The organism is Streptomyces sp. NPDC053474 (assembly GCF_044544845.1).
In the GTDB taxonomy this organism is placed as follows: Bacteria; Actinomycetota; Actinomycetes; order Streptomycetales; family Streptomycetaceae; genus Streptomyces.
The window spans coordinates 55,600-110,092 of sequence record NZ_JBITXV010000021.1 but is presented as its reverse complement, the minus strand read 5'-3'; the positions used below and the strand labels follow the sequence as shown (position 1 = coordinate 110,092).

The following is a 54,493-nucleotide window of genomic DNA, read 5'->3' as shown; positions in this document are numbered from 1 at the left end:
CGCTGGTCTTCTCGCCGATGGTGATCTCCACCAGGCGGCGCACGGGCAGGTCGGCCACCGGGTCGTACATCGACTCGCGCAGGACCACGTCCCCGGTGATCCGCTCCAGCTTGCGGACCTTCTCGTTCCGGACGCAGTGGACCAGGACGGGGTCCGTGTCGAAGCCCGAGCCGTCCACGGCGGGCAGGAACTTGAAGTAGAAGTCGGTCTTGCGCGTGGGCTCCGGCAGCGGCAGGGGGCCGCTGACGCCGCCGCGCACCTCGACGAACGCGATGCCGTGCCGGGCGAGGGCCGCGCGGACGACGAGGCCGTCGCGCTCGACCGTGACCTCGCCGAGCTTCTTCGGCTCGCCGAAGACCTCGCGGCCGCCGGTCAGGGCCCGCTCGTGGGTCATCGGCATCACCAGGGGGTACCAGCCCGCCACCGCGCCGTGCTCGGCGGCGACGGCGACCGAGCCCGCGCCCAGGGGGTAGCCGGGCAGCTCGACCTTGCTGATGTTCACGCGCACCAAGGGGCGCGCGGAGGGCTTCAGGGGCGGCGGCAGGACCGCCGCGACCACGTCCGGGTCGCTCTCCCAGAGGGCGACCACCCCGGTGGACCAGATCTCCGGGAGCCGCGCGTTCGCGGTCCGGGCCGCGGCCAGCTCCGCCTCGGTGCGCGCGCCGTAGCGTACGCGTGCCATGTCGTACCGCCCTTCGTTGACGATCCGTCAGGTGTCTGCGACGTCTTGCGGGAGGTTCTGTAACACAGTTACAACAGGGTCCGTGAAGGGTAAAGAGACGCGGGCCCCTCTCGACCGGGAACAGGTCCTGGACGCCGCGGCGGCCCTCGTCAAGCAGCACGGCCCGCGCGCCCTGACCATGCGCAAGCTCGCCGCCGAGCTGGGCACGGCCGTGACCTCCATCTACTGGCACGTCGGCAACCGCGAGTCGCTCCTGGACGCCCTCGTCGAGCGCACCCTCGCCGACCTGGGCGAGATCCGGCCGCGGGGCCGCACCCCGGCCCAGCGCGTGGTCTCCGTGGCGCGCGCCCTGCGCCACCAGCTGCGCGACCATCCCCATCTGGTCGCGATGGTCCACGAACGCGGCCTGACGGACCGCATGTTCCTGCCCGCCCAGCGGGTCCTGGTGCGCGAGCTGCACGCGGCCGGGCTGCGCGGCGCCCGCGCGGCCGACGCCGTGCGGGCGCTCCAGGTCCACGTCGTCGGCCACGTCCTGGTGGAGCGCAACCGCGAGCGCGCGCCCGTCCAGCGCCCCGGCGAGCACCGGCTCTGGGACGCGGACGCCGCGGACGCCGACCCCGCGCTCGCCCGTGCCCTCGCGCGCCCCCTCGACGCGGAGCGCCTCTTCACCCTTTCGGTGCGGGCCCTGGTGCGGGGTCTGCTCGGCCCGACGCCGTGACGCGCGGGGCCGGGCGCGCGGAAGGGTCGGTGGCCCACGGGCGTGACTGTCAGTCGTGGCCCGTATCCTCAGGGACCATGCTCGAAGACCGCACGCTCGCCGCGTCCGCAGACTCCTGGCCGACCGCCTACCCGTCGGGGTACGCGGTCGTCGACGTGGAGACCACAGGGCTGTCCAAGGACGACCGGATCATCTCCGCCGCGGTCTACCGTCTCGACGCCCGCGGCGAGGTCGAGGACCACTGGTACACGCTGGTGAACCCGCAGCGCGACCCGGGCCCGGTGTGGATCCACGGCCTGACGAGCGACCAGCTCGCCGACGCCCCGCTCTTCGCGGACATCGCCGAGGAGTTCGGCGAGCGCCTGCGCGACCGCGTCCTCGTCGCGCACAACGCGGTCTTCGACTGGTCCATGATCGCCAGGGAGTACGCGCGCGCGGAGCGCACCGCGCCGGTCCGCCAGCGCCTGTGCACCATCGCGCTCTCCAAGGAGCTCCGCCTGCCGCTGCCCAACCACAAGCTGGAGTCGCTCGCCGCGCACTTCGGCGTGGTCCAGCGGCACGCGCACCACGCCCTGGACGACGCGCGCGTCCTCGCCGAGGCGTTCCGCCCGAGCCTGCGCGCGGCGGCGAGCGGCGGCGTGCGGCTGCCGCTCCTGGAGTGCCGCCCGCTGACGGAGTGGGCCGACGGCGCGGCCCGCATCGGCCGCCAGGCCACCGGCTCCCCCGCGTCCGAGTCCGCGTACCGCGCGCAGAGTTGGCGCGCCTCCCGCAAGCGCCCGGCCTGCCCCTACCCGAACCCGGGGCGGTACGAGCCGGGCCAGCCCCTCAAGCAGGGCATGCGCGTCGCCTTCTCCGGCGACACCTCCGTGGACCGCGAGCTCCTGGAGGACCGCGCCTTCGAGGCGGGCCTGCACATCGCGACGAGCGTGTCCCGGCTCACGAGCCTGCTCGTCACGAACGACCCGGACTCGGGCACGTCCAAGACGACGAAGGCCCGGTCGTTCGGCACCCCGGTCATCGACGAGGCGGCCTTCGGCCAGCTCCTCCAGGACGTGGCCCCGGCCGACGGCGCGGCGGCGGGCGGCGCCCGCGCCGCGCGGCCCCCGGCGTCAGACGGGTGATTGCCGGGCGACTCGCCCGCCCGCCGCTCGCCCCGCACCGCCGCCGGGTCCCACCCTGTGGCGCATGGCACGTTGCGAGGTCTGCGGAAACGACTACGGCATGTCCTTCGAGGTCCACGCCCAGGGCGCGGTCCACGTCTTCGACTGCTTCTCCTGCGCCATCCACCGCATGGCACCGATCTGCGAGCACTGCCGGTGCCGCATCATCGGCCAGGGCGTCGAGGCCGACGGGCACTGGTACTGCGGGGCGCACTGCTCGCGCGCGGAGGGGCGGGTGGGCATCGTCGACAAGGTGTGACGGCGGACGCCGTGGCGCGACGGCGGACGTCACGACGTGACGGCGGACGCCGTGATGTGACGGCGGACGTCACGACGTGACGGCGGACGCCGTGATGTGACGGCGGACATACGAGAAGCCCCTTGAGCCCCCGACGGGACCCTCCCGTCGGGGGCTCGGTCGCGCACAGGTACCGTCAGAGGCGTGTACCGCTTCCTGTTGTCCCGCCAGTGGGTGATCCTCACTCTCATCGGCCTCGTCCTCATCCCCGTGATGATCGAGCTGGGCTTCTGGCAGCTGCACCGGCACGAGGCGCGCGTGGCGCGCAACGACAAGATCGCCCGGGTCATCGACGCCGAGCCGGTGCCCGCCGAGCGGCTGACCGCGCCCGGCCGCGAGGTGCGGGACTCCGACGTCTACCGCCGGGTCACGGCCGAGGGGACGTTCGACCCGAAGCACGAGGTCGTCGTCAGGCGCCGCACCAACTCCGACGACGAGGTCGGCTACCACGTCCTGACCCCGTTCGTCCTGCGCGACGGCAAGGTGCTCCTCGTGAACCGCGGCTGGATCCGCGCCGACGGGCCGCAGACCGCCTTCCCCAAGATCCCCGCCCCGCCCAAGGGCCGACTCACCGTCACCGGCCGTCTGATGGCCGACGAGACCTCGGCGGCCAGCGGCATCAAGGACGTCCGCGGCCTGCCCGACCGCCAGATCATGCTGATCAGCAGCGGCCAGCAGGCCCACGCCCTGGGCAAGCCGGTCCTCGGCGGCTACATCGCGCAGACCGCGCCGGAGAACCCCGGCGACTCCCCGCAGCTCATCTCCGCCCCCGACCACAGCAGCATCGGCCCCCACATGGCGTACGCGGTCCAGTGGTGGCTGTTCGCCGCGGGCGTGCCGGCCGGGTGGATCGTCCTGGTGCGCCGGGAGGTGCGGGACCGCCGCGCGGCGGCCGCGACAGAGGCGGCGCCCGAGGCCGCCGCGACCGCCGCCTGACGCACCCTCCGGACAGGCCCTACCCGCACCTCTCCCAGGGGTCGGGGGTGCCGTGCGAGAGGACCAGGCCGTACGACTCCACGAGCTCGCAGTCGTTCTGCTGGGTCCACTGGTAGGCCAGGACGGACCAGACCGCGATCGCGATCACCGCCACCACCCCCGGCACGCTCCAGCGGGACCCGCCCCCGGGCCCGCGGCCGCCGCCCGGAGGCGGGCCCTGCGGCGGCTCCTTGGGAGGCTCCCAGCCCGGCCCGTCGTAGCCGGGCGGGCGCCATCCGCCCTCGTTGTTTGGCATGCTCACGAGTATCCCGAAGGAGTGCCTCCCGCGTCCGGTGCTCGGGCGAAACCGCGAGGGCCTACCGCGGGAGCCGACCTCGGGGGCCAACCGCGCGCGGCCGGGCCCCGGTTGCCCCCCGCCGCCGCGGACCGGATTGGCGCGTCGGCGAACCGGGAAGCCGTCCCCCGTGCAGCGACCCATCGAGGACTACGCCCTCATCGGCGACCACCAGACCGCCGCCCTGGTGGCGCGGACCGGCTCCATCGACTGGCTGTGCCTGCCCCGCTTCGACTCCGCGGCCTGCTTCGCCGCGCTGCTCGGCGAGGAGGAGCACGGCCACTGGCGCATCGCTCCGCGGGGCGCCGACCTCTGCGCGCGCCGCGCCTACCGTCCCGACACGCTCGTCCTCGACACCGAGTGGGACACCCCGGGCGGCACGGTCCGCGTCACCGACTTCATGCCGCAGCGCGACCGCGCCCCCGACCTGGTGCGCGTCGTCGAGGGCGTCGAGGGCGAGGTGACCGTGCGCAGCACGCTGCGCCTCCGCTTCGACTACGGCTCGGTCGTGCCCTGGATGCGCCGCTCCGACGGCCACCGGGTGGCGGTCGCGGGCCCCGACGCGGTGTGGCTGCGTACCGAGCCCGACGTCCGCTCCTGGGGCCGTGCGGACGCCACGTACGCCGAGTTCACCGTCCGCGCGGGCGAGTGCGTGACCTTCGTGCTCACCTGGCACCCCTCGCACGAGCCGCGCCCGCCGCTCATCGACGTCGAGCGGGCGCTGCGCGAGAGCGTCGACGACTGGCGGGCGTGGGCGGCGCACTGCCGCTACGAGGGGCCGCACCGCGACGCCGTCGTCCGCTCCCTGATCACCCTCAAGGCCCTCACGTACGCCCCGACCGGCGGCATCGTCGCCGCGCCCACCACCTCCCTGCCGGAGGAGCTCGGCGGCGTCCGCAACTGGGACTACCGCTACTGCTGGCTGCGCGACTCCACGCTCACGCTCGCCGCGCTGCTCACCGCCGGGTACCGGGAGGAGGCCGAGGCCTGGCGCGACTGGCTGCTGCGCGCGGTCGCGGGCGACCCCGCGGACCTGCAGATCATGTACGGGCTCGGGGGCGAGCGGCGGCTGCCCGAGGTGGACGCCGCGTGGCTGCCGGGGTACGCGGGCTCGGTGCCGGTGCGCCTCGGCAACGCGGCCGTGTGCCAGCGCCAGCTCGACGTCTACGGCGAGGTCGTCGACTCCCTCTGGCTGGCCCGCCACGCGGGCATGGCGACGCGCCCGCACGCCTGGCGCATCCAGCTCGCGCTCATGGAGTTCCTGCGGCAGGTCTGGCGCGAGCCGGACGAGGGGCTGTGGGAAGTGCGCGGCCCGCGACGCCAGTTCGTGCACTCCAAGGTGATGGCCTGGGTCGCCGCCGACCGCACCGTACGCGCCCTGGAGGACCGGCCCGACCTGGAGGGCGACCCGGAGCGCTGGCGGCGGCTGCGCGACGAGATCCACGCCGAGGTGTGCGCCCGCGGCTACGACGCGGACCGGGGCACGTTCACCCAGTCGTACGGCTCGGCGGAGCTGGACGCCGCCCTGCTCCTGATCCCGCGCGTGGGCTTCCTGCCGCCCGACGACTCGCGCGTCCTCGGCACCATCGACGCCGTCCGCGAGGACCTCGGCACCCGCGAGGGCTTCGTACGCCGCTACAGCACCGACGGCATCACGGTCGACGGCCTGCCCGGCCACGAGGGCGTCTTCGTGGCCTGTTCGTTCTGGCTCGCCGACGCGCTGCACCTGTCCGGCCGTACGAAGGAGGCCCGCGCCCTCTTCGAGCGGCTCCTGGAGCTGGGCAACGACGTGGGGCTGCTCGCGGAGGAGTACGACGCGGCGCAGGGCCGCCAGTTGGGCAACTTCCCGCAGGCGTTCAGCCACGTGGGTCTCGTCACCACCGCCTTCTCCCTGTTCGGCCCCGACCCCGGCACGGCAGGATAGGGCGCATGGATCTTGGCCTGAACAACCGTGTCTACGTCGTCACCGGCGCCACCCGCGGCCTCGGCAACGCCACCGCGCGCGCCCTCGTCGAGGACGGCGCCAAAGTCGTCCTCACCGGCCGCGACGAGAAGACGGCCGCCGCGGCGGCCGCGGAGCTCGGCCCGAACGCGGTCGGCGTCGGCGCGGACAACGCCGACCCCGCGACGCCCGCCCGGCTCGTCGCCACCGCCCGCGAGCGCTTCGGCGGCTTCGACGGCATCCTCGTCAGCGTGGGCGGCCCGCCGTTCGCCTTCGCCGCCGACGCCACGGACGAGCTGTGGCAGGCGTCGTTCGAGTCGGTGTTCCTCGGCGCGGTACGGCTCGCGCGGGCCGCGGCGGCGGAGCTCGGCGAGGGCGGCGTCATCGGCTTCGTCCTGTCCGCGTCCGTGTACGAGCCCATCCCCGGCCTGACCATCTCCAACGGCCTCCGCCCCGGCCTCGCCGGATTCGCCAAGTCCCTCGCGGACGAGCTCGGCCCGCGCGGCATCCGGGTCGTCGGGGTGCTGCCGGGGCGCATCGACACGGAGCGCGTGCGCGAGCTCGACGGGCTCACCGCCGATCCGGAGGCGTCCCGGCACGCCTCCGAGTCGGGCATTCCGCTGCGGCGGTACGGGGCTCCGGAGGAGTTCGGGCGGGCTGCGGCGTTCCTGCTGTCGCCCGCGGCGTCGTACGTCACGGGCGTGATGCTGCCGGTCGACGGCGGCGCCCGCCACGGCTTCTAGCCCCGGGCTCCGGCCACAGCCCCCACCGCTACCGCGGCGGGGGTCTTCTCCCACCCGCCCACCCGTACCACCCCAGCGACCTGGCGGCTTGCCCGCCGTCGTCGGCGATGGCGCTCAGCCGAGACCATCCAGCCCGTCCGGCGATTGAGGACAAGCGCGGTAGCGCGGTGCTTGAACCGGTTCAGCGCCCCGCAAGGGCTAGCTCACGCGTTCCGGGCGGTGTTTGTCCGCCCGGAGCTGGACCGTCGCCGGCAGGCGGGCCAGGCCCGCCGAGTCCCGGGCATGGGCCAGGGCCTCCACGCACAGCCGGTGCAACGCGTCCTCGGGCACGGCGTCGGCCTCCAGGACGAGCCCCACCCGCGCCTCGGGCGCGTTGCGCCGCCCGGTCAGGAGGACCCGCGCCCGCCCGACCCCGTCGAGCCCCGCCGCCTCGCTCTCCAGGGCACTCTCCATGGCCCGGCCCCGTAGCAGCGCCCCCTCGCCGTCCCCGGTCTCGACCAGGACCTCCGCGAGGCGCCGCCGCCGCAGCTGGGCGGTGAGCCACCACAGCGACAGGAGCACGAGCAGCGCGAGGGCGCCGATGACGGTGGGCCACCACCAGCCGCGCTCGCGCCACCGCGTGCGCTGCGCCGCGCTGAGGAGCACGTCGTGCCGCCCGTCGTGCAGCCACCAGGACGGCGGCGAGGCGCCGAGGCCGACGGCGAGGACGGCCCCGCCGAGCACGACGAGGGCGAGGCCGACGAGGCCGAGCAGTACGCGGTTCACCGTACGGGGCATGGCGCGCTCACCCCTTCTTCCCGGGCCGGGCGACGTGGACGGAGAGCGTGGGCGGGCTGGCGAGCCCGAGGCCCCGGATGCCGTCGGCCAGGGTCCGGTCGAGGTCGCCGCGGACGTCGTCGAGGGCGCGGAAGTGCGACTCGGCCCGCACGTCGACCTTGGTCCGGGTCATGCGGACCCGGACCGACCGCACGCCCGCCACGTCCATGGCCCGGTCGCGCAGCACGGTCGCGGCGGCGGCCCGGTCGAGCCCCGCGCGGACGTCGGCGTGCCCGCGCCGCATCGGCAGGACGGCCCGCAGACCGGGCGTCGCCGCGAGGAGCAGCAGCCACAGGCCGACGACCACGGCGCCCGCGGCCCCGGCGAGCACGGCCGTGCTGTCCAGCGGCCGCTGCGCCAGCTCCCGCGCGAGCTCGCGCCGCCAGCGCATCGCGGGATGGTCGGCCCGCACCGCGACGACGTCGTACAGGAGGAGCCCGCAGCCGCCGAGGACCAGAAGCGCGAGGAGCGCGGCGGGCACGCGGCGCGCGGACCAGAAGCGGGGGGCCTTGTCCTCGTCGGGGGCGAGGGTGGGGTGCGCTTCGAAGGAGGCCGCGGACGTCCACTGCTCCGGCCCGGCCGCCGGATCGCCGCCGTCCGGGGCCCGCTCGACGACGGGCACGGGCCGGGTGCCGCCCGGCCCGTGGGCCCGGCCGGACTCGTCGGGAGCCTTGCGGGTCTCGGGGGCCTTGCGGGTCTCGGGGGCCTTGCGGGTCTCGGGGGCCTTGCGGGTCTCGGGGGCCTTGCGGGTCTCGGGAGCCTCGTGCGGGTCGTGGGGCTCGCTCATCGGGTCCTCCCCTGTGCCGCGGCCCGCGCCTGCGCCGAGTGCAGCCGCTCGACCTGGACCGCCACCTCGGGCACTTCCATGCCCGCCAACGCGTGTACCCGCTCGGTGACGTGGCGACGCACGGCCGCGCACTGGCCGCCGATGTCACTGGGGTAGTCCAGCTCCAGGCTGATGCGGATACGGGCGGCCGCGGCCGGGGCCTCACCGGCGCGCGCGGAGCCGCGCGCCCTGGCCAGGACGCTGACCGTGGCGTGCGGCGGCGCGGCCCCTTCGGGCAGCGACCACAGCGCTTCCCGTGCCGCGCGTGCGGCGATCTTCGCGATGACGCGGTCGGCGATCCGGGTCGCGCCGCGCTCGGCGGGCGCGACCTGCCCCACGACCTCCGCCGCCACCGCTCACCGCCGCCGGTCGCCGCGCGTACGGAAGAAGTCGCCGGGCTCCAGGTCCCCTTCGAGGAACCGGCCCGCGACGAAGCCGATGGCGCCCAACGCGGCCACCAGCAGGAAGGCGCCGAACCCGCCGAAGTACCCGGCGAAGCCCAGGGCCATTCCGGCGATCATGCCGATGACGGCCATGCTCATCGTGCGCTCCTTCGCTTCTGCGCGTGTGCTGTTGAGGCTGTTCCCGCGGGTGGCGCCCACGACTCCGACGACGCGCGTGCCGGATGGCGTGCGGGCCGTGCGGTCCGCGCCGTGCGCCGCGCGCGCTACTGCAGCCGGGGCTGTTCGTCGTCCTCGTCGTCGGGCAGCTTCACGTCGCTGACCGCGATGTTCACCTCGACCACTTCGAGGCCGGTCATGCGCTCCACGGCCGTGATGACGTTCTCCCGCACGGCGCGCGCCACGTCGGCGATCGACACGCCGTACTCGACGACGACCTCCAGGTCGAGGGCCGTCTGCACCTCACCGACCTCGGCCTTCACGCCGCGCGTGACGGACTTCGAGCTGCCGGGCACCCGGTCGCGCACGGCCCCGAAGGTCCGGGCGAGGCCGCCGCCCATCGCGTGGACGCCCACGACGTCACGGGCGGCGAGTCCGGCGATCTTCTCCACCACGCCGTCCGCGATGGTGGTGCGCCCCCGGGTCGCCGGATCACCGCCGCCGCGCCGTACCGACCCGCCCTTGCCCCCGGACTCGTCGGGCGAGTCGTGCGCGCCCTTCTCCAGCGTCTGGGGCGTCCTGCGCTCTCCGGTGTCGGTCATCACCGCGGTCCTTTTCGACAGGGGATCTGCTCCTCGCACCACACTAAGCGCGGCCCCGCGCCCGCGCGCCCGGGATGCGGCAGGCTGGAGCGATGACAGGTGACGGATGGGCGGCGGCGGTACGGCGCCAGCTGGGCCTCGGCCGGGTGCTGCCGCTCGGCGGTGCGGGGGACGGCGCGTGGTTGACGGAGGCGGCGGCCGCGGCGGTACTGCGCCGGGCGGCCGAGCGGGTGACGGGGGCACGGCTCACGGCCGTCCGTGTGGCCCCGGCCGGTCCGGAGGCGGCGGGCACCGGGGATCCGCCGGACGCGTACGTCTCCGCGGTCCCGGCGCCGCCGAGCGCGCTGCCGCCCGGGCCCCTGTGCGTCTGCGGGGAGGTCGCGGCGGGCACGGCCGAGCCGCTGCCCGCCCTGGTGTCCCGGCTGCGCGCGGCCCTCGCGACGGCCGCGGCGGACCGGCTCGGCCTGGTGGTCGCGCGGGTGGACCTGCGGGTCACGGAGCTCTACGACGAGCCGCCGGGGCCGGGCGAGCGGCCGGACCGGGACGGGACGGCGGCGCCCGTGCGCGACGCGGACCCCGCGAAACCCGTGGAACCCGCAGAATCCGCGGAACCCGCCGCCGAGGGCTCCTCCGACAGCTCCGAGGACTCCCCCGAGGACCGGATCGCCCGGGCCGTGCTCGCCGTGCCGGGGGTGACCCGGCTGACCGGTGTCTTCGGCGGCCTGGGGCGCGCGGTCCACGTACGGGAGCTCGCGTCGCCGGACTCCCTGCCGCGCCGCCACGCCCAGGTGGAGCTGGCCGTGGCGGCGGACCGGCGGGCCCTGGACGTGGCCCGCGCGGTGCGGGCGGCGGCGGGCGGCGCGCTGCCGGACCGGCCGTCGGTGGCGGTCCTGGTGACGGCGGTCGACGAGCCGGGCCGGGGCGGCACGCGGCCGGACTAGCCCCCAACTCCCTTACGGGTAGGGGAAGTTGCTCAGTCGCCGAGCCCGGCGAGGTCCCGCAGCCTGCGGGCCTGGGCGGCGCGCTCGGCGGCGCGCTGCTCCTCGTACGAGCGGCCCGATACGCCCTGGAGCAGGGCCTTGGTCTCGATGACCGCGTCGCGCGGCGCGGCGAGCAGCGCGGCCGCCAGGTCTCGCGCGGTGGCGTCGAGCTGGTCGCCGGGTACGACGATGTTGGCGAGGCCGACGCGCTCGGCCTCGTCCGCGTGCACGAAGCGGCCCGTGGCACAGATCTCCAGGGCGCGCGCGTAGCCGACGAGGGAGACGAGGGGGTGGGTGCCGGTGAGGTCGGGCACCAGGCCCAGGCTGGTCTCGCGCATGGCGAACTGCACGTCGTCGGCGACGACCCGCAGGTCGCAGGCCAGCGCGAGCTGGAAGCCCGCACCGATGGCATGCCCCTGTACGGCGGCGATGGACACGATGTCGCTGCGCCGCCACCAGGTGAACGCCTCCTGGTACTCGGCGATGGTCGCGTCGAGGACGTCGTCCGCGCCGCGCGCCAGATCGAGGAACGACGGCTCGCCGTCGAAGCCCTCGGGCGTGAACGCCTGCCGGTCGAGCCCGGCGGAGAAGGACTTGCCCTCGCCGCGCAGGACCACGACCCGGACGCTGCCGGGCAGCGCCCGTCCGGCCTCGGCCAACGCCCGCCACAGCGCGGGCGACTGGGCGTTGCGCTTGGCCGGATGGGTGAGGGTCACCGTGGCCACGGCGTCCTCGACCGTGAGGCGTACGCCGTCCTTGTCGAGAACCGGTGCCGCCGCGCTCTGTCGGCTGTCGGGCGAAGCCATCAGTGCCTCCGATGGGTGCAGTCGTCAGTCGGGGCGCTGGGGGCACCCCTAAGTGACTGCACAGTAACCACCCGGCCGAACGGACGGCCGACCGGGTGGTCACCCTCGGGCCACGAGAGCCGCGGACAGCGGCGGGTGTCAGACGGAGGCGGCCTTCTTGCCTCGCGTCGCACCGCCACGGCCGCGCAACACGACACCCGACTCAGTGAGCATCCGGTGCACAAATCCGTACGAACGGCCGGTCTCTTCGGCCAACGCCCGGATACTCGCACCGGCGTCGTACTTTTTCTTCAGGTCTGCCGCGAGCTTGTCGCGCGCGGCGCCGGTCACCCGGCTGCCCTTCTTCAGAGTCTCGGCCACCCGTGCCTCCTCATGGGAAGTGCGCTCTGGACTTCTCATGATCACCCCTACCGGGCGTCCTGGCCACCCATTCGGCAAGGTCCATGTGACTTGGTTCGCAGTACGGAAGCGGGCCGCCATGAGCGGAATGAACGATTCCGCACGCTTCCCTCCCTACCTCAGAATGGGTTCCGTGAGGAAGGGGCAGGTCAGGGGCGTGCCGGGAGAACAGGGGCGCACGGGCCGCGCGCGGTGCCGAAATGCGTGTATCGCACATCTCGGTATGAGGACGTCTCACACAGATGAAGGATCACGGATCGGCCGAATGATCCATACGGAGTGGATCAGTGATTCGATCACGCCCCCGGAGCCACCTGGGGCGGTGCACGTCAAGAGAGCCCTCGCCGGGCGTGCCGGGGAGGGCCCTCCAGCGGGTCAGGCGAGGGCGACCAGGTCCGCGTAGTCCGCGCCCCACAGGTCCTCGACGCCGTCCGGGAGCAGGATGATCCGCTCCGGCTGGAGCGCCTCGACGGCGCCCTCGTCGTGCGTGACGAGGACGACGGCGCCCTTGTAGGTGCGCAGCGCGCCGAGGATCTCCTCGCGGCTGGCCGGGTCGAGGTTGTTGGTGGGCTCGTCGAGCAGGAGGACGTTCGCGGACGAGACGACCAGGGTCGCGAGCGCGAGGCGGGTCTTCTCGCCGCCGGACAGGACGCCCGCGGGCTTGTCGACGTCGTCTCCGGAGAAGAGGAACGAGCCGAGCGTCTTGCGCACCTCGACGAGGTCGAGGTCGGGGGCGGCCGAGCGCATGTTCTCCAGGACCGTGCGGTCGGGGTCCAGGGTCTCGTGCTCCTGGGCGTAGTACCCGAGCTTGAGGCCGTGACCCTCCCTGACCTCGCCGGTGTCGGGCTTCTCGACGCCGCCGAGGAGGCGCAGGAGGGTGGTCTTGCCCGCGCCGTTGAGCCCGAGGATGACGACTCTGGAGCCCTTGTCGATGGCCAGGTCGACGTCCGTGAAGATCTCCAGGGAGCCGTACGACTTCGACAGGCCCTCGGCGGTGAGCGGGGTCTTGCCGCACGGCGAGGGCTCGGGGAAGCGCAGCTTGGCGACCTTGTCGGACTGGCGCACCTCCTCCAGACCGGCGAGGAGCTTGTCGGCGCGGCGCGCCATGTTCTGCGCGGCGACGGTCTTGGTGGCCTTGGCGCGCATCTTGTCGGCCTGCGAGTGCAGGGCCGCGGCCTTCTTCTCGGCGTTCTGCCGCTCGCGCTTGCGGCGCTTCTCGTCGGACTCGCGCTGCTGCTGGTAGAGCTTCCAGCCCATGTTGTAGACGTCGATCGTGGAGCGGTTGGCGTCCAGGTAGAAGACCTTGTTGACAACCGTCTCGACGAGGTCGACGTCGTGGGAGATGACGATGAAGCCGCCGCGGTACGTCTTCAGGTAGTCGCGGAGCCAGACGATCGAGTCGGCGTCCAGGTGGTTCGTCGGCTCGTCGAGGAGCAGGGTGTCCGCGTCCGAGAACAGGATCCGGGCCAGCTCGATGCGGCGGCGCTGACCGCCGGAGAGCGTGTGCAGGGGCTGGCCAAGGACGCGGTCGGGGAGGTTGAGCGCGGCGGCGATCGTGGCGGCCTCGGCCTCGGCGGCGTACCCGCCCTTGGTGAGGAACTCCGTCTCCTGGCGCTCGTACTGCTTCATGGCCTTCTCGCGCGTGGAGCCCTTGCCGTTCGCGATGCGCTCCTCGTTCTCCCGCATCTTGCGCAGGAGGACGTCGAGGCCGCGGGCGGACAGGACGCGGTCGCGGGCGAGCACGTCGAGGTCGCCGGTGCGGGGGTCCTGCGGCAGATAGCCCACCTCGCCGGAGCGGGTGATGGTGCCCCCGGCCGGGGTGCCCTCACCGGCGAGGCACTTGGTGAGGGTGGTCTTGCCCGCGCCGTTGCGGCCGACGAGGCCGATGCGGTCGCCCTTGGCGATACGGAACGTCGCGTTCTCGATGAGGATGCGGGCACCGGCACGCAATTCGATACCGGAGGCGGTGATCACGGTCAGACTCCTGGACGGGTAAGGCGGCGGAAGCGGGCGAGAGGTGCAAGGCGACATGCGCGCGCGGGGCGCGCCGCTGAGCCGTCTAATGCAGGAGGAGATTGGCCATGGGGCAATTCTACCGGGGGCGTGCAACCGATTTTCCGCCGCGCCCGGGCGGCCCGGTGCCCGGCGGAGTGCGGCGCGCACGGCCCGGCCGGGCCCCCTCCCACGGTCTCCCAGGGCCTCCCCCGGCGGCGCCCGGCCGGGCGGTACGGGCCCCGTCGCCCGTTCGGCCCTCCGTCCGGCGCCGGGACGCGGGCGGCGTACCAGGATGAAGTGGCCGGATCCGGCGCGGGGCGGCGCCACGCCGTCCCGGACGCGAGGCAGAGGCTGGTGCGCCCATGCAGTTCGACGACGACGCGAACCTCGACACCTCCGAGGTGAAGGACGTCCGCGGCAGCCGCGTTCCGGGCGGCCGGGCGACCGTCGGCGGCGGCATCGCCGGGCTGATCGCGCTGTTCCTCGGCCTGTTCTTCGGCGTCGGCCCCGACCAGCTCGGCCTGAGCGACTCCGGTGACGAGCCCGCCGTCTCGTCCTCGTCGCTCGCGCAGGTCCAGCAGAGCTGCCGCACCGGCAAGGACGCCAACGCCCGCGAGGACTGCCGGATCGTCGCCGTGGTCAACAGCGTCCAGGACTACTGGCGCCAGGAGTTCCCGCGCCGCCAGGGGCAGTACGCGCCCGCGCGGACCGTGTTCTTCACCGGGCGCGTGGGCACCGCGTGCGGCGCCGCGTCCTCGGCGGTCGGCCCGTTCTACTGCCCCGGCGACCGGCAGGTCTATCTGGACCTGGGGTTCTTCGAGGAGCTGCGGACCAAGTTCGGCTCCAGCGGCGGCCCGTTCGCGCAGGCGTACGTCGTGGCGCACGAGTACGGGCACCACGTGCAGAACCTGATGGGCACCCTCGGCCGCTCCCAGGACGGGCGGACCGGCGCGAACAGCAACGCCGTGCGGGTCGAGCTGCAGGCCGACTGCTACGCGGGGGTGTGGGCGCACAACGCCACGCGGACGCTCGACGAGTCGACGGGCAGGCCGCTGATCACCCGGCTCACGGACGACGACATCCGGGACGGCCTGGACGCGGCGGCCGCCGTCGGCGACGACCGGATCCAGGAGCGCTACCAGGGCCGGGTCACCCCCGAGTCCTGGACGCACGGCTCGGCGAAACAGCGCCAGCAGTGGTTCTACCAGGGCTATCGCACGGGTGACATGGCGCAGTGCAACACCTTCCGCTGAGCGGCCCGAGGGCGTTGTCGGACCCGGGTGCCATGCTGGGGAACACGTCACCAGGACTTCTTCGAGGAGTGGGCGACATGGCAGGTGGCAGGGGGCGGCCGAGCATCTTCCCGACGCTGCTGTACGCGGACGCGAAAGCGGCGATCGCGCAGCTCACGGAGGCTTTCGGCTTCACCGAGACGAGTGTGTACGAGAGCGAGGACGGCAGGGTCCTGCACGCCGAGCTGAGCTACGGCAACGGCGCGGTGATGGTCGGCTCCAAGGGCCCCGGCGGCGTCTTCGCGGAGACGATGCAGAACGCGGGACCGGCCGGGATCTACGTCGTCGTGGACGACGTGGACGCCCATCACCAGCACGCCCTGGAGCACGGCGCGGACATCCTGGTGCCCCCGACGGACCAGGACTACGGCTCGCGGGACTACCTGGCCCGGGACGTCGAGGGCAACGTCTGGAGCTTCGGTACGTACGCCCCCGAGATAGGCGGCTGACCGGCCCCGCACGGGACCGGTCAGGGCCGGACGGGCGTCACACTCCCCCGGTGTGCACCTGGAACGCGGCGCGGCGCACGGCCTTCGCGAGGGCCGGGTCCGGGTGGGCCGCGGCGAGCGCGACGAGGACCTGCACGGTGCGCGGGTGGCCGACGGTGCGCACCTCGTCGAGCAGCGCGGGCACGGTGGGCTGCGGCGCGGACTCCAGGTGGCGCACGAGGAGTTCGGCCTCGCCGTGGTCGGCGACGGCGGCCGCCGTGTCGACCCACAGCCAGGTGGACTCCTCGCGGGTGAGCACCAGGTGGACGTCCTCGGGGTCGGTGCCCTCGTGCTCGGCGAGCCACAGCAGGGCGTAGGGCCGCAGCGAGGCCACGTCGACGACGGCGCGCACGTCGGGCTCGGCCGGGGCGCCGACCACGCGCAGCGCCTCGAAGGCGAGCCCGCGCAGCAGGGCGTCCTCGCCCCGGGCGGCGTCCAGGAGCTCGGTGACGGCGCTGCCCGCGTCCCGTGCGGCGAGCCAGGCGCGGTACTCGGCGCGGGCCGCGTTCGGCCGCAGCCGGGCGCAGCCGCGGAGCATGTCCTCGGCGGACTGCTCGATGTTCCCCGCCGGGCTCTGCGCGGCCACACAGATCTGCTCCAGCTTGACCCACACCGCCCAGCTGCCCAGCGGGGTGAGCGTGGCCTGCCCGTCCGCGCAGGTCAGCGCGTCGACGGCGGCCAGGGCGCGCAGCGCCCAGTCGAGCAGGTCGGCCAGCGGGACGTCGTCGGCGTGCGGGGGGCCGGGGTCGCCCTCGGCGCGAGGCTCCTCCTGGGGGCCGTACGGAATCTCGCAGCGCTCCGTGCGCAGCTCGCGGACGCGCTGGTCGAGGAGGTCCAGGAGCTGCGGCACGGGCACGGGGCCCGCGGAGAGCTGGAGGAAGGAGAGCAGCTGGGGAACGGCCTCGACGGTCTCCGCCACGGTGGCGGGCGGCAGCTCGGCCGGTGCCGGGTGGGCGAGCGACCAGGCGTCGAAGAGGGCGACCCAGCCGCGCAGCACGGCCGCGTCGTCCCGGTCCCAGGCGCGCAGCCGCCAGCCGGGGCGGGCGGCGGTGCCGTGCACCTCGACGAGACCGGCGAGGCGGGCGGCGTCCCAGTCCTTGCGCAGCTGGTGAACCGTCACGTCCAGGGCGGCCGCGGCCTGTTCGGCCACGGCGTCGGACAGGGCGCCGGCGGCGCAGGGCGTGGCCGGGGCGGCGGTGGGGCGGTCGGCGGCGCTGAGGCGGGTCGTGCCGGGCGCGGGGCGCAGGGCGTTCTCGGCCCAGCGGGCGGCGCGGACGGCGCCCGCGAGGCCCGCGCGTGCCATGCGGGCGAGTTCGGCGGGCGCCGGGGTGCCCTCGGGGGGCACGGGCGCCGGGCGACGCGCTCGGCGCTGGGTCACCGCGCCGGGGCCGCCGAGGGGACCGCGGCCGTGGCCACGCTCCGCCTCCGCTCGCCTTTCGGCCCGGGGCGACGGGGTGCGGACGAGGTGGAGCCGGGAGTCGCGCGGAGTACGGGACGTCACAGGAGCAGTCTTCCTGTTGACGGTCCGAAAACCCAAACGGAATCCCGGATGAGCGCCGCGAGGACAGGGGGCGCGCGGTACGGAAGATTCACATGAGGGGGGTGAGGAAGCGGCGCAGCGCCTCTTCGTAACGGGCCGGGTCGGCGTTCCACATGGCTGCGTGGGGCGCATCCGGAACCGTGTGCAGGGTCACGAGGTCGGGACGCGCGGCGGCCAGGCGCCGGGACAGGTCCCAGGGGGCGACGGTGTCGCCGGGACCGTGCGCGAGCAGCGTGGGCACCCGCAGCGCGCCGGGGTCCGCGCTCTTCACGACGCGGTCGCCGCGCAGTCCGGTGCGGCCCTGCGCGGCGCGCACGGCGAGCGGCAGGAGCGGGGCGGGGATGCCGCGCGCGGTGGCGAGGGCCCGCAGCGTGACCTCCCAGTCGAGCACCGGCGAGTCCAGGACGAGTCCCGCCACGCGATCGCGCAGCGCGGAGTGCGCGGCGGCGTGCAGGGCCATGGCGGCGCCGGTGGACCAGCCGTGCAGGACGACGCGCCGGGCGCCGTAGCGCACGGCGTAGCGGATGGCGGCGTCGAGGTCGCGCCACTCGGTCTCGCCGAGGTGGCCGAGGCCGTCCGTGGCGCGCGGGGCGCCGGGGTCGCCGCGGTAGCCGAGGCCGAGGACCGGCAGGCGCTGCGCGCGCAGGAAGTCCAGGACGACCAGGGGGTGCGCGCGGGTGGTGCCGAGGCCGTGCACGGCGATGACCCAGGTGTCGCGGGTGCCGGGCACGAACCACGCGGGCAGCGCGCCGAGTTCGCCGGGGATCTCCACGTCGGCGTGGTCGATGCCGAGGGCGGAGCGGGGGTCGCCGAGGTGGACCTGCGGGGTGAGCCAGACCTTGGCGCCGGGCTCCAGGGTGCCGTGGGTGACCCGGTCCAGGCGGCGTACGACGGTGTCGGCCGGATGGGGGGCCGTCTCGACGACGGGGCCGACGACGGCGTGGCAGTCGGGGCCCGTCAGGCCGTAGACGCCGGGGCGCAGGGACGCCAGGGAGCGGGTCAGGGCGACCTGGCCCGCCGCGGTGGCGTGCACGGTCAGGCGCCGCTCGGTGGGCAGGGGGCGGTCCGCCGGGGTCTTGAGGGCGGCGTCGCTGGCGTAGCGGCCCGCCGCGATCGCCGTCAGGGCGGCCGTGGTGGCGGCGGTTACGGCTGCGGCTGTTGCTTTGGCTGGGCGCACGGGTCCAGTGTCTGCGGGGGTGGGCGGTGCGGCCAGTGGGCGTGGCCCTCACGGGTGCGGCCCGTCCCCGGAACCGGGGAGCTCCGCCCCAAGGCCCCGGTCCGTCGGCGCTTCGCGCCTCGTCCTCAAGCGCCGGACGGGCTTCTCTTCGCCTGCCCGTAGTTGCTCAGCTTCCGGCCCGCCTCACTCACCTGGTCGGCAGTCAGGAGGGAGGGCGTGCGGCCCGGTACCGCACTGGCCGTCAGCCACACGTGGCACATCCACTCCAGCTGGGCCGTGCGGTCGTAGGCTTGGGTGAGGGTGTCTCCGTAGGCGACCGTCCCGTGGTTCTGCAGGAGGCAGGCCGTGCGGTCGCGCAGGGCGTGGAGCATGTGCGCGGCCAGCTCGTCGGTGCCGTAGAGGGCGTAGGGGGCGACGCGGACCGGGCCGCCGAGGGCGCCGGTCATGTAGTGGACGGCCGGGAGCTCGGGGACGAGCGTGGAGACGGCGGTGGCGTGGACGGCGTGGGTGTGGACGACGGCGCCCGCACCGGTGGCGCGGTAGATCTCCAGGTGCATGGGCAGCTCGCTGGTGGGGCTCAGAGCGCCGAAGAGCCGCTTGCCGTCCAGGTCGACGCCGACCGCGTCGGCCGGGCCGAGGTCGTCATAGGCGACGCCGCTCGGCGTGACGAGGACGGTGTCCCCGACGCGCACGGAGACGTTGCCCGAGGTGCCCACGACGAGGCCCTCGGATACCGTCCTGCGCGCGGTCGCCACCAGCTCGTCCCACGCCCGGGCGACCTCCTCCCGCGCCGCGCCGCCCGTCGTGCCCCGCCCCTGCTCCTGTCGCTGCTCAGTCATGCCGCGATCCTGCCAGGCGGGGGCCGCGAAGGGACCGGTCCGGCAGCGGTCGGCCGCCCGCGAACACCCCGGCGCACGCGCCCCTTTGGGCCGGTTCACCCCGCTCGACACGCTTGGCTGACGATTGAACGTTCTTAGGTGAATCTTCCAGTAGCCTCTGGGTGTTTTGTCACACACGTCGCCATCTGGGGGAAGAATGGCCCGTGCTCACTCACCGTCCCGTCGCCGCGCACCCGCCCTCGCCGCGTCCGTCGCGGCCCTGGCGATCGGCGGGACGGTGCTCACCGAGGTGCCCGCGTCGGCGGCGGGCGAGCCGCGCGGGCACGACGTGTCCTCGCACCAGAAGAACGTCGACTGGCCGGGCGCGAAGGCCAAGGGCGCGCGCTTCGTCTATGTGAAGGCCACCGAGTCCCACACCTACCGCAATCCCTACTTCCGTCAGCAGTACGACGGCGCCCGCGCGGCCGGGCTGATCCGCGGCGCGTACCACTTCGCCCTGCCGAACCGGTCGTCCGGCGCGGCGCAGGCGGCGCACTTCCTGCGCAACGGCGGGCAGTGGACGCCCGACGGCTGGACGCTGCCGCCCGCCCTCGACGTCGAGCACAATCCCTACGGGGACCGGAAGTGCTACGGCCTGAGCAAGGCCCGCATGGTCGCCTGGATCAAGTCCTTCAGCGACGAGATCATGCGCCGCTCCGGCCGTCGGCCCGTGATCTACACGACCACGAAGTGGTGGAACGACTGCACCGGCGCGAGCCGCGCCTTCGGCGGGCACCCGCTGTGGCTCGCCCGCTGGTCGGCCGCGCCCGGGCCGCTGCCGAGCGGCTGGTCGTCCTGGACCTTCTGGCAGTACGCCGACCGCGGCCGCCTGCCGGGTGACCAGAATCTCTTCGGCGGGTCGACGGCGCGGCTCAAGCGGTTCGCGCGGGGCTGAGCACGGCCGCTCCGCACGCCCCTCGGACGGCCTAATTCCGGGCCCGCGCCGGGCCCTCGCCGCTCCTTCGGCGCGCCTGCCGGTGTATGCCGGAAGGACGTGGCGCGGCAGCTTCCCCGGGAGGGTCACCACCAGGCCCTGTCCAGTTCACTTTCCGTTCACTCAGGTTGCCTACGGTCCACGAGCCACTGACGTCCAACAGAAGCCTGGGTAAATGGAAAACATCACGCTTCTCCTCGGGATCGTGATCGTCACCGCTCTCGTGTTCGATTTCACGAACGGTTTCCACGACACAGCCAACGCGATGGCCACGACCATCTCGACAGGCGCTCTCAAGCCCAAGACGGCGGTGGCCATGTCCGCCGTGCTGAACCTCGTCGGAGCGTTCCTCTCCGTCGAAGTCGCCAAGACCATCTCCGGCGGCATCATCAATGAGGACGGCCTCAAGACAGAGGTCATATTCGCCGCCCTCGTGGGCGCGATCCTCTGGAACCTGCTGACCTGGCTCCTGGGTCTGCCGTCGAGCTCCTCGCACGCCCTGTTCGGCGGTCTGATCGGCGCCGCCGTGATGTCCATGGGCTGGTCGTCGGTGAACGGCGGCACGGTCGTCACCAAGGTGCTGCTCCCCGCGATCGCCGCCCCGATCGTCGCGGGCGTCGCCGCCTCGCTCGCCACCCGGCTCACGTACCGGATCAGCGGCAAGACGGACGAGAAGGCGACGTCGAAGGGCTACCGCGCCGGGCAGATCGCCTCGGCGGGCCTCGTCTCGCTCGCCCACGGCACGAACGACGCGCAGAAGACCATGGGCATCATCACCCTCGCCCTGATCACCGGCGGCGTCCTGAACCCCGGCGCGAACCCCCCGATGTGGGTCATCGTCTCCGCGGGCATCGCCATCGCGCTCGGCACCTACCTCGGCGGCTGGCGGATCATCCGCACCATGGGCAAGGGCCTCACCGAGCTGGCCCCGCCGCAGGGCTTCGCCGCGCAGACCTCCGCCGCGACCGCGATCCTCGCCTCCTCGCACATCGGCTTCTCGCTCTCCACCACCCAGGTGTGCTCCGGCGCCGTGATGGGCGCGGGCCTCGGCCGCAAGGGCGGCGTGGTCCGCTGGTCCACCGCCACCCGGATGTTCGTGGCGTGGGGCCTGACGCTGCCCGCCGCGGGCCTGGTCGGCGCGGGCGCCGAGCTGCTCACCAAGCAGGGCGACTGGGGCGTCGCGGCCACGGCCGCGCTGCTCGTCGGCGGCTCCGCCGTCATCTGGTCCCTCTCGCGCCGCGAGCCGGTCGACCACACCAACGTCACGGCCGACGAGATCGGCGGCTCCGCCCGGGACACCGAGCCCGCGGGTGTCGTGACCACCGCGATCGCCGCGGTCACGCCGCCCCCGGCCGGTCCGCTCACCGCGGCCTCCGTGGTCGTCGAGCCGTCCGAGAACACCGCGCCCGTGGCGGACCCCGCCCGGCCCGCCACGGTCTAAGGAAGCAGCAGCATGAAGATCGACTGGGCAGCTCTCGGCTCCGTCTTCGGGGTCAGTCTCGTGGTGACCGTCGCCCTCGTGGGCCTGTTCACGCTCGGCGTCGTCGGCCTCTCCAAGCAGGAGCAGGCGCGCACGGCCGGGGGCGGCAGCGCGTCGCTCGCCCCGCGCCTGGGCGCGTACGCCTGCTTCGCGCTGTGCGCGGCGGCGGTGGCGTACGGCATCTCTCTGATCGTCGCCTGACGGCGGTCCGCGTACGACGACGAGGGGGGGGGGGGGGGGGGGGGGGGCGGGGGGGCCGGCCCCCCCCCCCCCCCCCCCCTCGTTCCGTCGCAGGTCAACCGCGAGTTGACGGGCGCTGAGCGGCATGGTGGACTGCCGGGGCCAACTACGGCGGCAGCAGAGGAAGTCCGGTGCGAATCCGGCGCGGTCCCGCCACTGTCACCGGCCGGGCGCCCACCGCGCCCTCCGGAAGCCAGGAACTCTCGCCGCCTGTCACGTCGAACCAGGGCGCGGACACCCTGAGTGAGGACACATCGCCATGCGCGGCCGACCGCCGTTCCCTGCCAGGGCTCCCTTCGGGTCGAGCGTTCCCCTGGGCGTTCCGTCCGGCATCCGGCGCGAGACGGCGGGCTGAACCGATGCGTGCTGCCGATCGCGACTTCGCGTACGGCGCCGCCGCCGGACTCCTCGGTGACCTGCTGCTCGGCGATCCCCGCCGAGGGCATCCGGTCGCCGCGTTCGGGCGGGCGGCCCAAGCCGTCGAACGCGTCCTGTGGCGCGACCACCGGGGCTCGGGCGTGCTGCACGCCGTCGTGTGCGCCGGGGGCGCCGTCACCGTGGGAGCCCTCGCCTCGTGCGCTGTGCGCCGCTCGCGCGCCGCGTCCGTCGGTCTGACGGCCGCCGCGACCTGGGCCGTCGTCGGGGGCACCTCGCTCGGCCGGGAGGCGCGGGCCATCGGCGGCGCGCTTGCCGCCGGGGACGTGGACGTCGCCCGGGAGCGCCTTCCCCATCTGTGTGGCCGTGACCCCGAGGCCCTGGACGCCGACGGGATCGCGCGGGCCGTCGTGGAGTCCGTCGCCGAGAACACCTCCGACGCCGTCGTGGGCGCGCTCGTGTGGGGCGCCGTGGCGGGCGTGCCGGGGCTCGTCGGGTTCCGGGCGGTCAACACGCTGGACGCGATGGTCGGCCACCGCTCCGCCAGGTACCTGCGGTACGGCTGGGCTTCCGCGCGGCTCGACGACGTCGCGGGGTGGCCGGGGGCACGGCTCACCGGACTGCTCGCCGTCGCCGCCGGGGGCGCGCCCCGGCGGGCCCTGCGCGCCTGGCGGCGTGACGCGCGCCTGCACCCGAGCCCCAACGCCGGGGTGGTCGAGGCCTCCTTCGCGGGGGCCCTCGGGGTGCGGCTCGGGGGAACGCTGTCGTACGCGGGGCGCGTCGAGGAGCGGCCCGTGCTGAACGGAGAGGGGCGGAGCGTGGTCGTGGACGACATCGAGCGGGCCGTGCGGCTGTCGCGGCGGGTGAGCTGGCTCGCGCTCGGCGTGTCCGTCGGCACGCACCTGGTGCGGGCACGGGGACGGAAGAAGGGGTGGGCCCTGTGAGCGGCGGGCTGCTCGTCGCCGGTACGACCTCCGACGCGGGCAAGAGCGTCGTCACCGCGGGGATCTGCCGGTGGCTCTCCCGCAAGGGGGTCTCCGTCGCGCCGTTCAAGGCGCAGAACATGTCGCTGAACTCCTTCGTGACCCGCGAGGGCGCCGAGATCGGGCGCGCGCAGGCCATGCAGGCGCAGGCCGCCCGGGTCGAGCCCTCGGCCCTGATGAACCCGGTGCTGCTGAAGCCGGGCGGCGATAAGTCGAGCCAGGTCGTCCTCATGGGCAAGCCGGTGGGCGAGATGAGCGCGCGCGGCTACCACGAATACAGGGTCGGCGCGGAGCGCTCCGAAGAAGGGTGGCGGCGGGAGACGGGTGGGCGGCAGCAGGCGCTGCTGGACACGGTCGTGGGATGCCTGGAGGAGCTGCGGGGCACGTATGACGCCGTGATCTGTGAGGGGGCGGGCAGTCCCGCCGAGATCAACCTGCGCCGCACCGACATCGTGAACATGGGGATCGCGCGGGCCGCCCGCTTCCCCGTGGTCGTCGTCGGTGACATCGACCGAGGGGGCGTCTTCGCCTCCTTCTTCGGTACCGTCGCGCTGCTCAGCCCCGCCGACCAGGAGCTGGTGGCGGGCTTCCTCGTCAACAAGTTCCGCGGTGACGTGTCGCTGCTCGAACCGGGCCTCGACATGCTGCGCGGGCTCACCGGGCGGAACACCTTCGGCGTGCTTCCGTTCCGGCACGGGCTCGGGATCGACGAGGAGGACGGGCTGCGGGTGTCGCTGCGCGGCGCCGTCCGGGAGTCCGCCGTCGCGCCGCCGCTCGGCGAGGACGTGCTGCGCGTCGCCGTCTGTGCCGTGCCGCTGATGTCGAACTTCACCGACGTGGACGCGCTCGCCGCCGAACCCGGCGTCGTGGTGCGGTTCGTGGACCGGGCCGAGGAGCTCGCCGACGCCGACCTCGTCGTGGTCCCGGGCACGCGCGGCACCGTGCGCGCCCTGGCGTGGCTGCGCGAGCGCGGGCTCGCGGACGCGCTCGCGCGCCGAGCGGCGCAGGGGCGGCCCGTGCTCGGCATCTGCGGCGGCTTCCAGGTGCTCGGCGAGCACATCGAGGACGACGTGGAGTCCCGCGCGGGGGCCGTGGACGGGCTCGGACTGCTGCCCGTGCGCGTGCGGTTCGCGCGCGAGAAGACCCTGGCGCGGCCCGTCGGACAGGCCCTCGGCGAGCCCGTCGAGGGGTACGAGATCCACCACGGCGTGGCCGAGGTCCAGGGGGGTGAACCGTTCCTCGACGGCTGCCGGGTGGGTGAGGTGTGGGGCACGCACTGGCACGGCTCCCTGGAGAGCGACGCGTTCCGGCGGCGCTTCCTCACCGAGGTGGCCCGCGCGGCGGGGCGCCGCTTCGTGCCGGCGCCGGACACGAGCTTCGGTGCCCTGCGCGAGGAGCAGCTGGATCTCCTTGGCGACCTGATCGAGGAGCACGCCGATACGGAGGCGCTGCTGCGGCTCATCGACGGCGGGGCGCCCGTCGGCCTTCCCTTCGTGCCGCCGGGGGCACCGTCGTGACCCTGCCGGGGGCTCCCCGCCGCGGCCCATCAGCGCGCTCCGCGCGCGGGCGCCCCTTCCCGAAACTGGGGGCCGCGCCCCCAGGCCCCCGAAATTGCCGCTTCGCGGCTCGTCCTCACACGCCGGACGGGCTGGAGATGGAGGTCGCCGCGTGACTACCCCTTACCCCTTCACCGCCGTCGTCGGGCAGGACGACCTGCGGCTCGCCCTGTTGCTCAACGCCGTCTCCCCCGCCGTCGGCGGCGTCCTCGTACGGGGTGAGAAGGGCACCGCCAAGTCCACCGCCGTGCGGGCGCTGTCCGCGCTCCTTCCGGACGTGGACGTCGTGGCCGGGTGCCGGTTCTCCTGTGCTCCGCAGGCGCCCGACCCCGCGTGCCCGGACGGGCCGCACGAGCCCGGGACCGGTGCCGCGCGGGCCGCGCGCATGGTGGAGCTGCCCGTCGGCGCGTCCGAGGACCGCCTGGTGGGGGCGCTCGACATCGAGCGGGCGCTCGCCGAGGGCGTGAAGGCCTTCGAGCCGGGGCTCCTCGCCGACGCGCACCGCGGAATCCTGTACGTCGACGAGGTCAACTTGCTCCACGACCACCTGGTCGACCTGCTGCTCGACGCCGCCGCCATGGGCGCCTCGTACGTCGAGCGGGAAGGCGTGTCGGTCCGGCACGCCGCCCGGTTCCTGCTCGTCGGGACCATGAACCCCGAAGAGGGCGAGCTGCGGCCGCAGTTGCTCGACCGGTTCGGGCTCACCGTGGAGGTCGCGGCCTCGCGCGAGCCCGACCAGCGCGTGGAGGTCGTGCGGCGGCGGCTCGCCTACGACGACGACCCGGAGGGGTTCGCGGGGCGCTGGGCCGAGGACGAGGCGGCGGTGCGGGCGCGCGTCGTGGCCGCGCGGGCGCTGCTTCCGCGGGTGCGGCTCGGCGACGGCGTGCTGCGGCAGATCGCGGCGACCTGTGCGGCGTTCGAGGTCGACGGCATGCGCGCGGACATCGTGATGGCCCGCACGGCGACGGCGCTCGCCGCCTGGGCGGGGCGCGAGGACGTGCTCGCCGAGGACGTGCGGCAGGCCGCGCTGCTCGCGCTCCCGCACCGGCGGCGGCGCAACCCGTTCGACGCGCCCGGCCTCGACGAGGACAAGCTCGACGAGACCCTGGACGAGTTCGGCGACGACCACGACGGTGGCGGTGACGACGACCCGGGCCCCGACGGCGGCGGTGGCGGTGGCGTGCCGCCGCAGGGCCAGGGGCCCGACGCGCCCGCCGACGGCGGCGCGCCCGCTCCGGGCGAGACCTCCGACGGCGGGCAGCCGCAGGGCGCGGGCGCCCCCGAGCAGCAGCCGGTGCGGGCGGCCGAGCCGTTCCGCACGAAGGTCCTGAGCGTGCCCGGCCTCGGGGACGGAGCGGCCGGGCGGCGCTCGCGGGCGCGCACCGAGCACGGCAGGACGACCGGGTCGCGGCGGCCCCAGGGCACCCTGACGAAGCTGCACCTGGCGGCGACCGTGCAGGCCGCGGCGCCGCACCAGCGGGCGCGCGGCCGGGCCGGGCGCGGCCTCGTCGTCCGCAGGGACGACCTGCGGCAGGCCACCCGCGAGGGGCGCGAGGGCAACCTCGTGCTGTTCGTCGTGGACGCCTCGGGCTCGATGGCGGCGCGGCGGCGGATGGGCGCCGTGAAGGGTGCCGTGCTCTCGCTGCTGCTCGACGCCTACCAGCGGCGGGACAAGGTGGGCCTGGTGACGTTCCGGGGCTCGGCCGCCGAGGTGGCGCTGCCGCCCACGTCGTCCGTGGACGCCGCGGCGGCGCGCCTGGAGTCCCTGCCCACGGGCGGGCGTACGCCGCTCGCGACCGGGCTGCTCAAGGCCCACGAGGTGCTGCGGATCGAGCGGCTGCGGGATCCGGCGCGGCGGCCGCTGGTCGTGGTGGTCACGGACGGCCGGGCCACCGGAGGGCCCGAGCCCGTGGCGCTCGCCGGGCGGGCCGCCCGGCTCTTCGCGGCCGAGGGGGTCGCGTCGGTGGTCGTGGACTGCGAGGCGGGGCCGGTGCGCCTGGGGCTCGCCGGGCAGCTCGCCGGTGAACTGGGCGGCACAGCCGTGACGTTGGACGAACTGCGGGCGGACAGCATCGCCGGTCTCGTACGGAACGTGCGGGCGGGTAACGAGAGGAAGGTCGCGTAATGCCGAAGGGACAGCCGAACGTGGTGCCGGAGGACGGCCTGACGACGCGTCAGCGTCGGAACCGGCCGTTGGTGATGGTGCACACGGGCGTCGGCAAGGGGAAGTCCACGGCCGCGTTCGGGATGGCGCTGCGCGCCTGGAACCAGGGCTGGCCGGTGGGGGTGTTCCAGTTCGTCAAGTCGGCGAAGTGGAAGGTCGGCGAGGAGAACGCGCTGAAGGTCCTCGGGGCCAGCGGCGAGGGCGGGCGCGTCGACTGGCACAAGATGGGCGAGGGCTGGTCGTGGATCCAGCGGGAGCCCGCGGCGGGCGAGCCGAGCCACGAGGAGAAGGCCCGCGAGGGCTGGGAGCAGGTCAAGCGGGACCTGGCGGCCGAGACGTACAAGTTCTACGTCCTCGACGAGTTCGCGTACCTGCTGCACTGGGGGTGGGTGGACGTGGACGAGGTCGTGGCGGTCCTGCGCGACCGGCCCGGCACCCAGCACGTGGTGATCACGGGGCGCAACGCCCCGGAGAAGCTGGTCGAGTACGCCGACCTCGTCACCGACATGTCCAAGGTCAAGCACCCGATGGACGCCGGTCAGAAGGGCCAGCGGGGCATCGAGTGGTAGCACGTGTCGTCATCGCGGCGCCGTCCTCCGGGAGCGGGAAGACGACCGTCGCGACCGGGCTCATGGCCGCGTTCACCGAGGCGGGGCTCGCCGTCTCGCCGCACAAGGTCGGGCCCGACTACATCGACCCCGGGTACCACGCGCTCGCCACCGGGCGTCCTGGGCGCAACCTCGACGCCTATCTGTGCGGGCCCGGCCTGGTGGGGCCGCTGTTCGCGCACGGCGCCGCGGGGTGCGACCTCGCGGTCGTCGAGGGCGTGATGGGGATGTTCGACGGGGCGGCGGGGCAGGGTGAGCTCGCCTCCACCGCGCACGTCGCCAAGCTGCTTCGGGCGCCGGTGGTCCTGGTCGTGGACGCCTCCTCGCAGTCCCGGTCGGTGGCCGCGCTCGTGCACGGCTTCGCGTCCTGGGACCCTCAGGTGCGCCTCGGCGGGGTGATCCTCAACAAGGTGGGCTCCGCGCGCCACGAGGAGCTGCTGCGCGAGGCGCTCGACTCCTCCGGGGTGCCGGTGCTCGGCGCCCTGCGGCGCGCTCCCCAGGTGCGGGCGCCGTCCCGGCACCTGGGTCTCGTGCCGGTCGCCGAGCGGCAGGCCGAGGCCGTGGCGTCCGTGGCGGCCCTCGCCGAGCAGGTGCGGCAGGGCTGTGACCTGGAGGGGATCCTGGCGCTCGCGCGGAGCGCGGGGGTCTGGTCCGGGGACGCGTGGGACCCCGGGTCCGGTGCCGCCCCGGACCGGCCCGCCGGACGGCCCGTGGTCGCCGTGGCGGGCGGAGCCGCGTTCACGTTCTCGTACGCCGAGCACGCCGAGTTGCTCACGGCCGCCGGGGCCGACGTCGTCGGCTTCGACCCGCTGCACGACGAGCGGCTGCCCGAGGGGACCGCGGGCCTCGTCATCGGGGGCGGGTTCCCCGAGGTCTACGCGCCGGAGCTGTCCGCCAACGAGCCGCTGCGGGAGGCCGTGGCCGCGCTTGCGGAGAGCGGGGCGCCGGTCGCCGCCGAGTGCGCGGGGCTGCTGTACCTCACCCGGGAGCTGGACGGAAAGCCGATGTGCGGGGTGCTCGACGCCCGGGCGCGGATGGCCGAACGCCTGACGCTTGGCTACCGGGAGGCGGTGGCGGTGTCCGACAGCGTGCTCGCCCCGGCGGGGACGCGGACGCGCGGCCACGAGTTCCACCGCACCGTGGTCGAACCGGGCGCGGGCCCGGCGCCCGCGTGGGGCCTGCACGCCCCCGAGCGGCGGGTCGAGGGCTTCGTCCAGCGAGGGGTCCACGCGAGCTATGTGCACACCCACTGGGCCGCCGAGCCGGGGATCGCCCGGCGGTTCGTGGAGAGGTGCGCCGCGGGATGAGCCGGGGCGGACCGGTGCGGGCGGCGGGGCGGGCGGCCGTGCCGGTGCCGGGCGGCTCACTCCGCCAGGCCAACCACCAGCCAGATGAACCCGGCGCCCGCGACCGTGCACAGGAGCGTGGAGCGCGCCGGGTGGTCGTGGTGCGCCTCGGGGAGGATCTCGGCGGCGGCGAGGTACAGGAGCGCGCCGCCGAAGAAGCCGAGATATCCGCCGAGCAGTTGCTCCGGAAGGGTGAACAGGAGCGTGGAGGCCGCGCCCACGACGGGGGCGGCGGCGTCCGCGAAGAGCATCGCCACGGCCCGGCGGCGGGCGTTCCCGTACAGCTTCGTGATCGTGTACGTGTTGAAGCCGTCGGCGAAGTCGTGGGCGATGACGGCGAGCGCCACGGCCGTGCCCATGCCGCCGCCCACCTGGAAGGCCGCGCCGATCGCGACGCCGTCCATGACGCTGTGCCCGACCATCGCGGCCGCCGCCGTCAGGCCCACCTCGGGCACCCGCCCGTCGTGCTCCTCGCCGCCGTGCGCCGCCTGCCGCAGCGCGAGCAGGCGCTCCACCACGTGCGCGAGCAGGAAGCCCGCGACCGCGAGGAGCAGCGCCGCGGGCACCCCGAAGACCGGGCCGCCCGCCGCCTCCAAGGCCTCCGGCAGCAGGTCGAGCCCGACCACGCCGAGCATCAGGCCGCCCGCGAGGCCGAGCACCAGATGGCGCCGGTCGGTGACCCGCCCCGCCGTCCAGCCGCCTACCAGGGTCATCACGAACGCGCCGAGCGCCACGAACACCGCCATGCGCCCTTGCTAGCCGATCGGCCCGGCGACCGCTAACCGGTCCCGCGCCGCGCCACCCGAGCGGCCGCATCCGCCCGCGACCGCCTTCCCCACGAGAGGAGCCCCCATGGCCGACCGCCCGGCGGGCCGTGCCCCCGAGCCCGGTGACCGGGCTCCCGTGGCGCGGCCGCCCGCCGTCGTCGTGGGGGTCGGCGCGGGCCGGGGCGTGACGGCCGACGAGGTCCTCGCTCTCGTACGGGAGTGTCTGCGCGAGGCGGGCCTCCCGCCGCTGTCCGTACGGGAGTTGGCGACCGTCGACGCCAAACGGGACGAGCCCGGCGTCGTCGGGGCCGCGGCGCGGCTCGGGGTGCCGCTGGTGACGTACCCGGCGCACGAGCTGGCCCGCGTCGCGGTGCCGAACCCGTCCGGCGCGCCGCTCGCCGCCGCCGGTACGCCGTCCGTGGCGGAGGCGGCGGCCCTCGTCCGGGGCGGGGAACTCCTGGTCGCCAAGCGGAAGTCGGCGCGGGTGACGTGCGCGGTGGCGGGCCCCGCGCCCCCGCCCCCTCGGCCCCCGACTCCCCCACTCATTGAGACTCCCCCTCTCACTCCGACTCCGACTCCGACTTCGACTTCGACTTCGACGAAAGGCACCGTCATCACGGCCATGGACTTGAGTACGGACACCACGGCGGCCGGGGCCGCGGGCGGCGACGTCGACCTGCGGCACCACGGCGACGCGGAGGTGCGCGGGCGGGACGACCTCGTCGACCTGGCCGTCAACGTCCGCTCCGACACGCCTCCTTCCTGGCTGAAGCAGCACATCGCCGCCTCCCTCGACGGCCTCGCCGCCTACCCCGACGGCCGGGCGGCGCGGGCCGCCGTGGCGGCGCGGCACGGGGTGGCCCCGGAGCGGGTGCTGCTCACGGCGGGCGCCGCCGAGGCCTTCGTGCTGCTCGCGCGGGCGCTGCCGGTGCGGCGGCCGGTGGTGGTGCATCCGCAGTTCACGGAGCCGGAGGCCGCGCTGCGGGACGCCGGGCACGCGGTGGAGCGGGTGCTGCTGCGGGCCGCGGACGGCTTCCGGCTCGACCCGGCGGCGGTCCCCGACGACGCGGACCTGGTCGTCGTGGGCAACCCGACCAACCCGACGTCGGTCCTGCACCCCGCCGCCGACCTCGCCCGCCTCGCCCGCCCCGGGCGGGTGCTCGTGGTGGACGAGGCGTTCATGGACGCGGTGCCCGGTGAGCGGGAGGCCCTCGCCGGGCGCGTCGACGTGCCCGGGCTCGTGGTGCTGCGCAGCCTCACCAAGACGTGGGGCCTCGCCGGGCTGCGCATCGGGTACGTCATCGCCGCCCCGGAGACGGTCCGGGCCCTGGAGCGGGCGCAGCCGCTGTGGCCGGTGTCGTCGCCCGCCCTGGCGGCGGCCGAGGCCTGTGTGGGGCCGCGCGCGCTCGCCGAGGCGGGGCACGTGGCGCACCGGGTCGCCGCCGAGCGGCAGCACCTGGTGGCCGGGCTCCGGGCGCTGCCCGGGGTGGAGGTGGTGGGCCCCGCGGAGGGGCCCTTCGTCCTGGTCCGGCTTGCCGGGGCGGCGACCGTCGTACGGGAACGGCTGCGGGAGGGGGGGTTCATGGTGCGGCGCGGCGATACGTTTCCTGGCCTGGGGCCTGACTGGATGCGGGTGGCGGTGCGTGACCGCCCCACCACGGAGGCCTTCCTCCGGGCCCTCCCAAAGGCCCGGCCCCACTGACGCGGGGCTCTCCCACCCACCCACCCGTTTGCTCGGCACCGAGCAGTATGGGGTCAGACCATCGGCTCGACTGCGAGGTGCCCAGGAACGGGCGGGCGGGTGGGAAAGGACCGCCGCGGAGCGGCGGGGGTTGAGGCCGGGCTGGGCGGTGCCCCGGAACGGGTGGGTGGGTGGGAAAGATCCGCCGCGGAGCGGCGGGAGCCGGTTCGGGGCGCCTTCGCCAGGGTTAGCGGCGGCGGGTGTAGGCCAGGACCCCACCCCCGGCCAGCAGGAGGACCACGGCCCCGCCGGCGACGTAGGGCGTCAGGGAGGAGCCCCCGGTCTCCGCGAGGTCCTCGTGCTCCTTGCGCGGAGCCTCCCGCTTCGCGGTGACGGGCTCCGCGGGCTTGCCGCCCTGCGGCTCGGGCAGCGGCTTGGCCCCGGGCCCGGGGGCCTCGCAGCTCGCCCCCGCCAGGGTCACCGCGCCCTTGACCGCGGCGACGCCGAGCTTCAGCGGGTCGACGGAGACCTGGAGCCGGAGCGCGGTCGCGGCGGCCGTACGGGACGTGGTGCGCGTCGAGGAGAGGTCGAGGCGGACCTCGCCGACGCCGGGGACGGACACCTGGGTGGTGCCCGCGGACTTGACGCTGACCTTCTTGCCGAGGACGGTCACGCCGCCGAGGAACGTCGACGCGGCGACGGGCCGCTTGCCCGCCGTGCACACGGCCTTGGAGGTGACCTGGTCGACCTCCACGAGCGGGAGCAGCGGCAGGCCGGGCACGTGCACCTTGGCGCGGGCGACGTTGCTGTAGCCCTGGGCGGTGCCGCCCTTGACGGTGGCGCGCGCGGTGGCGACGTCGGCCCGGAGCACGCTGAACGGCTGCCCGCCCTCGACGCCGTCGAGCTTCGCGGTGAGGGTGGTCCTGCTGGCGCTCGCGGGCGCGCTCACCTCGTTCAGGGTGACGTTGAGCGGCGCCCGTACGGTCTTGTCGAGCAGGGAGACCTCGAGGCCGGTGCGGAGCACGACGGCCCCGGCGCGGCCGCCTCGGTGGTCGTCCGTCGCGTGCGCGGTGCCCGCGGTGCCGAGCGCCGCGGGACCGGCGGCGACCACGGTGGCGGCGGCGAGCGCGCCGATGCGGCGCGTGGGCAGGCGGCGGAAGGCGTTGCTGGTCAAGGTGGTGGAACCCCCACATGAGTCATGAAGGCGCCGCCGCGCACGCCACACGGGGACATCGCGTGCGCGGGGCGCCACTGATGCCGGTGTGCGCCGGGAGGCGCCGCCGACTCCGGCATCTTTACGCACTGAGAGTGAACGGGCAGCAACCTGGCGTGAGTTCACTCCATCGGGAGGTTTCCGCCCCTGCTTTCGAATCGGCTGACACGGGCGTTCCCCGCAGCCCCCCGCATCACGTCGGCCCGCGGGGCGCGGACCACGGCGGGCCGGCGGCGGAGTGAGGAGTAACGACTCCGCCACCGCATCCGTCACCGTCCGTCAACACCACGTGCGGTGCGGGTACGTCACCTCGCGTCAGCCCACGACCCGGCCGTCGAGCACCACGCGCCGGGGCGCCGTGAGCACGCGGACGTCGGCCCGCGGGTCGGCCTCGTACACGACGAGGTCACCGGGTGCGCCCTCGACGAGTCCGGGGCGCCCGAGCCAGGCCCGCGCGCCCCAGGTCGTGGCGGAGAGGGCGTCGACGGCGGGGATGCCCGCCTTGGTGAGCTCGGCGACCTCGCCGCCGATGAGGCCGTGCGCGAGGGAGCCCCCGGCGTCGGTGCCTGCGTACACCGGCACCCCGGCGTCGTACGCGGCCCGGACGGTGTCGTAGCGGCGCTCGTGGAGGCGGCGCATGTGGTCCGCCCACTTCGGGAACTTCTTCTCGCCACCGGCGGCGAGCTGGGGGAACGTCGCGATGTTCACGAGGGTCGGGACGATCGCGACTCCTCGCTCGGCGAACAGCGGGATGGTGTCCTCGGTCAGGCCCGTCGCGTGCTCGACGCAGTCGATGCCCGCCTCGACGAGGTCGCGCAGCGAGTCCTCGGCGAAGCAGTGCGCGGTGACGCGGGCACCGAGCCGGTGCGCCTCGGCGATCGCCTCGCGCACGGCGCCGCGCGGCCAGCACGCGGTGAGGTCGCCCGCGTCGCGGTCGATCCAGTCGCCGACGAGCTTGACCCAGCCGTCGCCGCGGCGGGCCTCCCGCGCGACGTAGGCGGTGAGGTCGCCGGGCTCGACCTCGTGCGCGTAGTTGCGGATGTAGCGGCGGGTGCGGGCGATGTGGCGGCCCGCCCGGATGATCTTCGGCAGGTCCTCGCGGTCGTCGATCCAGCGGGTGTCGGACGGCGAGCCCGCGTCGCGCAGGAGCAGCGCGCCCGCGTCGCGTTCGGTGAGCGCCTGCTTCTCGGCCTCCTCGGCGGGGACGGCACCGTGGGCGTCGAGGCCGACGTGGCAGTGCGCGTCGACGAGGCCGGGCAGCGCCCAGCCCTCGACCGTCACGGCGTCCCGCGCGGCGGGGCGTTCGAACGTCACCCGCCCGCCGACCACCCACAACTCGTCCCGTACGTCCTCGGGCCCGACGAGCACCCGCCCCTTCACGTGCAGCACCGCGTGATCGCTCATGGACAGCAGCTTAGGAGGCGTAGGACCTGACAGGAGGGGCTCGGTAGGCTCGGTCGGACCATCCCGTCCCGACGCAGCCCGAAGTGAGCCGAAGCACCATGACACACCCCCTTCTCGACCTGGCGCCGCTGAGCGCCGCGCACTTCGCCGCGATCGAGGACCGCGTCGCCCGGCTCCTGGACACCCGGCAGGACGTGGTGATCACGCAGGGCGAGGCGCTCCTGCCGCTGGAGGGCTGCATCCGGGGCGCCGCGCGGCCCGGCACCACCGCCCTCAACGTGATCACGGGCCCGTACGGGCAGACCTTCGGCGACTGGCTGCGTGACTGCGGGGCGACGGTGGTCGACCTGGCGGTGCCCTTCCACACGGCGGTCACCGCCGCGCAGGTCGAGGAGGCCTTCGCCGCGCACCCCGAGATCGACTTCGTGTCCCTCGTGCACGCCGAGGCGGCGACCGGCAACACCAACCCGGTCGCGGAGATCGGCGAGGTCGTGCGCGCGCACGGCGCCCTGTTCATGCTGGACGCCGTCGCCTCCGTGGCGGCCGAGCCGCTGCTTGTGGACGCGTGGGGCGTGGACCTGTGCGTGATCGGCGCGCAGAAGGCCATGGGCGGGCCCGCGGGCGTGTCCGCGGTGTCGGTGAGCGAGCGGGCCTGGGAGCGGATCGCCGCCAACCCGCAGGCCCCGCGCCGCTCGTACCTGTCGCTGCTCGACTGGAAGCAGCGCTGGATCGACGGCGGCCGCAAGGCGCTCCTGCACGCGCCCGCGCAGCTGGAGATGCTCGCCCTGGAGGCGTGCCTGGAGCGGATCGAGTCGGAGGGCCTGGACGCCCTGATGGCGCGGCACACGACGGCCGCGGCGGCGACGCGGGCGGGCGCGGTGGCCCTCGGCGGGGGCCTGGAGCCGTACGTCCACGAGGCCCGGGACGCGGCGCCCGTCGCCACGACGCTGCGCGCGCCGCGCGGGGTCGACGCGGGCGAGCTCGTGGCCAGGTCCCTCGCGGCCGACCCGGTGCTTCCGCTGGTGACCGGCGGCGGGGCGCTCGCCAAGGAGATGATCCGGGTCAACCACTACGGCCCGGACGCCACGCGCGGCGTGGTGCACGCCTCGCTCGCCGCCCTCGGTGCCGCGATGGGCGAGCTCGGGCTCGCCGTGGACCTGGAGGGGGCCCGCCGCGCCGTCACCGAGGCCTGGCAGGCCTAGCCCCTGCCCGCCGCGCTCCCCGCCCATCCGCCGCCCGCTCCGGGCCGGGCGGGCGGGGACATTTTTTATTCGAGGTCGCGCGGGACGCTTTTCAAGCGCCTTTAACTCTGCCTTCATGAATTCCTTAAGAGAACAGCTTCCCGTATTCGTCTGCCCGCTTTCCCTCCTCCTAAACACTAGGGTTTCGTCAGCGCAAATCGGCACAATGCGAAGCTGTGACACACTCCACACTGCGCCCGATTAGCCCGAAATAACCGGGGCAAATCGCCATATAACCCTGGCGACTCCTGCGGGCGTACGCGCCTGCGCGATAACACATGAGAGCCCGCCACGTAACCCCTTCCCCCGATGCAATCCCAGAAATTGCTCGGTAAATTCAATCCGCATGACCGCTGCACAAGCCGATCTACCGACCGACCTGCAAGCGAATTTCCTCGGAATGCCCGACGGACTGCGACTCGACACCCCGGATGTCGCCGACGGCGCCGCGATCTGGCGCATCGCCCGCGACTCGAAGGTCCTCGACCTCAACTCCTCGTACAGCTATCTGCTGTGGTGCCGTGACTTCGCGGCGACGTCCGTCGTGGCCCGGGACGCCGACGGCGAGCCGGTCGGCTTCGTCACCGGCTACGTCCGCCCGGACGCGCCGCGCACCCTCGTGGTCTGGCAGGCGGCCGTCGACCACGCGCACCGCGGCCGCGGTCTCGCCGCCGCGCTGCTCGACGGGCTGACCGCCAAGGTCGTCGGGGCGCGCGGGATCACCACCGTGGAGACGACCATCACGCCGGGCAACACCGCGTCCGAGCGCCTGTTCTCCTCGTACGCCCAGCGGCACGGCGCCGGTGTCGAGCGCACGGTCCTGTTCGACGCGGCCCTCTTCCCCGGCGACGACGGCGGCCACGAGCCCGAGGTCCTGTACGTCATCGGGCCGTTGGCCCGCTGAGCCGACCGCCCCGCGGCACCGCCCCACCCCTTCCCGCCCCACCCCCTCACTCCCGCACGCCCCTTCATCTCCCAGGAGATTCGCTGTGACCATCACCCAGCCGGACCTGAGCGTCTTCGAGACCCTTGAGTCGGAGGTGCGCAGCTACTGCCGCGGTTGGCCCACCGTCTTCGACCGCGCGCAGGGCAGCCGCATGTACGACGAGGACGGCCACGAGTACCTCGACTTCTTCGCCGGTGCCGGGTCGCTCAACTACGGGCACAACAACCCCGTCCTGAAACGGGCGCTGATCGACTACCTGGAGCGCGACGGCGTCACGCACGGCCTCGACATGTCGACGACCGCCAAGCGCGCCTTCCTGGAGTCGTTCCAGAACCTGGTCCTTCGCCCGCGCGACCTGCCGTACAAGGTCATGTTCCCGGGCCCGACGGGCACCAACGCGGTGGAGTCCGCGCTGAAGCTGGCCCGCAAGGTCAAGGGCCGCGAGTCGATCGTGTCGTTCACGAACGCCTTCCACGGCATGTCGCTGGGCTCGCTCGCGGTCACCGGCAACGCCTTCAAGCGGGCGGGCGCCGGGATCCCGCTGGTGCACGGCACGCCGATGCCCTTCGACCACTACCTGGACGGCCAGGTCCCCGACTTCCTGTGGTTCGAGCGGCTCCTGGAGGACCAGGGCTCGGGCCTGAACAAGCCCGCCGCCGTGATCGTGGAGACCGTCCAGGGCGAGGGCGGCATCAACGTGGCGCGCGCCGAGTGGCTGCGCGCCCTCGAAGCCCTCTGCCGCCGCCAGGACATGCTCCTGATCGTCGACGACATCCAGATGGGCTGCGGCCGCACCGGCGCGTTCTTCTCCTTCGAGGAGGCGGGCATCTCGCCGGACATCGTCACGGTCTCCAAGTCCATCAGCGGCTACGGCCTGCCGATGGCGCTCACCCTCTTCAAGCCGGAGCTCGACGTCTGGGAGCCGGGCGAGCACAACGGCACCTTCCGCGGCAACAACCCGGCGTTCGTGACGGCCGCCGCCGCGCTGCGGACGTATTGGTCCGACGGGCCCGCGATGGAGAAGCAGACCCGCGCCCGCGGCGAACAGGTCGAGCAGACGCTCGTCGCGCTCGTCGACGAACACCGCGCCGACATCGTGGAGTACCGCGGCCGCGGCCTGGTGTGGGGCATCGAGTTCCGCGACAAGGAGCGCGCCACCCGCATCGCCCGGCGCGCCTTCGAGCTCGGCCTGCTCATCGAGACCTCGGGCCCCGAGAGCGAGGTCGTCAAGCTCCTGCCGGCCCTGACCATCACGGCCGACGAGCTCGACGAGGGCCTGCGCACCCTGACCCGCGCCGTCCGCGAAACGGCCTGACACCCCGCGTACGACCCCACCGACCTCGTACGACCAGCAAGAACTCGTACGACCAGCAAGAAAGGCAACGACTCACCGTGATCGTCCGCTCGTTCAAGGACATCGAAGGCACCGACCGGCACGTGAAGGCCACGTCGGGCACCTGGGAGAGCAAGCGCATCGTGCTCGCCAAGGAGCGCGTCGGCTTCTCGCTGCACGAGACCATCCTGTACGCGGGCACGGAGACCGCCATGTGGTACGCGAACCACGTGGAGGCCGTGGTCTGCACCCGGGGCGAGGCGGAGCTCACCGACCACACTAACGGCGAGACGTACCGCATCACCCCCGGCACCATGTACCTGCTCGACGGGCACGAGAAGCACACGCTGCGCGTCAAGGAGGACTTCCACTGCCTGTGCGTCTTCAACCCGCCGGTGACGGGCCGTGAGGACCACGACGAGAACGGCGTCTACCCGCTGCTCACCGAGCCGGACCCCGAGTAGCAGCGAAAGCCCGGGGCACAAGACCCCGGCATCCCCGTACGGGCCGCACGAGAGGAGAGGCAGGCACCACCATGACCACCGCACCCGAACGCACCGCCGATCTGTACCCGACCCGAGGCGCCCGGGAGGTGCTCGTCGAGCGCAAGGACCCCGTGGTGTGGTCCGCGCCGGGCACGCCGGGGCCGTTCACGGACGAGGAGCTCGCGGGGTTCGACCGGGACGGGTTCCTCGCCGTCGACCAGCTGCTCACGCCCGACGAGGTCGGCGTGTACCACGCGGAGCTCGAACGGCTGGTCAACGACCCGGAGATGCGCGCGAACGAGCGCTCCATCGTCGAGCCGCGCTCCCAGGAGATCCGGTCCATCTTCGAGGTGCACAGGATCAGTGAGGTCTTCGCGCGCCTGGCCGCCGACCCGCGCGTGGCGGGGCGGGCCCGCCAGATCCTCGGCTCGGACGTGTACGTCCACCAGTCGCGGATCAACGTGAAGCCGGGCTTCGGGGCCTCCGGGTTCTACTGGCACTCGGACTTCGAGACCTGGCACGCGGAGGACGGCCTGCCGAACATGCGGACCGTCTCGGTGTCGATCGCGCTCACCAGGAACTACGACACCAACGGCGGGCTCATGATCATGCCGGGCTCGCACCGGACGTTCCTGGGCTGCGCGGGCGAGACGCCCAAGGACAACTACAAGAAGTCCCTGCAGATGCAGGACGCGGGCACCCCGTCGGACGAGGCGCTGACCGGCCTCGCGGCCGAGTACGGCATCAAGCTGTTCACGGGCGCGGCGGGCTCGGCGACGTGGTTCGACTGCAACGCCATGCACGGCTCGGGCGACAACATCACGCCCTATCCGCGCTCGAACGTCTTCATCGTGTTCAACAGCGTGGAGAACGCGGCGGTGGAGCCGTTCGCGGCGCCGGTGCGGCGGCCGGAGTTCATCGGCGCGCGGGACTTCACACCGGTGAAGTGAGCCCGCGCGCACGCGGAAGGGCCCGGCACCCCACGGTGCCGGGCCCTTTGCGGTCAGAGCGCCGGGTAGTCGGTGTAGCCCTTCGCGTCGCCGCCGTAGAACGTGGCGCGGTCGGGCTCGTTGAACGGGCCGCCCGCCTTCAGGCGCGCCGGCAGGTCCGGGTTGGCGAGGAACAGCGCGCCGAAGGAGAGGATGTCGGCCGTACCGTCCTCGATGAGGGCCAGCTCGCCCGGGCCGGTCGGCCCCTCGGTGGCCGGGTTGAGGATGAACGGGCCGTCGAAGCCCTTGCGCAGGGCGGTGACCAGGTCGCGGATCGGGCCGACCTCCATGACGTGCAGATAGGCGAGGCCGAGCGGGGAGAGCTGCTCGACGAGGGCGAGGTAGGTCTCCTCGGGGTCCGGCTCGTGGATGCCGTTGAGCGGGTTGCCGGGCGAGAGGCGGATGCCGGTGCGGGCCGCGCCGATCTCGGCGGAGACGGCCTTGGCGACCTCGACGGCGAAGCGGACGCGGTTCTCGACCGAGCCGCCCCATTCGTCGGTGCGCTGGTTGGAGCCGGGCGCGAGGAACTGGTGGATCAGATAGCCGTTGGCGCCGTGCAGCTCGACGCCGTCGAAGCCCGCCTCGATCGCGTTGCGCGCGGCGGTCACGAACTCGCCGATGGTGGCGCGCACCTCGTCGCCGGTCAGCTCGCGCGGCGTGACGTAGTCCTTGGGGCCCTCGTGCGTGTACACCTGGCCCTCGGCGGCTATCGGGGACGCGCCGACGGGCACGAGGCCGTCGGGCAGGAGCACCGGGTGGCCGATGCGGCCGGTGTGCATGAGCTGGGCGAAGATCGTGCCGCCCGCGGCGTGCACGGCGTCGGTGACCTTGCGCCAGCCCTCGACCTGCTCGGCGCTGTGCAGACCGGGGGTGTCGGGGTAGCCCTGGCCGACCGCCGACGGCTGGACGCCCTCGGTGATGAGGAGGCCCGCGGTGGCGCGCTGTGCGTAGTACTCGGCGTTGAGGTCGGTCGGCACGCCGCCCGCCGCGGCCCTGCTGCGGGTCATCGGGGCCATCGCGATGCGGTTGGCGAGGGGGGTGCCGACGAGGTCAATGGGGTCGAACGCGGTGGTCATGGCGGGCTCCAAAACATCCGTAGCTAGTCCTGGCCCACCATTCTTGGTCGGCCAAGCAATTCAACCGGGAGTCACTGTAGCGCATTCCTTGGCCGACCAAGGTAATCTCGGGGAGGACGTCGCGAAGGCGGGGGAAGGCGTCGACGACACCGGCCGAACGAACGACCCTCACCGCCGAGGAGCTGTGCCATGAAGACCGAAGCCGAGCGGGCCGAGCCCGCGTGTCCGTCCGCGGCCCGGGGCGGGCCCGTCAGCACCAGCATCGCCCGGGTCGCGCGGCTGCACCGCATCGCCGCGGGCAAGCTCCTGAAGGACGCCGGTCTCTACCCCGGCCAGGAGCTGATGATGATGCACCTGTGGGAGTCGGGCGCCGTGCGTCAGTCGGAGCTCGTCAAGATGGTCGAGCTCGACCCCTCGACGGTCACGAAGATGCTCCAGCGCCTGGAGCAGGCCGGACACGTGCGGCGCCGCCCCGACCCCGCCGACCGGCGGGCCGTGCTCGTCGAGGCCACGGACGACGACAACGGCCTGATGAGCGCCGTGGAGGCCGCCTGGACCAAGCTGGAGCAGCACACGCTCGCGGGCCTCGAACCGGACGAGCGGGCCCAGCTGGGGCGGCTGCTCTCCCGCGTCGAGGCCAATCTGTGCGTGGAGACGGCGGGCTGCCCGGAGGTCAGCCGCTGAGGGCGGCGAGCAGGCGGTCCACGTCGGCCGCCGTGTTGTAGAAGTGGAACGCGGCCCGCAGCTGGCCCGCGCGGTCCGAGACCTCGATGCCCGCCGCGCTCAACTCCGGCTGCCGGGCGCCGAGTCCGGGCACCGCCACGATGGGCGAGCCCGGCGCGGGCACCGGCTCGTGGCCGAGCTCGGCGAGCCCGGCGCGGAAGCGGTCCGCGAGGGCCAGGTCGTGCGCGCCGATCGCGGCCACGCCGAGCTCCTCGATCAGCTCCAGGCAGTGCCGGGCGCCCGCGTACGCGAGCAGGGCCGGGCTCTCGTCGAACCGGCGCGCGGAGTGGGCGAGTTCCCCGACCGGGCCGTAGCAGCTGTCCCAGGGGCGCTCCCCCGCGACCCAGCCCGCGAGCACCGGGCGCAGGCCGCCGAAGCCCTCGGACTCCTCCGGCGCGACGAAGAAGGCGACGCCGCGCGGGCAGGTGAGCCACTTGAAGCCGACGGACGCCGTGAAGTCGGCCGTCGCGACGTGGTCGCCCAGGTCGTACCAGCCCGCCGCCTGCGAGGCGTCGAGGTAGAGGCGGGCGCCGTGGGCGCGGACGGCCGCGCGCAGCGCGTCGAGGTCCACGATCCGGCCGTCGGCCGACTGCGCGACGCTGACCGCGACCAGAGCCGTGCCGGGGCGGACCGACTCGGCAAGGCGCTCCAGGGGCACGGCGCGCACCTTCAGGTCCGCGCGCATGTGGAAGGGGTTCACCGTCGAGCTGAAGTCGGCCTCGGCGGTGAGGACTTCGGCGCCCTCCGGCAGCGAGGCGGCGACCAGGCCGCTGTAGACGGCCACCGACGCGCCCGCCGCGACCCGGCTCACCGGCACGCCGACGAGCCGCGCGAAGGCGGCGCGGGCCGCCTCCACGTCCGCGAACATGTCGACGGGGCGGCCCTGCGCCACGGAGAGGGCGCCCTCGTGCATCGCGGTGACGGCACGGGCCGGGAGCAGGCCGGTGCTCGCGCTGTTCAGATACGTGGTCCTGGGAGCGAACGCGGAGCGTACGAGGGTCGAATCGAGGCTCTGGCCGGTGCGCGGTCCGGTGGTCTCCATGGGATCACTGTGCCCCCTGACCGCGCGCCGGTCCATCGCGGATCTGTGAACGGTACCGGTAAGCACCGCTGATCCGTGTGCCCCGCGGCCCCGTCGGGTCAGGCCTGCGGCACCGCGCAGCCGTCCGGGCCGCAGGCCTGAGCGTCCTGGCCGCCGGGGGCGCCGCCGGTGGCGCCGTCGCTGTCGCCGCCGAGCACCGTCAGCGGCGACCGGCTGCCCCAGGCCTGCTCCAGGGCCTGCTCGAAGACCTCGGCGGGCTGGGCGCCGGAGACGCCGTACGTGCGGTCGAGGACGAAGAACGGCACGCCGTTCGCGCCGAGCTCGGCGGCCTCGCGCTCGTCCGCGCGCACGTCGTCGGCGTAGGCGGCGGGGTCGGCGAGGACCGCGCGGGCCGCCTCGGGGTCGAGGCCCGCCTCGGCGGCGAGGGCCACGAGGCGCTCGTCGTCGTCGAAGACCGACTGCTCCTCGGCGAAGTTCGCCCGGTACAGGGCGGCGATCAGCGCGTCCTGCCGGTCGGCGCCCGCGGCCTTGGCGAAGTGCAGCAGGCGGTGCATGTCGAAGGTGTTGCCGTGGTCGCGGCCCTTGGTGCGGTAGGCGAGGCCCTCCGCGCCCGCCTGCGCGCCGACGCCCTCCTCGGCCGCCTCGGCCTGCGCCCGGGACATCCCGTACTTGCGCTCCAGCATGGTGATCACCGGGGCGGTGTCGCCCTTGGCGCGGTGCGGGTCGAGCTCGAAGGAGCGGTGCACCACCTCGACGGCGTCGCGGTGGGGGAAGCCCGCGAGCGCCCGCTCGAAGCGGGCCTTGCCCACGTAGCACCAGGGGCAGGCGATGTCGCTCCAGATCTCGACGCGCATGTTCTGACTCATCTCCAGGTTCCGCGATGCGGAGACGGCCTCCGCTCCTGGGGTTCAACCCCCGGCGGGCCCCGTCCATTCCTCGGGCCGGGTGAAATGTGCCGTGTTCGCCCGGATCCAGGTGCGCAGCTGGGCCAGCGGCTCCAGGGCGCCCCGGCCGAGCGCGGTCAGCTCGTACTCGACGCGGGGCGGCACCTCGGCGTGGACGGTGCGCAGCACCAGGCCGTAGTCCTCCAGGCGCCGCAGCGTCCGCGTGAGGACCTTGGGGCTGATCCCCTCCAGCTTGCGGCGCAGCTCGCCGAAGCGGCGCGGCCCGTCGGCGAGGGCGGTGATCGCGAGGCCCGTCCACTTGTTGGCGAGCAGCTCGAAGATCTCCCGGCCGGGGCACAGCAGGCCGTAGATGTCGTGCTTGTGCGTGGCGTCGGTCCGGGCGCCGACGGGGGAAACACCGCTCTGACCTGTCATGGTTTCCAGAATATAGTTGGGGCCCTTGCGGGTGATCAGGGGTCGGCTCCTACGTTTCGGCCATGGAGATCCGCACCCAGAACCCCGTCAGGACCGGCATCGTCGGTCTCTCCGCCCGCGGCGGCTGGGCCCCGCAGTCGCATCTGCCCGCCCTGGCCCGCCTCGACGGCTACGAACTGCTCGCCCTTGCCGCGTCGAGCCCCGAGTCCGCCCGCGCCGCCGGTGCGCGCTACGGCGTTCCGCGCGCGTACGGCAGCACCCGCGAGCTCGTCCGGGACCCCGACGTCGACCTCGTCGTGGTCAGCGTCCGCGTGCCGCTGCACCGCGAGGTGATCCTGGCGGCGCTCGCGGCGGGCAAGGCCGTCCTGTCGGAGTGGCCGCTCGGCAACGGCCTCGCGGAGGCCGAGGAGCTGGCCGCCGCCGCGAAGGCCGCGGGCGTGCGCACGTTCGCCGGGCTCCAGGCGCGCTCGGCGCCCGCCGTGCGGTACGTCCGCGACCTGGTCGCCGACGGCTTCACCGGCGAGGTCCTGTCCACGACCCTCGTCGCGTCGGGGCGCCGCTGGGGCCCCACCTTCGAGCCGGGCGCCGACTACCTCCTGGACCGGGACAACGGCGGCACGATGCTCACCATCCCCTTCGGCCACACCGTCGACGCCCTGGCCATGGTGCTCGGCGAGTTCACCGAGGTCTCGGCGACCACCGCGACCCGGCGCCCCCTCGTGCGCGAGGAGGGCTCGGGGCGCACCGCCGCCATGACGGTCGACGACCAGATCGCGGTGAGCGGGCGGCTGACGTCCGGTGCGGTCGCCTCCGTGCACTTCCGGGGCGGCCTCGCGCGCGGCACCACGTTCCACTGGGAGATCAACGGCACGGACGGCGACCTCGTGGTCACCGGCGACCACGGGCACCTCCAGCAGGCCCGCCTCACCGTGCGCGGGGCCCGGGGCGCGGAGCCCGCCCTGCGCGAACTGCCCGTGCCCGAGCGGTACTTCGACGTGCCCGCGCTGGACGACGTGCGCGGCGAGGTGCCGTACAACATCGGCGTCCAGTACGCCGAGGTCCTGCGCGACCTGCGCGAAGGCACTTCGGGTGTGCCGGACTTCGCCCACGCGGCGCGGCGGCAGCGGCTGCTCGACGCGGTCGAGCGGGCCGCCGCCACGGGTGTGCGCGTTGCGCTGTGACCGGAGACCTGCGGGCCGTCTGTGGCTGAGCGCGCAGTTCCCCGCGCCCCTTACGGGGCACTTGCCCCCCTCAGGAGCCGTCCCTCAAGGCCTTCGGCCAGTTGGGGCGGAATTCGATGTGGTCGAAGGTCACCACGCAGCCCTCGCCCTGGGGCGACTGCGCGAGGAAGCCGACCAGCGCGGCGGACGCCGCGGCCGCGTCGCCGAGCTGGAAGATGCGGACGAACGTCCAGCGCGCGCCGTCCGTCGACGCGTGGAAGGCGAACGCCGTGCCGGTGCGGCTGATCCGCAGCCACACGTGGGAGCCGTCGACCACGAAGGCGTTGGCGTCGTCGGAGCGGCCCCGGGTGACGACGGTGCAGATCGTGGGCAGGTCCGGGGAGCGCTCGAAGCAGAGCTTCGCCCACTCCCGTTCGCCGACGTGCAGATAGAGCACGCCCGCGTCGAAGGCGGCCGCGAAGCCGACCGTGACGCGGGCGATCAGCTGGAAGTCCCCCTCGGGCGCGCCGAGCAGCCGGGGCGCGTCGGACGCGGGGTCCAGGGCCTCCCCGGTGGGCGGCACGAAGCGGTCCTGGCGGGGTCCCGCCCAACCGGTGAGGACCCCGTCCTCGTAACCCCAGTCGCCGTCGGGCCCGTACGGTCTGAGCGGGAAGGGCAGTTCGGGCAGCGCGAGGCTGCCGGTGTCCGTGGCGTTCATGCCGTCAGTGTTCCAGGCGGCCGTCGCAACGGCGGGGCAGACCCAGGGGATTGGCGTCGTGGAGCTCCGGCGGAAGGAGCGCCTCGGGGGTGCTCTGGTACACGACGGGGCGCAGCCAGCGCTCGATGGCGGTGCCGCCGACGGAGGTGGAGGTGCTGGTCGTCGCCGGGTAGGGGCCGCCGTGGTGCTGCGCGGGGGCCACGGCGACACCGGTGGGCCAGCCGTTGACGAGGACGCGGCCCGCGAGCGGCGTCAGTTCGGCGAGCAGCTCGGTGCCGCGGCCCTCGCCCGCGGCCTCCTCGGCCGAGAGCTGCACGGTCGCCGTGAGGTTGCCGGGGAGCCGGGCGAGCACGGCGGTGATCTCCTGCCGGGACGCGTAGCGGGCGACGACGGTGACCGGGCCGAAGCACTCCTCCAGGAGCAGGTCGTGCTCCCCCGCCGCGGCCAGGCGCGCCGCGGGGACGGTGAGGAACCCGGCGGCCACCGTGTGCTCGCCGCCCGCGCCCGGCGTCACCGGCGCGCTCACGTCCGGGAGTCCGGCGCGCTCGGTGACCCCGGCGACGAAGTTGTCGCGCATGCGGTGGTCGAGGAGCACGCCCGGCTCGAAGTCGCCGACGGCGTCGGTGAGGGACTTCACCAGGCGGTCGCCGTCGGCCCCCTCGGGGGCGAGGACGAGGCCCGGCTTCACGCAGAACTGGCCGACGCCGAGCGTCATCGAGCCCGCGAGGCCGGTGCCGATCTGCTCGGCGCGCTCGGCGGCGGCGGCCTCGGTGACGACGACGGGGTTGAGCGAGCCCAGCTCGCCGTGGAAGGGGATCGGCACCGGGCGCGCGGCCGCCGCGTCGAAGAGGGCGCGGCCGCCGCGTATCGAGCCGGTGAACCCGGCGGCGGCGACCAGCGGGTGCCGGATCAGTTCGAGGCCCGCGTCGAAGCCGTGCACCAGGCCGACGACCTCGCCCGGGATGCCGTGCTCGGCGGCCGCGCGGCGCAGCACGGACGCGACGAGCTCGGAGGTGGCCGGGTGGTCGGGGTGCGCCTTGACGACGACGGGGCAGCCCGCGGCGAGCGCGCTCGCGGTGTCGCCGCCGGGCACGGAGAAGGCGAAGGGGAAGTTGGAGGCCCCGTAGACGGCGACGACTCCGAGCGGGACCCGGTAGCGGCGCAGGTCGGGGGTGGGGGGCGTGGTGTTCGCGTCGGGGTGGTCGATGACGACGCCCAGGTAGGCGCCCTCGTCGACGACGTCCGCGAAGGCGCGCAGCTGGAAGCGGGTGCGGGCGAGCTCGCCGCCGAGCCGGGCCTGGCCGAGCGCCGTCTCCGCGTCGGCGGCCTCCACCAGCGGGCCCTCGGCGCCGCCCAGGAGGTCCGCGGCGGTGCGCAGGAAGGCCGCGCGGGTCGCGCGGTCCGCGAGGGCGGCGCGTGCCGCGTGCGCCGCGGCGACGATCCGGCCGACCTCCTCGGCCGTGGCTTCGACGGCGACCTGCTCGCGCCGCTTCCCGGTTCGGGGGTCGACGCTCCACACTGGTGTTGCTGCCACCGGGGGTCCTCCAGGTTTCCCAGAAATCCACGATTGATGTGCCGTTGCCACCGCCGTTTGCTCCTCACCCACCACGGCCGTTCGATATACTGAACGCTGTCTCCCATGGTGAATCCGGCGGGGACAGTGGAGACTATTTCTCGTCGCACGTGAGGGGTCAAGGGCGATGGCGGCTGCTGAGACGGGCGGGGGCGCGCAGGTCAAGTCCGCGGTGCGGACGGTGGAGTTGCTCGAGTTCTTCGCGGGCCGCCCCGGGATGCACTCCCTGGCCGACGTCCAAGAGGCCGTCGGCTACCCGAAGTCCAGCCTCTACATGCTGCTCCGCACGCTCGTCGAGCTGGGCTGGATCGAGACCGACGCCACCGGCACGCGGTACGGCATCGGGGTGCGCGCCCTGCTCGTCGGCACCTCGTACATCGACGGCGACGAGGTCGTCGCGGCGGCCCGGCCCACGCTCGACCGGCTCTCCGACGACACCACCGAGACGATCCACCTCGCGCGGCTCGACGGCACGAACGTGGTGTATCTGGCCACCCGCCAGTCCCAGCACTATCTGCGCCCGTTCACCCGCGTGGGCCGCAGGCTGCCCGCGCACTCCACCTCGCTCGGCAAGGCGCTGCTCGCCACCCACACCGACGAACAGGTGCGCAAGCTGCTGCCGCAGACGCTGCCGTCGCTCACCGAGAACACGATCACCGACCGCGAGCAGCTCATCGAGGAGCTGCGCACCGTGCGGGAGCAGGGCTTCGCCGTGGACCGCGAGGAGAACACGCTCGGCCTGCGCTGCTTCGGCGTGGCCATCCCCTACCGCACGCCCGCGCGGGACGCGATCAGCTGCTCCGTGCCGGTGGCCCGGCTCACGCCCGCGCACGAGCAGATGGTCAAGGACGCGCTCTTCGACGCCCGCGACCGGCTCACCCTGGCCACGCGGCGGCTCTGACCTCCTCTTCGGCGGCGGTCCCCCTCCCCCGCGCGGCGGAGGCGGTTCGTCGCCGGGCAGGAGGTGGCGCGGGCGGCCGCGCGCCAGCCTGGAGGCATGACCCAGCTCCTCGTCCCCGCCGCCGGTCTCCCCGCCGCCGAAAGGCCCGGCAGGACCCGCCGCGCCTTGCGCGCCGTCGCCGTCGCCTCCTGCCTGCCGTATCTGTCCCTGAAGGCGGCCTGGATCGCGGGGAGCCACCTCGGCATCCCGGAGGGCAGCGCGCTCCTCGACCACCGCGGCGTCATGATCGCCGCCAACGCCCTGACCGTGCTCATGGACGCGGCCGTGATCGCCCTCGCGCTGCTGCTCACCCGGCCCTGGGGGCGCCGCGCCCCGGCGTGGCTGCTTGCCCTGCCGATGTGGGCGGCCACCGGACTGCTCGCGCCGATCATGGCCGGGTTCCCGGCGCAGCTCGCGGTGCGGGCGCTCGGCGGCTCGGTGAACAGCGCCGAGGACACCGGCCGCGAGCCCTTCCTCGACGAGTGGGTCTTCGGGGTGGTGTACGGCGGCTTCATCCTCCAAGGCCTCAGCCTGGGCCTGCTGTTCGCCCTGTACGCGCGCGACCGCTGGGGCCACGTGTGGCGCGGCCGGGTGGCGGGGCTCGCGGCCCCCGGCCGGGGCGCGCGGCTGTGCGCGCTCGCCGCGGCCGTCCTCGCGCTGTACCCGGCGGCCCTGCGGCTGCTGTGGGCGAGCGGCTCGACGCTCGGCCTCAGCGCGGCCCGGGCCGCGGAGCGCACCAGCGACTTCTACGTCCTGCAGGCCCTGGAGGCCTGCTACCTCGCGGCGGCCGTGGCGGGCGCCTGGACGCTGGCCTTCCGGTGGCGGCCCGCGCTGCCCGTGCGGGTGCCGCTCGCGCTCGCCTGGCTGGGGTCGGGGGCGGTGGCGTGCTGGGGCGCCTGGCTGCTGATCGCCTCGCTCGGGCCTACGGACGACGTGGCCGCGCGGCCGACGGCGGCCATGGTCCTGTCCTACGCTGTGCAGATGATCATCGGAACGCTCGTGGCCGCCGTCGGCGTCCGCCTGCTCATGCAGCGCGCGGGCCGCGGCGGGGCCGCGTGAGACGCCTCGGCTCGGCCCTGTTCGGGCGGCGGGCGCGGCGCCGGTGGATCCATCTGGTCCTCGGCGGCGCGGTCGCCATGCCGTACGTCTTCGTGGGTTCGATCCTGTCGGGGCCGCTCTTCGGCGACGACCGGTTCTTCGGCTCGTTCGCCGCCCAACTCCTCGCGTTCGCCCTCGGGTTGCCGCTGGCGGCGATCACCGCGCTGTTCCCGCTGACCCGGCCCATGTCGGTGGCGGCGGTGCGGGCGCTGTGCGCGGTGCCGGACGAGGCGCTGGCCGACGGGCCGCCGCGCACGCGTCAGGAGCGCGGGCGCACAGTCCTGTGGTTCACGCTGCACCTCGGGCTGGGCGGGATCATCAGCGGGATGACGCTGGCGCTCGTGCCGTTCGCGACGTTCCTGCTCGTGCTGCCGGTCTTCGTGGGGCTGCGGGACTCCTGGCTCGGCCTGCCCGACGCGCTGCACGTCCCCTGGACCCTGGGGCTCGCGCCGGTCGTGGGCGCCCTGTCCCTGCTGGCGCTCGCCGGGTGCGCGGCGGGGTGCGGCGTGCTGCTCGCGCGGTGGGCGCCGCTGCTGCTCGGGCCCACGCCCGCCGACCGGCTGGCCGCCGCCGAGCAGCGCGCCGCCGACCTCGCCGTGCGCAACCGCCTCGCCCGCGAGCTGCACGACTCCGTGGGCCACGCGCTGAGCGCGGTCACGCTCCAGGCGAGCGCCGCCCGCCGGGTCCTCGACCACGACCCGGAGTTCGTGCGCGAGGCCCTCGCCGCCATCGAGGACACCACCCGGCGCACCGTCGGCGAGCTGGACGCGGTCCTCGGCGTCCTGCGCGAGGGCGACCAGCGGGCCTCGACGGCGCCCGCGCCGACGCTCGCCGCCGACCTGGACGGGCTCCTGCGCCGCACCCGCGCGGGCGGCCTGCGGGTGAAGGCCGCCGTCGACCTCGGCCCCGGCGGCGCCGACGCGCTGCCGCCGATGGTGTCCCGCGAGGCGTACCGCATCGTGCAGGAAGCCCTCAGCAACGCCCTCAAGCACGGCGGCGCCGACACCGCCGTGACGCTGCGGATCACGCGTGACGACACCGGCCTCGACCTGAGCGCCGAGAACCCGCTGCCGTCGGCGCCGCCCGACACCGCGGCCGACCGGCCCGGCGGCGGCCACGGCCTGCGCGGCATCGCCGACCGGGCCCGGCTGCTCGGCGGCACCACCGCGGCCGGGCCCGAGGCCGGGGTGTGGCGGCTGCGCGTCCGCCTGCCGCTGCGACCGCCCGCCTGACCCCCTGCCCGCGTGACCCACCTGGAGGCCCGCCCATGACCGACACCCCGCTGCGCATCGTGCTCGCCGACGACGAGCGCATGGTGCGCACGGCGCTGCGCGTCATCCTCACCGCCGAGCCCGACCTGGAGGTCGTCGGCGAGGCGGCGACCGGCGCCGAGGCGGTGTCCGTCGTCCGGGAGCTGCGGCCCGACGTGGTCCTGATGGACGTGCGCATGCCGGAGGTCGACGGCATCCGCGCCACGGAGCAGATCCTCCAGACGATGGCGGAGCCGCCGCGCGTCGTGGTCGTCACCACCTTCGAGAACGACGCGTACGTGTACGAGGCGCTGCGCGCCGGAGCGTCCGGCTTCCTGCTCAAGCGGGCCGACGCGGACTCCCTGGTGCAGGCGGTGCGCCTGGTCGCGCGCAGCGACTCGCTGCTGTTTCCCACCGCCGTGCGCGCCCTGGCCGCCGAGCACGCACGGGCCACGACCGCGCAGGCCCCCTGGGTGGCCCGGCTCACCGGGCGCGAGCGCGAGGTCCTGAACCTGATGGCGGCCGGGCTCACCAACGCCGAGATCGCCGGGCGCATGGAGGTGGGCCCGGCGACGGTCAAGACGCACGTGGCGGCGGTCCTGGCGAAGACGGGCGCCCGGGACCGCACGCAGGCCGTGATCGCGGCGTACGAGGCGGGCTTCATGAAGAACGCCTGAGAAACAGGACACACCAGCGCAAGACGGGAACGCCCCGGCCCCGGACGCTCGTCCTTGTCAGGGATGAACAAGACGATCAGGCACACCGCGGTCTTCACGCTGCTCCTGGTGTTCGCGCTGCTTGTGCGGGCCACCTGGGTGCAGTTCCACGACTCGAAGGCGCTCGCGGAGGACAAGCTGAACAAACGGAACGCGATCAAGACCTACGGGAACCCGCTCGGCGACATCATCGTGGCCGGTGAGTCCGTCACCGGCTCCAAGCGCACCTCGGGCGGCGACCTGGCGTACAAGCGCACGTACAAGAACGGACCGCTGTACGCGTCGGTCACCGGCTACAGCTCGCAGGTGTACGGCGCCACGCAGCTCGAAGGCATCTACAAGGACCTCCTGGACGGCAGCGACAACCGGCTGAAGAACCCGCTCGACACGCTCACCAACAAGCGTGCCGACCCCGGTGACGTCGTGACCACCATCGACCCGGCCGTCCAGAAGGCCGGGTACAAGGCGCTCGGCGACAAGAAGGGCGCCGCCGTCGCCATCGACCCCAAGACCGGCAAGATCCTCGGGATGGTCTCCACGCCGTCGTACGACCCGTCGAAGATCAGCGGCTCGAACGACGGCGACGCGTGGAAGGCGCTCACCGGCGACAAGGACAAGCCGATGGTGAACCGCGCGCTGCGCCAGCCGCTGCCGCCCGGCTCGACCTTCAAGCTGGTGGTCGCGGCGGCCGCCCTGGAGGACGGCCTGTACGACTCGGTCGACCAGCGGACCAAGAGCCCGGACCCGTACACGCTGCCCGGCACGCGCACGTCCATCCCGAACGAGGTCAAGTCCGCGCCCTGCGAGAACGCCTCGCTGCGCACCGCGCTCCAGTGGTCGTGCAACAACGTCTTCACCAAGCTCGCCGTCGACCTCGGCCAGGACAAGCTGCGGGCGCAGGCGGAGAAGTTCGGCTTCAACGCGGAGAAGCTGGACGTGCCGGTACGCGCGGGCGTCAGCCTGTACCCGAAGGGCATGGACAAGGCGAGCACCGGCCTCACCGGCATCGGCCAGTTCGACGTGACCGCGACGCCGCTGCAGATGGCCATGGTGTCGGCCGCGATCGCCAACGGCGGGGAGCTGAAGTCCCCGCACATGGTCTCCAAGACCACGACCGCCGACGGCGACGTCCTGAACGACTACGACGGGGACGCGGGCTCGGAGCGCGTCGTCAGCGAGGCCACCGCCGACCAGCTCGCCTCCGCGATGCGGTCGGTCGTCGAGAAGGGCACGGCGACGAACGCGCGCATCAGCGGGGCGACCGTGGGCGGCAAGACGGGTACGGCCCAGCACGGCGAGAACAACAGCAAGACGCCGTACGCCTGGTTCACGTCCTACGCCAAGGGGTCCGACGGCAAGGAGGTCGCCGTCGCGGTCATCGTCGAGTCCTCCGACGCGGCCCGCTCCGAAGTCAGCGGCAACGGCCTGGCGGCCCCCATCGCCACGGCCATGATGCGAGCCGCGCTGCGCTGAGCCCCTCGGGGCACTGTGCCCAGCCGTCGGCGAGGGCTCAGCGGCGCCTGCTCAGGGCGAAGGCCGCGCCCAGCGGGAGCAGGGCCCCGGCCGCCAGGCCGGTGAGCAGCCCGAGCCCGCTCATCGGGTCGCCGCCGTCGCGCACCACGGCGGCGGCCACGGCGCACAGGACCACCCCGCACAGCGCGTAGAACCGGCGGCCGAGGAAGACCCGGCGCGCGGGCGGCGCGGGCGGGGCGCCGCCCAGCTCGGCCGCGGGCCCGTCGCTCGCCGCCCGAGGCCGCTTGAACCAGGCGTACACCGCCCAGTTCCCGCACGCCTCCCACCCGTCCGGCGCGAGCCGCTCGTCGAGCCCCTCCCGCCCCCGCGAGACGAGCTCGCGCCGGTACTCCCACCGCTGCGGCCGCTCCCGGTCGCGTCGGCACACGAAACGGCCGAGCGCGTCGACGCCTTCGACCTCCCAGCCCTCGTCGCCGAACCGCCCGAGCAGTTCCTCGTCGACGGACGTGTCGGCGGTCCACCGCCAGGTCTCGGCGCCCGCCGCGGGCGGCACCGGCGCCGCGGCCCCGGGTGCGAGGTGGCGTGCGAACTCCTCGACGGGGCCGAACTCCGCGACCGGGTCGGCCCCGCACTCCGCGAGGTGCGCGGCGAGGTCCGCGGTGGTCTCCCGCACCTGCCCGTCGGGGAGGCCGAGCTCGCGCAGGCGCGTGGCGAGGCGCGTCAGATAGGTGCCGTCCATCGCATAGGTGTCGCTCATCGCACACCCGCCCGGGCGAGGGCGTCGCGTACGGAGGTGTCGAAGGCCAGCCACAGTGCGCCCTGTTCGGCGAGGACCTGGCGTCCGGCCGGGGTCAGCGTGTAGTAGCGCCGCCCCGGTCCCTTCTCCGCGGCGCGGAACTCGGCCGCGACGAGGTCCGCCTCCTCCAGGCGGTTGAGCACCGGGTACAGCGTGCCGCCCCGGATCTGCCCGAACCCGGCGGTGTCGAGCCGCTTGGCGATCTCGTAGCCGTAGCTCTCGCCCTCGGTGAGGCTCGCGAGGACCAGCAGGTCGAGCACGCCCTTGAACCAGCTGGCGCGGCGGTCGGCGCTCACGCCGTGCCGCGCTTCGCGTACGGCAGGTCGGGCGCGGGGATCGTCAGGTCGCGCACGGAGAGTATGACGTGCACGGCGACGGAGAGCAGCAGGCTGCCGGTGGCCAGGTACAGGCCGGTGAGCAGGGCCCCGAAGAGGGCGAAGACGACCACGCCGGTGCCGCCCTGGTACCACCCGGCGAGCGCGTACACGGCGAGCGACAGCGCGGCGGCCGCGTACAACGGCAGGCCGAGGGCGCCGACTCCGAAGGCGATGAGCAGGCCGCGGTAGACGAACTCGGCGCAGACGCCGTCGGTCACGGCGGCGGCGACGGCGAGCCGCCGCTCCCGCGCGGTGCGCGGGAGCATGGCCTCGATGGCGGCGCGGCCGGGGATGTGCTTGCCCTGCCTGGCCAGTTCCTGGAAGTGGCGGCTCGACACGGCGGCGGCGACGCCGAAGAGCAGGACGACCGGCACCGTGTACGGAGCGTCGGCGGGCAGCGTGACGCCGAAGTCGGCCGGGGCGGCGCCGGGCGAGAGCAGCAGGACCGCCGCTGCCAGCGCGGCAAGGCCCCACCAGGAGGCGATCACGTAGCTGAAGTAGCGGACGAGCGCGCCCGGTTCGGTGGCGCGGCGGCGGGCGAGCGAGCCGTACATGCGGCGGCCCAGCCAGGGCTCGCCGAGCAGCAGATAGCCGGCGAGCGCGCCCCCGACGGCCGTGGCGGCCACCGAGAGGTCGGGCGAGATCGACATGGGTCCCCCTGGACGACGAACGTGCGCACACGGCGGATGCGCGTGTGACTGGCTGGTCAGAGCTAGACCGTAGGGCCAGCTAGTCAGTTACGCAAACTAGATCGGGGCGCCGAGTGCCGGGCGCCCCGGGCTACGGGCGCCAGTGCGGGTCGCGGCCGCTGAGCGCGACGACGCGGTCCAGGAGGGAGGCCTCCGGCGGGACGGGCACCGGCGGCCCGAAGAGCTCGCCCCGCGCCGCCGGGCCCTCGGCCTCGGTGGCGGACAGCATCGCGTGGGCGACGCCGAGGCTCGCCGCGTCCGGCGCGTACTCCTGGCCGGTGGCCCGCGCCAGGTCCCAGCCGTGCACGACGAGTTCGTCGACGGCGACGACCCCGGCCACCTCGGCGGGCAGGTCCACACCGCCCGCCCGGGTCTGCCCGGTCCACGCGGCGGAGTCGCGCCACACCTCCGCGAGCTCGGCCAGGCGGCGCGGCAGCTCGTCGCGCCAGTCGGGCCCGAGGTCGGGCAGCGCGCTCGACGGGTCGGTGTCGGTGCGGGCGCCGAGGTCCTTGCGCGCGGCGTCGGTGAACGCGGCGGCGAGCCCGACGAGGTGGCCGAGCAGATGGCGCACGGCGTAGTCGGGGCAGGGCGTCGGCCCGTCCAGCTGGTCGTCGGTCACCCCCGCG

Annotated in this window: 56 protein-coding genes and 1 riboswitch (2 of these 57 running past the window's edge); of the genes, 30 read left to right on the top strand and 26 right to left on the bottom strand. The window is 74.4% G+C overall.

All coding sequences use genetic code 11. The annotated features are described in order from the left end of the window. Positions 1 to 682, bottom strand: the 5' portion of a protein-coding gene (locus tag ACIG3E_RS36335; protein ID WP_399624492.1) for an acetoacetate decarboxylase family protein. It extends 116 nt beyond the left edge of the window; 682 of the gene's 798 nt are visible here — the first part of the coding sequence; its start codon is at positions 680 to 682; its stop codon lies off the left edge, out of view. Positions 683 to 764: 82 nt separating this feature from the next. On the opposite strand from ACIG3E_RS36335, the gene ACIG3E_RS36330 reads away from it, so the two are divergent. From ACIG3E_RS36330 to ACIG3E_RS36315, 4 genes are all read left to right on the top strand, one after another. Next, entirely contained in the window at positions 765 to 1,400 is a 636-nt protein-coding gene (locus ACIG3E_RS36330; RefSeq protein ID WP_399624490.1) for a TetR/AcrR family transcriptional regulator, read from the top strand. 77 nt (positions 1,401 to 1,477) lie between these two features. Next, a complete protein-coding gene (locus ACIG3E_RS36325; protein WP_399624488.1) occupies positions 1,478 to 2,521 on the top strand; it encodes a DEDDh family exonuclease in 1,044 nt (347 codons plus the stop codon). Between the two features lie 64 nt (positions 2,522 to 2,585). Next, a complete protein-coding gene (locus ACIG3E_RS36320) occupies positions 2,586 to 2,819 on the top strand; it encodes a hypothetical protein (RefSeq protein WP_078869160.1) in 234 nt (77 codons plus the stop codon). A 183-nt stretch (positions 2,820 to 3,002) separates the two neighbouring features. Further along, the gene (locus ACIG3E_RS36315) at positions 3,003 to 3,794 is read left to right on the top strand and encodes an SURF1 family protein (RefSeq protein ID WP_399624486.1); all 792 of its coding nucleotides are present in this window, start codon (positions 3,003 to 3,005) and stop codon (positions 3,792 to 3,794) included. Between the two features lie 19 nt (positions 3,795 to 3,813). Here the strand turns inward: ACIG3E_RS36315 and ACIG3E_RS36310 are convergent, their stop codons facing one another. Next, a complete protein-coding gene (locus ACIG3E_RS36310) occupies positions 3,814 to 4,089 on the bottom strand; it encodes a hypothetical protein (protein WP_399624484.1) in 276 nt (91 codons plus the stop codon). A gap of 169 nt (positions 4,090 to 4,258) precedes the next feature. On the opposite strand from ACIG3E_RS36310, the gene ACIG3E_RS36305 reads away from it, so the two are divergent. Both ACIG3E_RS36305 and ACIG3E_RS36300 read left to right on the top strand, forming a co-directional pair. Next, on the top strand, positions 4,259 to 6,052 hold the full coding sequence (locus ACIG3E_RS36305; protein ID WP_399624483.1) for a glycoside hydrolase family 15 protein: 1,794 nt from the start codon (positions 4,259 to 4,261) through the stop codon (positions 6,050 to 6,052). 5 nt (positions 6,053 to 6,057) lie between these two features. Next, entirely contained in the window at positions 6,058 to 6,813 is a 756-nt protein-coding gene (locus tag ACIG3E_RS36300) for an SDR family oxidoreductase (protein ID WP_399624481.1), read from the top strand. 198 nt (positions 6,814 to 7,011) lie between these two features. On the opposite strand, the gene amaP is transcribed toward ACIG3E_RS36300, so the two are convergent. The 5 genes from amaP to ACIG3E_RS36275 form a co-directional block, all read right to left on the bottom strand. Then, on the bottom strand, positions 7,012 to 7,590 hold the full coding sequence (amaP, locus tag ACIG3E_RS36295) for an alkaline shock response membrane anchor protein AmaP (protein WP_366792405.1): 579 nt from the start codon (positions 7,588 to 7,590) through the stop codon (positions 7,012 to 7,014). A gap of 7 nt (positions 7,591 to 7,597) precedes the next feature. Continuing rightward, positions 7,598 to 8,416, bottom strand: coding sequence for a DUF6286 domain-containing protein (locus tag ACIG3E_RS36290; RefSeq protein WP_399624480.1), 819 nt, complete (start codon positions 8,414 to 8,416; stop codon positions 7,598 to 7,600). Beyond that, entirely contained in the window at positions 8,413 to 8,808 is a 396-nt protein-coding gene (locus ACIG3E_RS36285; protein ID WP_399624478.1) for a hypothetical protein, read from the bottom strand. The genes ACIG3E_RS36290 and ACIG3E_RS36285 overlap by 4 nt, the downstream gene beginning before the upstream one ends. 3 nt (positions 8,809 to 8,811) lie before the next feature. Continuing rightward, complete coding sequence (locus ACIG3E_RS36280; protein WP_138959002.1) at positions 8,812 to 8,997, bottom strand: hypothetical protein; 186 nt, start codon at positions 8,995 to 8,997, stop codon at positions 8,812 to 8,814. A 125-nt stretch (positions 8,998 to 9,122) separates the two neighbouring features. Beyond that, positions 9,123 to 9,617 carry an Asp23/Gls24 family envelope stress response protein gene (locus ACIG3E_RS36275; protein ID WP_399624476.1) on the bottom strand — a complete coding sequence of 165 codons (495 nt, stop codon included), beginning with the start codon at positions 9,615 to 9,617 and terminating at the stop codon, positions 9,123 to 9,125. A gap of 92 nt (positions 9,618 to 9,709) precedes the next feature. Here ACIG3E_RS36275 and ACIG3E_RS36270 point away from each other — a divergent pair, with 92 nt between their 5' ends. Next, on the top strand, positions 9,710 to 10,558 hold the full coding sequence (locus ACIG3E_RS36270) for a nucleopolyhedrovirus P10 family protein (RefSeq protein ID WP_399624473.1): 849 nt from the start codon (positions 9,710 to 9,712) through the stop codon (positions 10,556 to 10,558). A 32-nt stretch (positions 10,559 to 10,590) separates the two neighbouring features. Here ACIG3E_RS36270 and ACIG3E_RS36265 read toward each other — a convergent pair whose 3' ends face one another. The 3 genes from ACIG3E_RS36265 to ACIG3E_RS36255 all read right to left on the bottom strand — a co-directional run bounded on the left by ACIG3E_RS36265 (position 10,591) and on the right by ACIG3E_RS36255 (position 13,776). Next, on the bottom strand, positions 10,591 to 11,403 hold the full coding sequence (locus ACIG3E_RS36265; protein WP_399624471.1) for an enoyl-CoA hydratase/isomerase family protein: 813 nt from the start codon (positions 11,401 to 11,403) through the stop codon (positions 10,591 to 10,593). A 138-nt stretch (positions 11,404 to 11,541) separates the two neighbouring features. Further along, positions 11,542 to 11,763: a helix-turn-helix domain-containing protein gene (locus ACIG3E_RS36260; RefSeq protein WP_030684175.1), complete on the bottom strand. Its 222-nt coding sequence runs from the start codon at positions 11,761 to 11,763 to the stop codon at positions 11,542 to 11,544. A gap of 414 nt (positions 11,764 to 12,177) precedes the next feature. Then, positions 12,178 to 13,776, bottom strand: coding sequence for an ABC-F family ATP-binding cassette domain-containing protein (locus tag ACIG3E_RS36255; protein ID WP_399624468.1), 1,599 nt, complete (start codon positions 13,774 to 13,776; stop codon positions 12,178 to 12,180). Positions 13,777 to 14,159: 383 nt separating this feature from the next. On the opposite strand from ACIG3E_RS36255, the gene ACIG3E_RS36250 reads away from it, so the two are divergent. Together ACIG3E_RS36250 and ACIG3E_RS36245 are read left to right on the top strand one after the other, a co-directional pair. Next, positions 14,160 to 15,050, top strand: a complete 891-nt coding sequence (locus ACIG3E_RS36250; RefSeq protein WP_399624466.1) for a neutral zinc metallopeptidase — start codon at positions 14,160 to 14,162, stop codon at positions 15,048 to 15,050. A gap of 77 nt (positions 15,051 to 15,127) precedes the next feature. Next, positions 15,128 to 15,538: a VOC family protein gene (locus tag ACIG3E_RS36245; protein WP_399624464.1), complete on the top strand. Its 411-nt coding sequence runs from the start codon at positions 15,128 to 15,130 to the stop codon at positions 15,536 to 15,538. A gap of 37 nt (positions 15,539 to 15,575) precedes the next feature. Here ACIG3E_RS36245 and ACIG3E_RS36240 read toward each other — a convergent pair whose 3' ends face one another. The 3 genes from ACIG3E_RS36240 to ACIG3E_RS36230 form a co-directional block, all read right to left on the bottom strand. Then, a complete protein-coding gene (locus ACIG3E_RS36240; RefSeq protein WP_399624462.1) occupies positions 15,576 to 17,078 on the bottom strand; it encodes a hypothetical protein in 1,503 nt (500 codons plus the stop codon). An 88-nt stretch (positions 17,079 to 17,166) separates the two neighbouring features. Beyond that, the gene (locus ACIG3E_RS36235) at positions 17,167 to 18,294 is read right to left on the bottom strand and encodes an alpha/beta hydrolase (RefSeq protein ID WP_399624460.1); all 1,128 of its coding nucleotides are present in this window, start codon (positions 18,292 to 18,294) and stop codon (positions 17,167 to 17,169) included. Positions 18,295 to 18,419: 125 nt separating this feature from the next. Further along, complete coding sequence (locus ACIG3E_RS36230; RefSeq protein ID WP_399624458.1) at positions 18,420 to 19,133, bottom strand: class II aldolase/adducin family protein; 714 nt, start codon at positions 19,131 to 19,133, stop codon at positions 18,420 to 18,422. 196 nt (positions 19,134 to 19,329) lie between these two features. On the opposite strand from ACIG3E_RS36230, the gene ACIG3E_RS36225 reads away from it, so the two are divergent. From ACIG3E_RS36225 to ACIG3E_RS36190, 8 genes are all read left to right on the top strand, one after another. Next, the gene (locus ACIG3E_RS36225) at positions 19,330 to 20,067 is read left to right on the top strand and encodes a lysozyme (RefSeq protein WP_399624456.1); all 738 of its coding nucleotides are present in this window, start codon (positions 19,330 to 19,332) and stop codon (positions 20,065 to 20,067) included. A gap of 214 nt (positions 20,068 to 20,281) precedes the next feature. Next, on the top strand, positions 20,282 to 21,547 hold the full coding sequence (locus ACIG3E_RS36220; protein WP_399624454.1) for an anion permease: 1,266 nt from the start codon (positions 20,282 to 20,284) through the stop codon (positions 21,545 to 21,547). Between the two features lie 12 nt (positions 21,548 to 21,559). Further along, positions 21,560 to 21,787 carry a hypothetical protein gene (locus ACIG3E_RS36215; RefSeq protein ID WP_399624452.1) on the top strand — a complete coding sequence of 76 codons (228 nt, stop codon included), beginning with the start codon at positions 21,560 to 21,562 and terminating at the stop codon, positions 21,785 to 21,787. Positions 21,788 to 21,945: 158 nt separating this feature from the next. Beyond that, positions 21,946 to 22,029: riboswitch (cobalamin riboswitch) on the top strand. A gap of 156 nt (positions 22,030 to 22,185) precedes the next feature. Next, a complete protein-coding gene (locus ACIG3E_RS36210) occupies positions 22,186 to 23,145 on the top strand; it encodes a cobalamin biosynthesis protein (protein ID WP_399624450.1) in 960 nt (319 codons plus the stop codon). Next, positions 23,142 to 24,701, top strand: a complete 1,560-nt coding sequence (locus tag ACIG3E_RS36205; RefSeq protein WP_399624449.1) for a cobyric acid synthase — start codon at positions 23,142 to 23,144, stop codon at positions 24,699 to 24,701. The genes ACIG3E_RS36210 and ACIG3E_RS36205 overlap by 4 nt, the downstream gene beginning before the upstream one ends. 151 nt (positions 24,702 to 24,852) lie before the next feature. Next, positions 24,853 to 26,865 (top strand): putative cobaltochelatase, encoded by a 2,013-nt coding sequence (locus ACIG3E_RS36200; RefSeq protein ID WP_399624447.1) that lies wholly within the window; start codon positions 24,853 to 24,855, stop codon positions 26,863 to 26,865. Beyond that, positions 26,865 to 27,473 carry a cob(I)yrinic acid a,c-diamide adenosyltransferase gene (gene cobO / locus ACIG3E_RS36195; protein WP_242716328.1) on the top strand — a complete coding sequence of 203 codons (609 nt, stop codon included), beginning with the start codon at positions 26,865 to 26,867 and terminating at the stop codon, positions 27,471 to 27,473. Before ACIG3E_RS36200 ends, cobO begins: the two co-directional genes overlap by 1 nt. Next, the gene (locus ACIG3E_RS36190; protein ID WP_399624445.1) at positions 27,467 to 28,819 is read left to right on the top strand and encodes a cobyrinate a,c-diamide synthase; all 1,353 of its coding nucleotides are present in this window, start codon (positions 27,467 to 27,469) and stop codon (positions 28,817 to 28,819) included. Before cobO ends, ACIG3E_RS36190 begins: the two co-directional genes overlap by 7 nt. Positions 28,820 to 28,875: 56 nt before the next feature. Here the strand turns inward: ACIG3E_RS36190 and ACIG3E_RS36185 are convergent, their stop codons facing one another. Further along, on the bottom strand, positions 28,876 to 29,604 hold the full coding sequence (locus tag ACIG3E_RS36185) for a ZIP family metal transporter (protein WP_399624443.1): 729 nt from the start codon (positions 29,602 to 29,604) through the stop codon (positions 28,876 to 28,878). 106 nt (positions 29,605 to 29,710) lie between these two features. Here ACIG3E_RS36185 and cobC point away from each other — a divergent pair, with 106 nt between their 5' ends. Continuing rightward, positions 29,711 to 31,327, top strand: coding sequence for an Rv2231c family pyridoxal phosphate-dependent protein CobC (gene cobC / locus ACIG3E_RS36180; protein WP_399624440.1), 1,617 nt, complete (start codon positions 29,711 to 29,713; stop codon positions 31,325 to 31,327). A gap of 226 nt (positions 31,328 to 31,553) precedes the next feature. On the opposite strand, the gene ACIG3E_RS36175 is transcribed toward cobC, so the two are convergent. Further along, positions 31,554 to 32,480, bottom strand: coding sequence for an SCO1860 family LAETG-anchored protein (locus ACIG3E_RS36175; RefSeq protein ID WP_399624438.1), 927 nt, complete (start codon positions 32,478 to 32,480; stop codon positions 31,554 to 31,556). 354 nt (positions 32,481 to 32,834) lie between these two features. After that, positions 32,835 to 33,923 carry an amidohydrolase family protein gene (locus ACIG3E_RS36170; RefSeq protein WP_399624436.1) on the bottom strand — a complete coding sequence of 363 codons (1,089 nt, stop codon included), beginning with the start codon at positions 33,921 to 33,923 and terminating at the stop codon, positions 32,835 to 32,837. A gap of 98 nt (positions 33,924 to 34,021) precedes the next feature. Between ACIG3E_RS36170 and ACIG3E_RS36165 the strand changes: the two genes are divergently transcribed. The 5 genes from ACIG3E_RS36165 (at position 34,022) to thpD (ending at position 38,878) form a co-directional block, all read left to right on the top strand. After that, positions 34,022 to 35,125 carry a pyridoxal-phosphate-dependent aminotransferase family protein gene (locus ACIG3E_RS36165; RefSeq protein ID WP_399624434.1) on the top strand — a complete coding sequence of 368 codons (1,104 nt, stop codon included), beginning with the start codon at positions 34,022 to 34,024 and terminating at the stop codon, positions 35,123 to 35,125. A 385-nt stretch (positions 35,126 to 35,510) separates the two neighbouring features. Further along, positions 35,511 to 36,068, top strand: a complete 558-nt coding sequence (ectA, locus tag ACIG3E_RS36160) for a diaminobutyrate acetyltransferase (protein WP_399624432.1) — start codon at positions 35,511 to 35,513, stop codon at positions 36,066 to 36,068. Between the two features lie 85 nt (positions 36,069 to 36,153). Beyond that, positions 36,154 to 37,425 (top strand): diaminobutyrate--2-oxoglutarate transaminase, encoded by a 1,272-nt coding sequence (gene ectB, locus ACIG3E_RS36155; protein ID WP_399624430.1) that lies wholly within the window; start codon positions 36,154 to 36,156, stop codon positions 37,423 to 37,425. Between the two features lie 77 nt (positions 37,426 to 37,502). Further along, the gene (locus ACIG3E_RS36150; RefSeq protein ID WP_399624428.1) at positions 37,503 to 37,907 is read left to right on the top strand and encodes an ectoine synthase; all 405 of its coding nucleotides are present in this window, start codon (positions 37,503 to 37,505) and stop codon (positions 37,905 to 37,907) included. Between the two features lie 71 nt (positions 37,908 to 37,978). Further along, entirely contained in the window at positions 37,979 to 38,878 is a 900-nt protein-coding gene (gene thpD / locus ACIG3E_RS36145) for an ectoine hydroxylase (protein ID WP_399624426.1), read from the top strand. A 53-nt stretch (positions 38,879 to 38,931) separates the two neighbouring features. Here thpD and ACIG3E_RS36140 read toward each other — a convergent pair whose 3' ends face one another. Further along, positions 38,932 to 39,993, bottom strand: a complete 1,062-nt coding sequence (locus ACIG3E_RS36140) for an alkene reductase (RefSeq protein ID WP_399624424.1) — start codon at positions 39,991 to 39,993, stop codon at positions 38,932 to 38,934. Positions 39,994 to 40,182: 189 nt separating this feature from the next. On the opposite strand from ACIG3E_RS36140, the gene ACIG3E_RS36135 reads away from it, so the two are divergent. Beyond that, positions 40,183 to 40,677, top strand: a complete 495-nt coding sequence (locus ACIG3E_RS36135) for a MarR family winged helix-turn-helix transcriptional regulator (protein ID WP_399624422.1) — start codon at positions 40,183 to 40,185, stop codon at positions 40,675 to 40,677. Here the strand turns inward: ACIG3E_RS36135 and ACIG3E_RS36130 are convergent. From ACIG3E_RS36130 to ACIG3E_RS36120, 3 genes are all read right to left on the bottom strand, one after another. Next, on the bottom strand, positions 40,667 to 41,758 hold the full coding sequence (locus ACIG3E_RS36130) for an aminotransferase class V-fold PLP-dependent enzyme (protein ID WP_399624420.1): 1,092 nt from the start codon (positions 41,756 to 41,758) through the stop codon (positions 40,667 to 40,669). The genes ACIG3E_RS36135 and ACIG3E_RS36130 overlap by 11 nt on opposite strands. Before the next feature lie 98 nt (positions 41,759 to 41,856). Next, positions 41,857 to 42,612: a DsbA family oxidoreductase gene (locus tag ACIG3E_RS36125; protein ID WP_399624584.1), complete on the bottom strand. Its 756-nt coding sequence runs from the start codon at positions 42,610 to 42,612 to the stop codon at positions 41,857 to 41,859. A gap of 54 nt (positions 42,613 to 42,666) precedes the next feature. Further along, positions 42,667 to 43,077: a winged helix-turn-helix transcriptional regulator gene (locus ACIG3E_RS36120; protein WP_399624418.1), complete on the bottom strand. Its 411-nt coding sequence runs from the start codon at positions 43,075 to 43,077 to the stop codon at positions 42,667 to 42,669. Between the two features lie 62 nt (positions 43,078 to 43,139). Here ACIG3E_RS36120 and ACIG3E_RS36115 point away from each other — a divergent pair, with 62 nt between their 5' ends. Then, a complete protein-coding gene (locus ACIG3E_RS36115; RefSeq protein ID WP_399624416.1) occupies positions 43,140 to 44,258 on the top strand; it encodes a Gfo/Idh/MocA family protein in 1,119 nt (372 codons plus the stop codon). A gap of 70 nt (positions 44,259 to 44,328) precedes the next feature. On the opposite strand, the gene ACIG3E_RS36110 is transcribed toward ACIG3E_RS36115, so the two are convergent. Further along, the gene (locus tag ACIG3E_RS36110) at positions 44,329 to 44,955 is read right to left on the bottom strand and encodes a DUF1349 domain-containing protein (protein ID WP_399624414.1); all 627 of its coding nucleotides are present in this window, start codon (positions 44,953 to 44,955) and stop codon (positions 44,329 to 44,331) included. A 4-nt stretch (positions 44,956 to 44,959) separates the two neighbouring features. After that, complete coding sequence (locus tag ACIG3E_RS36105) at positions 44,960 to 46,489, bottom strand: aldehyde dehydrogenase (NADP(+)) (protein ID WP_399624412.1); 1,530 nt, start codon at positions 46,487 to 46,489, stop codon at positions 44,960 to 44,962. 166 nt (positions 46,490 to 46,655) lie between these two features. On the opposite strand from ACIG3E_RS36105, the gene ACIG3E_RS36100 reads away from it, so the two are divergent. The 5 genes from ACIG3E_RS36100 (at position 46,656) to ACIG3E_RS36080 (ending at position 52,005) form a co-directional block, all read left to right on the top strand. After that, entirely contained in the window at positions 46,656 to 47,429 is a 774-nt protein-coding gene (locus ACIG3E_RS36100) for an IclR family transcriptional regulator (protein ID WP_242716368.1), read from the top strand. A gap of 96 nt (positions 47,430 to 47,525) precedes the next feature. Continuing rightward, positions 47,526 to 48,527: a hypothetical protein gene (locus ACIG3E_RS36095; protein ID WP_399624409.1), complete on the top strand. Its 1,002-nt coding sequence runs from the start codon at positions 47,526 to 47,528 to the stop codon at positions 48,525 to 48,527. Then, positions 48,524 to 49,798 carry a sensor histidine kinase gene (locus tag ACIG3E_RS36090; protein ID WP_399624407.1) on the top strand — a complete coding sequence of 425 codons (1,275 nt, stop codon included), beginning with the start codon at positions 48,524 to 48,526 and terminating at the stop codon, positions 49,796 to 49,798. Before ACIG3E_RS36095 ends, ACIG3E_RS36090 begins: the two co-directional genes overlap by 4 nt. Positions 49,799 to 49,833: 35 nt before the next feature. After that, on the top strand, positions 49,834 to 50,493 hold the full coding sequence (locus ACIG3E_RS36085) for a response regulator (protein WP_399624406.1): 660 nt from the start codon (positions 49,834 to 49,836) through the stop codon (positions 50,491 to 50,493). 63 nt (positions 50,494 to 50,556) lie between these two features. Continuing rightward, positions 50,557 to 52,005: a peptidoglycan D,D-transpeptidase FtsI family protein gene (locus ACIG3E_RS36080; RefSeq protein ID WP_399624404.1), complete on the top strand. Its 1,449-nt coding sequence runs from the start codon at positions 50,557 to 50,559 to the stop codon at positions 52,003 to 52,005. Between the two features lie 37 nt (positions 52,006 to 52,042). On the opposite strand, the gene ACIG3E_RS36075 is transcribed toward ACIG3E_RS36080, so the two are convergent. The 4 genes from ACIG3E_RS36075 to ACIG3E_RS36060 form a co-directional block, all read right to left on the bottom strand. Then, positions 52,043 to 52,762, bottom strand: coding sequence for a hypothetical protein (locus tag ACIG3E_RS36075; RefSeq protein WP_399624402.1), 720 nt, complete (start codon positions 52,760 to 52,762; stop codon positions 52,043 to 52,045). Further along, positions 52,759 to 53,097 carry a PadR family transcriptional regulator gene (locus ACIG3E_RS36070; protein ID WP_399624400.1) on the bottom strand — a complete coding sequence of 113 codons (339 nt, stop codon included), beginning with the start codon at positions 53,095 to 53,097 and terminating at the stop codon, positions 52,759 to 52,761. The genes ACIG3E_RS36075 and ACIG3E_RS36070 overlap by 4 nt, the downstream gene beginning before the upstream one ends. Further along, a complete protein-coding gene (locus ACIG3E_RS36065; RefSeq protein WP_399624398.1) occupies positions 53,094 to 53,828 on the bottom strand; it encodes a type II CAAX prenyl endopeptidase Rce1 family protein in 735 nt (244 codons plus the stop codon). The genes ACIG3E_RS36070 and ACIG3E_RS36065 overlap by 4 nt, the downstream gene beginning before the upstream one ends. 130 nt (positions 53,829 to 53,958) lie before the next feature. Continuing rightward, positions 53,959 to 54,493, bottom strand: the 3' portion of a protein-coding gene (locus ACIG3E_RS36060; RefSeq protein ID WP_399624396.1) for a TIGR03086 family metal-binding protein. Its footprint extends 92 nt past the window's final position; only the last 535 of its 627 coding nucleotides appear in the window; the start codon falls outside the window, past its right edge; it ends in the stop codon at positions 53,959 to 53,961.

Bases quoted from the DNA above. Each gene is read 5' to 3' on its own strand.
- ACIG3E_RS36325 (WP_399624488.1), top strand. From the start codon at position 1,478: ATGCTCGAAGACCGCACGCTCGCCGCGTCCGCAGACTCCTGGCCGACC.
- ACIG3E_RS36320 (WP_078869160.1), top strand. From the start codon at position 2,586: ATGGCACGTTGCGAGGTCTGCGGAAACGACTACGGCATGTCCTTCGAG.
- ACIG3E_RS36310 (WP_399624484.1), bottom strand. From the start codon at position 4,089: ATGCCAAACAACGAGGGCGGATGGCGCCCGCCCGGCTACGACGGGCCG.
- ACIG3E_RS36300 (WP_399624481.1), top strand. From the start codon at position 6,058: ATGGATCTTGGCCTGAACAACCGTGTCTACGTCGTCACCGGCGCCACC.
- amaP (WP_366792405.1), bottom strand. From the start codon at position 7,590: ATGCCCCGTACGGTGAACCGCGTACTGCTCGGCCTCGTCGGCCTCGCC.
- ACIG3E_RS36290 (WP_399624480.1), bottom strand. From the start codon at position 8,416: ATGAGCGAGCCCCACGACCCGCACGAGGCTCCCGAGACCCGCAAGGCC.
- ACIG3E_RS36280 (WP_138959002.1), bottom strand. From the start codon at position 8,997: ATGAGCATGGCCGTCATCGGCATGATCGCCGGAATGGCCCTGGGCTTC.
- ACIG3E_RS36275 (WP_399624476.1), bottom strand. From the start codon at position 9,617: ATGACCGACACCGGAGAGCGCAGGACGCCCCAGACGCTGGAGAAGGGC.
- ACIG3E_RS36270 (WP_399624473.1), top strand. From the start codon at position 9,710: ATGACAGGTGACGGATGGGCGGCGGCGGTACGGCGCCAGCTGGGCCTC.
- ACIG3E_RS36265 (WP_399624471.1), bottom strand. From the start codon at position 11,403: ATGGCTTCGCCCGACAGCCGACAGAGCGCGGCGGCACCGGTTCTCGAC.
- ACIG3E_RS36250 (WP_399624466.1), top strand. From the start codon at position 14,160: ATGCAGTTCGACGACGACGCGAACCTCGACACCTCCGAGGTGAAGGAC.
- ACIG3E_RS36245 (WP_399624464.1), top strand. From the start codon at position 15,128: ATGGCAGGTGGCAGGGGGCGGCCGAGCATCTTCCCGACGCTGCTGTAC.
- ACIG3E_RS36230 (WP_399624458.1), bottom strand. From the start codon at position 19,133: ATGACTGAGCAGCGACAGGAGCAGGGGCGGGGCACGACGGGCGGCGCG.
- ACIG3E_RS36225 (WP_399624456.1), top strand. From the start codon at position 19,330: ATGGCCCGTGCTCACTCACCGTCCCGTCGCCGCGCACCCGCCCTCGCC.
- ACIG3E_RS36220 (WP_399624454.1), top strand. From the start codon at position 20,282: ATGGAAAACATCACGCTTCTCCTCGGGATCGTGATCGTCACCGCTCTC.
- ACIG3E_RS36215 (WP_399624452.1), top strand. From the start codon at position 21,560: ATGAAGATCGACTGGGCAGCTCTCGGCTCCGTCTTCGGGGTCAGTCTC.
- ACIG3E_RS36210 (WP_399624450.1), top strand. From the start codon at position 22,186: ATGCGTGCTGCCGATCGCGACTTCGCGTACGGCGCCGCCGCCGGACTC.
- cobO (WP_242716328.1), top strand. From the start codon at position 26,865: ATGCCGAAGGGACAGCCGAACGTGGTGCCGGAGGACGGCCTGACGACG.
- ACIG3E_RS36185 (WP_399624443.1), bottom strand. From the start codon at position 29,604: ATGGCGGTGTTCGTGGCGCTCGGCGCGTTCGTGATGACCCTGGTAGGC.
- cobC (WP_399624440.1), top strand. From the start codon at position 29,711: ATGGCCGACCGCCCGGCGGGCCGTGCCCCCGAGCCCGGTGACCGGGCT.
- ACIG3E_RS36170 (WP_399624436.1), bottom strand. From the start codon at position 33,923: ATGAGCGATCACGCGGTGCTGCACGTGAAGGGGCGGGTGCTCGTCGGG.
- ACIG3E_RS36165 (WP_399624434.1), top strand. From the start codon at position 34,022: ATGACACACCCCCTTCTCGACCTGGCGCCGCTGAGCGCCGCGCACTTC.
- ectA (WP_399624432.1), top strand. From the start codon at position 35,511: ATGACCGCTGCACAAGCCGATCTACCGACCGACCTGCAAGCGAATTTC.
- thpD (WP_399624426.1), top strand. From the start codon at position 37,979: ATGACCACCGCACCCGAACGCACCGCCGATCTGTACCCGACCCGAGGC.
- ACIG3E_RS36140 (WP_399624424.1), bottom strand. From the start codon at position 39,993: ATGACCACCGCGTTCGACCCCATTGACCTCGTCGGCACCCCCCTCGCC.
- ACIG3E_RS36135 (WP_399624422.1), top strand. From the start codon at position 40,183: ATGAAGACCGAAGCCGAGCGGGCCGAGCCCGCGTGTCCGTCCGCGGCC.
- ACIG3E_RS36130 (WP_399624420.1), bottom strand. From the start codon at position 41,758: ATGGAGACCACCGGACCGCGCACCGGCCAGAGCCTCGATTCGACCCTC.
- ACIG3E_RS36125 (WP_399624584.1), bottom strand. From the start codon at position 42,612: ATGCGCGTCGAGATCTGGAGCGACATCGCCTGCCCCTGGTGCTACGTG.
- ACIG3E_RS36120 (WP_399624418.1), bottom strand. From the start codon at position 43,077: ATGACAGGTCAGAGCGGTGTTTCCCCCGTCGGCGCCCGGACCGACGCC.
- ACIG3E_RS36115 (WP_399624416.1), top strand. From the start codon at position 43,140: ATGGAGATCCGCACCCAGAACCCCGTCAGGACCGGCATCGTCGGTCTC.
- ACIG3E_RS36110 (WP_399624414.1), bottom strand. From the start codon at position 44,955: ATGAACGCCACGGACACCGGCAGCCTCGCGCTGCCCGAACTGCCCTTC.
- ACIG3E_RS36100 (WP_242716368.1), top strand. From the start codon at position 46,656: ATGGCGGCTGCTGAGACGGGCGGGGGCGCGCAGGTCAAGTCCGCGGTG.
- ACIG3E_RS36095 (WP_399624409.1), top strand. From the start codon at position 47,526: ATGACCCAGCTCCTCGTCCCCGCCGCCGGTCTCCCCGCCGCCGAAAGG.
- ACIG3E_RS36085 (WP_399624406.1), top strand. From the start codon at position 49,834: ATGACCGACACCCCGCTGCGCATCGTGCTCGCCGACGACGAGCGCATG.
- ACIG3E_RS36080 (WP_399624404.1), top strand. From the start codon at position 50,557: ATGAACAAGACGATCAGGCACACCGCGGTCTTCACGCTGCTCCTGGTG.
- ACIG3E_RS36075 (WP_399624402.1), bottom strand. From the start codon at position 52,762: ATGAGCGACACCTATGCGATGGACGGCACCTATCTGACGCGCCTCGCC.
- ACIG3E_RS36065 (WP_399624398.1), bottom strand. From the start codon at position 53,828: ATGTCGATCTCGCCCGACCTCTCGGTGGCCGCCACGGCCGTCGGGGGC.